Origin of the sequence: Desulfitobacterium sp. PCE1 (assembly GCF_000384015.1) — a bacterium.
GTDB lineage: Bacteria > Bacillota > Desulfitobacteriia > Desulfitobacteriales > Desulfitobacteriaceae > Desulfitobacterium > Desulfitobacterium dehalogenans.
This window is the reverse complement of the sequence record NZ_KB913023.1, coordinates 773175-830845: the sequence shown is the minus strand read 5'-3', so window position 1 is coordinate 830845 and position 57671 is coordinate 773175. Positions and strand designations below refer to the sequence as shown.

Annotated in this window: 55 protein-coding genes (2 of these 55 cut by a window edge); 11 read left to right on the top strand and 44 right to left on the bottom strand. The window is 45.4% G+C overall.

Annotated elements, in window-relative coordinates; all coding sequences use genetic code 11:
* The 3 genes from DESPCE1_RS24135 to DESPCE1_RS23585 form a co-directional block, all read left to right on the top strand.
* Positions 1-303 carry the 3' portion of a DUF5661 family protein gene (locus DESPCE1_RS24135; protein WP_019849572.1) on the top strand. 261 nt of this gene lie to the left of the window's left edge, so 303 of the gene's 564 nt are visible here — the last part of the coding sequence; its start codon lies off the left edge, out of view; it ends in the stop codon at positions 301-303.
* A gap of 352 nt (positions 304-655) precedes the next feature.
* Complete coding sequence (locus tag DESPCE1_RS21720; RefSeq protein ID WP_019849571.1) at positions 656-1489, top strand: transposase; 834 nt, start codon at positions 656-658, stop codon at positions 1487-1489.
* Entirely contained in the window at positions 1443-1889 is a 447-nt protein-coding gene (locus DESPCE1_RS23585) for an IS110 family transposase (protein WP_371200619.1), read from the top strand. Before DESPCE1_RS21720 ends, DESPCE1_RS23585 begins: the two co-directional genes overlap by 47 nt.
* Positions 1890-2129: 240 nt before the next feature.
* On the opposite strand, the gene DESPCE1_RS0104095 is transcribed toward DESPCE1_RS23585, so the two are convergent.
* The 12 genes from DESPCE1_RS0104095 to DESPCE1_RS0104040 form a co-directional block, all read right to left on the bottom strand.
* Positions 2130-3209, bottom strand: a complete 1080-nt coding sequence (locus DESPCE1_RS0104095) for a hypothetical protein (RefSeq protein ID WP_019849570.1) — start codon at positions 3207-3209, stop codon at positions 2130-2132.
* 248 nt (positions 3210-3457) lie between these two features.
* A complete protein-coding gene (locus tag DESPCE1_RS0104090; protein ID WP_019849569.1) occupies positions 3458-3835 on the bottom strand; it encodes a Shedu anti-phage system protein SduA domain-containing protein in 378 nt (125 codons plus the stop codon).
* Positions 3810-4268, bottom strand: a complete 459-nt coding sequence (locus tag DESPCE1_RS23135) for a hypothetical protein (RefSeq protein WP_019849568.1) — start codon at positions 4266-4268, stop codon at positions 3810-3812. Before DESPCE1_RS23135 ends, DESPCE1_RS0104090 begins: the two co-directional genes overlap by 26 nt.
* A 261-nt stretch (positions 4269-4529) precedes the next feature.
* Positions 4530-5138, bottom strand: coding sequence for an SGNH/GDSL hydrolase family protein (locus DESPCE1_RS0104080; protein WP_019849567.1), 609 nt, complete (start codon positions 5136-5138; stop codon positions 4530-4532).
* Positions 5139-5374: 236 nt separating this feature from the next.
* Complete coding sequence (locus tag DESPCE1_RS0104075; RefSeq protein ID WP_019849566.1) at positions 5375-5863, bottom strand: hypothetical protein; 489 nt, start codon at positions 5861-5863, stop codon at positions 5375-5377.
* A 168-nt stretch (positions 5864-6031) separates the two neighbouring features.
* Positions 6032-6775 (bottom strand): hypothetical protein, encoded by a 744-nt coding sequence (locus DESPCE1_RS0104065; RefSeq protein ID WP_019849564.1) that lies wholly within the window; start codon positions 6773-6775, stop codon positions 6032-6034.
* A 120-nt stretch (positions 6776-6895) separates the two neighbouring features.
* Positions 6896-7549 (bottom strand): hypothetical protein, encoded by a 654-nt coding sequence (locus tag DESPCE1_RS0104060; protein WP_019849563.1) that lies wholly within the window; start codon positions 7547-7549, stop codon positions 6896-6898.
* A gap of 122 nt (positions 7550-7671) precedes the next feature.
* Positions 7672-8367: a tyrosine-type recombinase/integrase gene (locus DESPCE1_RS22040; protein ID WP_019849562.1), complete on the bottom strand. Its 696-nt coding sequence runs from the start codon at positions 8365-8367 to the stop codon at positions 7672-7674.
* Positions 8368-8411: 44 nt separating this feature from the next.
* The gene (locus DESPCE1_RS23490) at positions 8412-8681 is read right to left on the bottom strand and encodes a hypothetical protein (RefSeq protein ID WP_019849561.1); all 270 of its coding nucleotides are present in this window, start codon (positions 8679-8681) and stop codon (positions 8412-8414) included.
* Positions 8682-9165: 484 nt separating this feature from the next.
* Positions 9166-10683, bottom strand: coding sequence for a glutamate synthase subunit beta (locus tag DESPCE1_RS0104050; protein WP_019849560.1), 1518 nt, complete (start codon positions 10681-10683; stop codon positions 9166-9168).
* Between the two features lie 12 nt (positions 10684-10695).
* The gene (gltB, locus tag DESPCE1_RS0104045) at positions 10696-15348 is read right to left on the bottom strand and encodes a glutamate synthase large subunit (protein WP_019849559.1); all 4653 of its coding nucleotides are present in this window, start codon (positions 15346-15348) and stop codon (positions 10696-10698) included.
* A gap of 240 nt (positions 15349-15588) precedes the next feature.
* Positions 15589-16143 carry a helix-turn-helix domain-containing protein gene (locus tag DESPCE1_RS0104040; protein ID WP_014792754.1) on the bottom strand — a complete coding sequence of 185 codons (555 nt, stop codon included), beginning with the start codon at positions 16141-16143 and terminating at the stop codon, positions 15589-15591.
* A 170-nt stretch (positions 16144-16313) separates the two neighbouring features.
* Between DESPCE1_RS0104040 and DESPCE1_RS0104035 the strand changes: the two genes are divergently transcribed.
* The 3 genes from DESPCE1_RS0104035 to DESPCE1_RS0104025 all read left to right on the top strand — a co-directional run bounded on the left by DESPCE1_RS0104035 (position 16314) and on the right by DESPCE1_RS0104025 (position 19131).
* Positions 16314-17033: an AzlC family ABC transporter permease gene (locus DESPCE1_RS0104035; RefSeq protein WP_019849558.1), complete on the top strand. Its 720-nt coding sequence runs from the start codon at positions 16314-16316 to the stop codon at positions 17031-17033.
* A gap of 86 nt (positions 17034-17119) precedes the next feature.
* On the top strand, positions 17120-18403 hold the full coding sequence (locus tag DESPCE1_RS0104030) for an IS110 family transposase (protein ID WP_019849557.1): 1284 nt from the start codon (positions 17120-17122) through the stop codon (positions 18401-18403).
* A gap of 425 nt (positions 18404-18828) precedes the next feature.
* Positions 18829-19131 (top strand): AzlD domain-containing protein, encoded by a 303-nt coding sequence (locus DESPCE1_RS0104025; RefSeq protein WP_014792752.1) that lies wholly within the window; start codon positions 18829-18831, stop codon positions 19129-19131.
* A gap of 14 nt (positions 19132-19145) precedes the next feature.
* On the opposite strand, the gene DESPCE1_RS0104020 is transcribed toward DESPCE1_RS0104025, so the two are convergent.
* The 3 genes from DESPCE1_RS0104020 to DESPCE1_RS0104005 all read right to left on the bottom strand — a co-directional run bounded on the left by DESPCE1_RS0104020 (position 19146) and on the right by DESPCE1_RS0104005 (position 22846).
* Positions 19146-20249, bottom strand: a complete 1104-nt coding sequence (locus DESPCE1_RS0104020; RefSeq protein ID WP_019849556.1) for a mechanosensitive ion channel family protein — start codon at positions 20247-20249, stop codon at positions 19146-19148.
* 268 nt (positions 20250-20517) lie between these two features.
* Positions 20518-22140, bottom strand: coding sequence for a cell wall metabolism sensor histidine kinase WalK (locus DESPCE1_RS0104010; protein ID WP_019849554.1), 1623 nt, complete (start codon positions 22138-22140; stop codon positions 20518-20520).
* The gene (locus DESPCE1_RS0104005) at positions 22133-22846 is read right to left on the bottom strand and encodes a response regulator transcription factor (RefSeq protein WP_019849553.1); all 714 of its coding nucleotides are present in this window, start codon (positions 22844-22846) and stop codon (positions 22133-22135) included. The genes DESPCE1_RS0104010 and DESPCE1_RS0104005 overlap by 8 nt, the downstream gene beginning before the upstream one ends.
* 399 nt (positions 22847-23245) lie before the next feature.
* On the opposite strand from DESPCE1_RS0104005, the gene DESPCE1_RS0104000 reads away from it, so the two are divergent.
* Positions 23246-23965, top strand: a complete 720-nt coding sequence (locus DESPCE1_RS0104000; protein ID WP_028305448.1) for a poly-gamma-glutamate hydrolase family protein — start codon at positions 23246-23248, stop codon at positions 23963-23965.
* Positions 23966-24079: 114 nt separating this feature from the next.
* On the opposite strand, the gene DESPCE1_RS0103995 is transcribed toward DESPCE1_RS0104000, so the two are convergent.
* The 13 genes from DESPCE1_RS0103995 to DESPCE1_RS0103935 form a co-directional block, all read right to left on the bottom strand.
* Positions 24080-24916 (bottom strand): poly-gamma-glutamate hydrolase family protein, encoded by an 837-nt coding sequence (locus DESPCE1_RS0103995; protein WP_019849551.1) that lies wholly within the window; start codon positions 24914-24916, stop codon positions 24080-24082.
* An 18-nt stretch (positions 24917-24934) separates the two neighbouring features.
* Complete coding sequence (locus DESPCE1_RS23955; protein WP_005807916.1) at positions 24935-25069, bottom strand: hypothetical protein; 135 nt, start codon at positions 25067-25069, stop codon at positions 24935-24937.
* 15 nt (positions 25070-25084) lie between these two features.
* Positions 25085-25540, bottom strand: coding sequence for a poly-gamma-glutamate biosynthesis protein PgsC (gene pgsC, locus DESPCE1_RS0103985; RefSeq protein WP_019849550.1), 456 nt, complete (start codon positions 25538-25540; stop codon positions 25085-25087).
* The gene (gene pgsB / locus DESPCE1_RS0103980; protein ID WP_019849549.1) at positions 25521-26738 is read right to left on the bottom strand and encodes a poly-gamma-glutamate synthase PgsB; all 1218 of its coding nucleotides are present in this window, start codon (positions 26736-26738) and stop codon (positions 25521-25523) included. Before pgsB ends, pgsC begins: the two co-directional genes overlap by 20 nt.
* Before the next feature lie 342 nt (positions 26739-27080).
* Entirely contained in the window at positions 27081-28820 is a 1740-nt protein-coding gene (gene xsc, locus DESPCE1_RS0103975; protein ID WP_019849548.1) for a sulfoacetaldehyde acetyltransferase, read from the bottom strand.
* A 46-nt stretch (positions 28821-28866) separates the two neighbouring features.
* Complete coding sequence (locus tag DESPCE1_RS0103970) at positions 28867-29187, bottom strand: SCP2 sterol-binding domain-containing protein (RefSeq protein WP_014792749.1); 321 nt, start codon at positions 29185-29187, stop codon at positions 28867-28869.
* A 47-nt stretch (positions 29188-29234) separates the two neighbouring features.
* A complete protein-coding gene (locus tag DESPCE1_RS0103965; RefSeq protein WP_019849547.1) occupies positions 29235-30881 on the bottom strand; it encodes a thiamine pyrophosphate-binding protein in 1647 nt (548 codons plus the stop codon).
* A 36-nt stretch (positions 30882-30917) separates the two neighbouring features.
* The gene (locus DESPCE1_RS0103960; RefSeq protein WP_019849546.1) at positions 30918-32288 is read right to left on the bottom strand and encodes an aldehyde dehydrogenase; all 1371 of its coding nucleotides are present in this window, start codon (positions 32286-32288) and stop codon (positions 30918-30920) included.
* Positions 32289-32351: 63 nt separating this feature from the next.
* Entirely contained in the window at positions 32352-33608 is a 1257-nt protein-coding gene (locus tag DESPCE1_RS0103955) for an MFS transporter (protein ID WP_019849545.1), read from the bottom strand.
* 62 nt (positions 33609-33670) lie between these two features.
* Positions 33671-34600: a 3-hydroxyacyl-CoA dehydrogenase family protein gene (locus tag DESPCE1_RS0103950; RefSeq protein WP_014792745.1), complete on the bottom strand. Its 930-nt coding sequence runs from the start codon at positions 34598-34600 to the stop codon at positions 33671-33673.
* A gap of 202 nt (positions 34601-34802) precedes the next feature.
* On the bottom strand, positions 34803-35723 hold the full coding sequence (locus DESPCE1_RS0103945) for a LysR family transcriptional regulator (protein WP_014792744.1): 921 nt from the start codon (positions 35721-35723) through the stop codon (positions 34803-34805).
* A 213-nt stretch (positions 35724-35936) separates the two neighbouring features.
* Entirely contained in the window at positions 35937-37292 is a 1356-nt protein-coding gene (locus DESPCE1_RS0103940) for a reductive dehalogenase (RefSeq protein WP_019849544.1), read from the bottom strand.
* A gap of 18 nt (positions 37293-37310) precedes the next feature.
* Positions 37311-37598, bottom strand: coding sequence for a hypothetical protein (locus DESPCE1_RS0103935; RefSeq protein WP_014792742.1), 288 nt, complete (start codon positions 37596-37598; stop codon positions 37311-37313).
* Positions 37599-37856: 258 nt separating this feature from the next.
* Here DESPCE1_RS0103935 and DESPCE1_RS0103930 point away from each other — a divergent pair, with 258 nt between their 5' ends.
* On the top strand, positions 37857-38525 hold the full coding sequence (locus tag DESPCE1_RS0103930) for a Crp/Fnr family transcriptional regulator (protein WP_014792741.1): 669 nt from the start codon (positions 37857-37859) through the stop codon (positions 38523-38525).
* Positions 38526-38601: 76 nt separating this feature from the next.
* On the opposite strand, the gene DESPCE1_RS0103925 is transcribed toward DESPCE1_RS0103930, so the two are convergent.
* From DESPCE1_RS0103925 to DESPCE1_RS0103910, 4 genes are all read right to left on the bottom strand, one after another.
* Positions 38602-38829 carry a hypothetical protein gene (locus DESPCE1_RS0103925; RefSeq protein ID WP_014792740.1) on the bottom strand — a complete coding sequence of 76 codons (228 nt, stop codon included), beginning with the start codon at positions 38827-38829 and terminating at the stop codon, positions 38602-38604.
* 112 nt (positions 38830-38941) lie between these two features.
* Positions 38942-39193 (bottom strand): hypothetical protein, encoded by a 252-nt coding sequence (locus DESPCE1_RS0103920; protein ID WP_019849543.1) that lies wholly within the window; start codon positions 39191-39193, stop codon positions 38942-38944.
* A gap of 98 nt (positions 39194-39291) precedes the next feature.
* The gene (locus tag DESPCE1_RS0103915; RefSeq protein ID WP_019849542.1) at positions 39292-39669 is read right to left on the bottom strand and encodes a helix-turn-helix transcriptional regulator; all 378 of its coding nucleotides are present in this window, start codon (positions 39667-39669) and stop codon (positions 39292-39294) included.
* An 80-nt stretch (positions 39670-39749) separates the two neighbouring features.
* The gene (locus tag DESPCE1_RS0103910) at positions 39750-42152 is read right to left on the bottom strand and encodes a heavy metal translocating P-type ATPase (protein ID WP_019849541.1); all 2403 of its coding nucleotides are present in this window, start codon (positions 42150-42152) and stop codon (positions 39750-39752) included.
* Between the two features lie 346 nt (positions 42153-42498).
* Here DESPCE1_RS0103910 and DESPCE1_RS23580 point away from each other — a divergent pair, with 346 nt between their 5' ends.
* Genes DESPCE1_RS23580 through DESPCE1_RS23950 form a run of 3 tightly spaced genes read left to right on the top strand, consistent with a single transcriptional unit; the run spans position 42499 to position 43320 of the window.
* A complete protein-coding gene (locus DESPCE1_RS23580; RefSeq protein ID WP_242831326.1) occupies positions 42499-42696 on the top strand; it encodes a hypothetical protein in 198 nt (65 codons plus the stop codon).
* Complete coding sequence (locus tag DESPCE1_RS21710) at positions 42668-43138, top strand: YibE/F family protein (RefSeq protein ID WP_256379821.1); 471 nt, start codon at positions 42668-42670, stop codon at positions 43136-43138. Before DESPCE1_RS23580 ends, DESPCE1_RS21710 begins: the two co-directional genes overlap by 29 nt.
* Positions 43138-43320 carry a YibE/F family protein gene (locus tag DESPCE1_RS23950; RefSeq protein WP_256379865.1) on the top strand — a complete coding sequence of 61 codons (183 nt, stop codon included), beginning with the start codon at positions 43138-43140 and terminating at the stop codon, positions 43318-43320. Before DESPCE1_RS21710 ends, DESPCE1_RS23950 begins: the two co-directional genes overlap by 1 nt.
* 196 nt (positions 43321-43516) lie before the next feature.
* Here the strand turns inward: DESPCE1_RS23950 and DESPCE1_RS0103900 are convergent, their stop codons facing one another.
* The 12 genes from DESPCE1_RS0103900 to DESPCE1_RS0103845 all read right to left on the bottom strand — a co-directional run.
* The gene (locus tag DESPCE1_RS0103900) at positions 43517-45604 is read right to left on the bottom strand and encodes a glutamine synthetase III (RefSeq protein WP_019849540.1); all 2088 of its coding nucleotides are present in this window, start codon (positions 45602-45604) and stop codon (positions 43517-43519) included.
* Positions 45605-45795: 191 nt separating this feature from the next.
* Positions 45796-46410, bottom strand: coding sequence for a nitroreductase family protein (locus DESPCE1_RS0103895; protein WP_014792736.1), 615 nt, complete (start codon positions 46408-46410; stop codon positions 45796-45798).
* A gap of 143 nt (positions 46411-46553) precedes the next feature.
* Positions 46554-47636 carry a quinolinate synthase NadA gene (gene nadA, locus DESPCE1_RS0103890; protein ID WP_019849539.1) on the bottom strand — a complete coding sequence of 361 codons (1083 nt, stop codon included), beginning with the start codon at positions 47634-47636 and terminating at the stop codon, positions 46554-46556.
* 107 nt (positions 47637-47743) lie between these two features.
* Positions 47744-49537 carry a nitrogen regulation protein NR(II) gene (locus tag DESPCE1_RS0103885; protein WP_019849538.1) on the bottom strand — a complete coding sequence of 598 codons (1794 nt, stop codon included), beginning with the start codon at positions 49535-49537 and terminating at the stop codon, positions 47744-47746.
* 62 nt (positions 49538-49599) lie between these two features.
* Positions 49600-49722 (bottom strand): cyclic lactone autoinducer peptide, encoded by a 123-nt coding sequence (locus DESPCE1_RS22275; RefSeq protein ID WP_018214162.1) that lies wholly within the window; start codon positions 49720-49722, stop codon positions 49600-49602.
* A 1-nt stretch (position 49723) separates the two neighbouring features.
* Positions 49724-50308, bottom strand: coding sequence for an accessory gene regulator ArgB-like protein (locus DESPCE1_RS0103880; protein WP_019849537.1), 585 nt, complete (start codon positions 50306-50308; stop codon positions 49724-49726).
* A gap of 609 nt (positions 50309-50917) precedes the next feature.
* Positions 50918-52105: a benzoate/H(+) symporter BenE family transporter gene (locus DESPCE1_RS0103870; protein ID WP_019849535.1), complete on the bottom strand. Its 1188-nt coding sequence runs from the start codon at positions 52103-52105 to the stop codon at positions 50918-50920.
* A 193-nt stretch (positions 52106-52298) separates the two neighbouring features.
* Entirely contained in the window at positions 52299-53783 is a 1485-nt protein-coding gene (locus DESPCE1_RS0103865) for a methyl-accepting chemotaxis protein (protein ID WP_019849534.1), read from the bottom strand.
* A gap of 23 nt (positions 53784-53806) precedes the next feature.
* Entirely contained in the window at positions 53807-55180 is a 1374-nt protein-coding gene (locus DESPCE1_RS20975; RefSeq protein WP_019849533.1) for an acyl-CoA carboxylase subunit beta, read from the bottom strand.
* A gap of 69 nt (positions 55181-55249) precedes the next feature.
* Entirely contained in the window at positions 55250-55966 is a 717-nt protein-coding gene (locus DESPCE1_RS0103855) for an ABC transporter ATP-binding protein (RefSeq protein ID WP_242835417.1), read from the bottom strand.
* Positions 55960-56766 (bottom strand): ABC transporter permease, encoded by an 807-nt coding sequence (locus DESPCE1_RS0103850; RefSeq protein WP_014792727.1) that lies wholly within the window; start codon positions 56764-56766, stop codon positions 55960-55962. Before DESPCE1_RS0103850 ends, DESPCE1_RS0103855 begins: the two co-directional genes overlap by 7 nt.
* A gap of 80 nt (positions 56767-56846) precedes the next feature.
* Positions 56847-57671 carry the 3' portion of an ABC transporter substrate-binding protein gene (locus DESPCE1_RS0103845; RefSeq protein ID WP_019849531.1) on the bottom strand. Its footprint extends 246 nt past the window's final position, so the window shows 825 of its 1071 coding nt (coding positions 247-1071); its start codon lies off the right edge, out of view; its stop codon occupies positions 56847-56849.

The following is a 57671-nucleotide window of genomic DNA, read 5'->3' as shown; positions in this document are numbered from 1 at the left end:
AGTAATACCTTTACAAATAACTATGTACCCATTGTCAGAACCAGCTTCACTATACAAGAATCTATGATTATCGGTGAGTACCTTGGCATTGATTGGAGTCATAGTCCATTTGACGTTGGCCAGTTTCGAACAGGTCTGGGCGTAGAATTGGAACACGGCAGGCGCGATGCCACTACAAATGTAACTGATGATGACCCAATTACGACTGGCAAAATTGCCTTGGCCCATTTAAATGAGTTCCCAGACTACTACACGAGATTAGCGAAACTGGAGAGAGAAGCTAAAGCTTTTTGGCAAAAATAAACCGCTAAAGCATTTCCCGCCCATAATAACAACATGTCTTCTTTCAGGCTGTTTCAGATAACGTTCCGCGTATTGCCGACGCGTCCTAACCACATCCATCTTTTCTAAGTGTCGGCAATACGCTGTTCGTATTATAGGTTCATAACCAGTTCAATCTGGGTATGGACCTTTTTCTTTTATATTCCCTTATACTGAAAGAAAACTGGGTAAGAACGTATACTCTGTTGGGACCTGGATCCCGTCACATAAACTGTTTATACCCTCTTTGGCACCAATACTTTGATTGAGCTGGTTGGGCCTTGAGCCCGTATCACAATGCGAACCTAAAGGTGGTTGTTAAAGATGGAACCCGGTGAAAGAGGAGGTTTTTCAGATCAATGTTCCTGTGTTAAGTATTGATATTTCTAAGTCTAAGAGTGTAGCTGCTTTGTTTAAAGGATATCAAGAGTCTGTTTCCAAACCCTTTCCCTTCTTGCATTCTCCGAGTGATATGTCCAGATTAACTGATATACTTCTTAAACTTGAAAGTGAAACTGGCAAACGCCCTCATGTAGTTATGGAAGCGACGGGTAATTACTCCAAGCCCATTACAGCTTACTTTCAAGATGCAGGTTATAAAGTAATTGTTCTTAATCCTCTCCAAACTCATGCTGAAAAAAAGAAATCCGTCCGCAAGGTTAAGACTGACCCCATTGATGCGAATCGGATTGCTCAGGTTTATTATTTGAATGAATTTATTGAAGCCAAACCTGTTGAGGATCACATCTTGGAATTGCAAAACCTCTGTCGGCAATATGATAGCTTTAATACGCTTTATACTGAAACTCAACTTAGGTTTCGCTCTGTTTTAGATCTTATATTTCCTAAGTTTGAATCAGTGTTTGCTCACTTATGTAGTCCTACTGCTTTAAAGGTCCTTTCTACTTTTTCTTCGCCAAAGGCTATTTTATCTGCCAACCGTGAGCAGATCATTGAGTGCCTTAAGCCTGCAAAGAAATCAAGGGACTGGAGCAAACTTAAAACAGATAAACTTATTTTGGCTGCCAAGGAAAGTTTGCCTTTTAACCGGGCCCAACAGTTAAATATACGGGTTTTAAGGATGTACATTGAGCTCCTCATATCCCAACAAGATATTCTGACTGACATACGGGCTCAAATGGTCTATTGGGCAAACTTCTTCCTCTGAATATCCTCTCCTACGCTCTATCCCCGGAGTCGGAGAGGCCACAGCCACCACCATCCTAGCTGAAATTGGTGATATTAAAAGATTCCCGAGTGCAAAACAGCTGGTCGCCTTTTCTGGCATTGATCCATCTGTATTTGAATCAGGAAAGTTTAAATCGGGTAATAATAAGATCTCTAAGAGAGGGTCACCTTATCTTAGAAAGGCCATTTATCAAGCTACTGTGGCTGGGATCAGTAACAGGGCTAGCGGTCCCTTAAATCCAATCCTCAGGGACTTTTATCTCCGGAAAGTCAATGAAGGTAAGCCGGTTAAAGTCGCAATTGTAGCCACGGCTAACAAAATGCTAAGAATGATCTATGGAATCCTTTCCTCACAACAGCCTTTTTCAGCTTCTAAATAACAATTCTCTGTTGACTTAGATATCCCTTTTATTCACATCCCCTTTTTACATGCTTACAACATGTAGGCCAGCTTTGCTATACCCATTTCTCTTATCAATTACTACAGAAAAACTTTTACTTGACAGCAATTAGCTGGTTTAAATGAAGTTGGTCGCCCCCATATTCAGCAGTCGTCATGGACGGCGACCACTCAAGCTTTCTTTGTAACTCTATATAATTTGGATAAATGAGAAGTAAGTTCAAGTCTTTCTAAAATTAAACATCTCAGCTTCAACAATAAATAAAATGAAAACAAATATATAAGAAGCTACACTTATTTGTGCCATCGCCAATGTTTGTTCAATATTTAATTTCCATTTATCTTTATTATTACTAAGTGCCCAACTTGCCCTCTCCCAGTTTTTTGATATCAAAACACTTTTATCTTTATCTACACCGAGGTAAAGATTCACAGATTCTAAACCTTCTCTTGTGTTATTAGAATATATACTATCTACTCCCGATGCAAAACAAGAGCAGTTTACTGCTATCCAATGGCATACTTGTTTAACTGCATCAATCCCTGATCTATTTTTTAAATAATTGTCATTAATAGATCCCATATAGAAATCGTATTTTTCCCAAAACTGTTTTTCTCCTAAGTGTAAAGAGTTTATTTTATGAAATTCCTTCGCAGAATTTATTCTGAATAAATCCTTGTTTAAATTAGCATAAAGTTCAAAATTCCTATGGTTAGAAAAAATAGCAGTTTTGTTTATTACATGATGTGTTTCATTCATATCTTCAAGATAGTGACATGCTTTAGATAACTCACTAATAACTTTATCTGAAATAAATTTATCGTCAAAATAAAAGTTGATAGCTTTCACTGTGTGATATAAAAATAAACCCATTGCATTATAACTAATACCTTGATTTTTAAAATCTCCGAATAAATTCTTCATTCCAGTTGGCATCATTTTATAGGTTTTATTAAATACTTTATATGTATAATTTGAAGCTTCATAAGGTGAAAAGAAATGGTTCGAAAATAATGATAAAGGGAATTTCCTACCATTTACGTCTACACCATCTTTAACTAATTTCTTAACTTCATAATAGAAATCTCGTTCATTCTCATCGGGAGAATTAGCATCACTTTGGAATTTCTCTTTTCTGTCATATAAATATTTTAATGCATCTTTAATTTTATTAACTGTTGCATCATTAATATTTGAGAAATAATTTGTTCCATTCAAGTCATTTATAAGTATGTTTAATCCATTTTCGTGAATAAAATTATGTGTTGTCCACTTTTTCTTAGCTAACTCCATTTTCATACTTGTGAGACTCCTTCTATATAACTATTTCTATTTTCATCATTTACACTGTTCACTATCAATGAAATAGTTTTACTTACGCAGGACACACGGCATTCCCTGCGACCAATTTCATTTAACGTCCAGGTGTTCCCGACGCGCCCTAACCGCATGCATCATCCTCCAAGTGTTGGGAACACCGTGTTATCTGAAGTATGGTGCCCTTTTATTCAGAGTGCGCCAAGGATGGCGCACCCTTTAATAAAAACTTAATATGTAGATTTGCCAATTATATTTGTTGCAGTATCTAGGAGATTATCATAATGAAGTACCAGTATCTTCTGTTCCTCTTCTATTTTTCTTTTTAGTCTATATGTTCTATCTGTGAAATCTTTTCTTCTTCCTGCGACAACTGAATAATGCATTCTTGTTCTATCAAATTTATGAAATTCTTCGTCTAATAAAATATCGGGATGTTTGTACTTTACAAAAGTCTCATATAAAGAGGAATAGTTAGCTTCAAGCCACTCCTGCCAATCTTCTATTTGTTTTAAACCTTTTCTAAAAGTATCGCCTAATTCTCCATCCTTAGTTGTTATATTTCCGTATGGTTTTTGAAGCTCAACAAATACAAAACTGATGTCCACCTGAGCTTCTTCCAATAAGCAAGTAATCAACCTTGTAAGAATTTCCGAGCATAAATTCCGGTATAATATAAGCACTATGATGCCCAAAATAATAATTATCCTTTAGAATTGAAGCAACAATAAAATAAGCTCTCTTATCTTTTATAAAATTTAATAATGTTCTCTCATCGGTTGAAACATCATTTAATAGTTCTTCATATTCACAGATGTGCTTTTCTAAGGAAGAACAATCTTTAAGGTCTTCAATATCTAAATAATTATTGGGGAATAAACTCAAATAATGCCTCGCAGCTTTAGGATAATCCCTAAACAAATTACGCCTTAACTTCGAAGGCTTACCATCTTTATATATCACCTCCTTTTGTTGAATCACGTCCCATTCTTCTTTTTCTAAATCATCAAGAACAGTATAGTCTCTTTCATATATCTTCATATTACCCCACCACAATCATTTTCTTTTTAATATTCAAACCGCGCAGGACGCGCGAATCTCGCACCATATTTCAGATAACGTTTCGAGGAGTCCCGCAGCGTCCCAACCACATTCATTATCCTCTAGTTGCGGGACTCCTCTGTTATCCGATGCCGTACGCTCCCATATCCAGAGGCCGCCATGGACGGCGGACCCTTGTACATCCGTCAACCTTAAGCAAATTATATTAGTTCTTGAGAAGTTAATAAGAGATATGAAGAGTCATCGGTTACAAAATAAGTGTCCTGCAATAAATGCCCCCTGAAGTGCCTGTACTGATTCTTTAAAATGTACGTGATCGGAATAAATATCGTCTCCTAGATTATTTGTAAATGTATAAATGTCAACACATGATATTTGGTACTTGCCCATTATATTCTCCGCTATGCTATTATAGAGAATTACATCCTTGTTATACCGTATAAAGCCTTCATTTCTACGATTATGTATAGCATCCAATACAGGTGTAGTTGTAATCCACATTACTCGCTCAGACATCTTTAAAGCTAGGTCAGATATTATATTCAGATTTTCCTCATATTCCCACTCCATAACTTGAATCTGCTTTGTAACCCTGTCTATTCTTATATCATGTAGCCCGCAATTCAAAAGCAAGATGTTGTACGTTGTTCCCTTGTTATACTCGTCTTTTAAATATTCGAGGACCATCTTAGAATCACCGGCATTAGCACCAACAGGTTTATCCAAATCTCCATCAACTATTTCACTTATCCGGTCGAAGTTATATTTACTTTTTATCATTTCCTTTAAAAATGGGCCATAGTGTATTGAAACGCTATCGCCAATGACCAATACTGTCTTCCGCTCCATGATATAGAAAACCTCTCTTCAATCTTCCTTCGACAGCAATATAAACCTGACACGAACGGCTACCGCCTTGCTCCAAAAATCCGCGCATAGACGCGCGGTCTTCACGTACGGTTTCGGATAACGTTCTGTGTGTTCCCGTAGCGTCATACTACTTGCATATTGGCTAAGTTACGGGAACACCTTGTTCTACGACGTGTGGCGCTTCCTGCTCAGAGGTTGCCACGGATGGCAACCCCTTAATCCATTGCTTTTTTTGCTAACGTATATATTTCTTTTACTGCATTCAATGAAGTTTCATCACTTTGATTCATATATGACACAGTTCTCGTTTTTTCCATAGTTTCACGATCAGTTAAAATTAGTTCCTTATCAGAAATAACTACTATAGTTGCTTTCGGAGCTCCGTGTTTAGTTTCCAAAAGCTGTAGTACAAAGGTTGTATCTACATTAAATTTCTTCCCTTTATCTAATACTTCCTCCTCTTGATTGATACTTATCTTACTAAATCTGATGACGTCCATATTCTCTAGCAAAGTTTTTATTTGTTCTTTGTCATCGAATTCTTTTGTAACAGAATTACCTGAACTAATTATCATCATGGTTATTTTATTTTTATCCAAAGGTGAAATTTGATTTGCACTAAATTTTTCTTGGCTACACCCAGCCAACTGTATTACTAATAAAATACAAATAACTACTAAGATCATAAACTTTTTAGCTTTCATACTACTATCTCCTTAAAAAATCCCTGCCGCCATGGACGGCGGCTAACTCGCCACATGTCGTAGAACGTCCCGAGGAGTCCCGCAGCGTCCCAACCACATTTATCATCCTCTAGTTGCGGGACTCCTCTGTTATCTGCAGTGAGGCGACCCAAAATACCGGCTGTAATGTTAGAATACAGATAAATAAACCTCATAGATACTTCTTCGAATTGTGTCTGGGCCAACTATCATTCCCTTTATTCTTAAATCATCAGGCTCAATGCCTTTAAATTCATTACAAATAGGATACCGAAATGTGACATTTTTCCAAGCTGTAACCTCGTCTAAATGAACCTCCATCCACCCATCAACAAATTCGCTAGACAACATCTCTTTAGGAATATCCGCATTAATCTTTATTTCCCAACTTTCATTAGTATTAATGTCTACACCCATTTTATAGCCTTGTTCATTACCACCATGATAGAAAACAAATGCTTCTGTTTTAACACGAGCTAAATAATCAGTTGAACGCAAGAAGTACCAGACAATGTCTAGATATTGAAGGCACATATCTTGTGTTGGCGGTGTCGCATCTCGATGTTCAAGAGCATTTCTGACTTCTAACAGACTTTTTAACATAAATGGACGAATAGCACCTAAAAATCCTAGTCGTTCTAGCAACCATTTTGATTTATTAGTAATGGGTAAATTTTTAAAATTATAGATTTCATCCAATAATCGTAAACGGTGATCCATAGCCCTCTTCAAAGTACCGATAGCATCAACAAGATGGAATTCACCAGCAGGTATACTCAATAACTCTTCCGCGTGATTCCAAATATCGTATGCCCTTTTGCTACTTTCTAAATCATAAATACTGGCTGTTTCTTGCCTTGGATACCATCTTAAAATTTCTGATGAAAGCCACACAAAAAAGTCCCCCCCCAGAACTGCATAGAAATACTTAACAGCCTCATTGCAGATAACGTCCCGAGGAGTCCCGCAGCGTCCTTACCGCATGCATCATCCTCTAGTTGCGGGACTCCTCTGTTATCTGTCGTTTGTGCTACCCGACATGTCTTCAACTTTCTTGTGCTGAAGTAATTTTTCTAACTCAAATCTTTGAGAATTGTTAGTCATTAGTTTAAATTCTCTTATCCAAAGTATGTCCTCTTTATTAAGGAAGAGTATTGTATAGCCTTTTAGATGATTGAATCGCGGCTCCTTCCACCTATAGAATTTGATTTCATCCCATTTAATCATATTGCCGCGAAAGAACATTCCATTTTCCGTAAAGAAGGATTTTACATTAAAGATCAGATATAATTCGGAAACTAGCACATATATCGTTATTGCATAATATAAGAGATATTCGTTAGGGATTCTATTAGATACGATCGTTAATACCGATATAGCGAACATTATTAAGGCCAATGTTATGTCGATTGATACAATAAGAGGAGATGTTCTCCAATCACTTTCCATTAGAAATAATATCTCTCCAGCTTTTTGCTTTATCTTCTTTATTCTGAGTATATCTAATAAGAGGAGTGCTACACCCATTATGAGTGCGATAAAGCCAGCAATATTAAGGGGGATATAGTTAGATATTTGAAGCCACATCACGATGATGTTGATAATAAGGTAAATTGCAGTAAATATAATTTCACCCCCTATATAATAGGACCTAATAAATATGTGCAAACGAACACTCCGATACACAAATGACAGATAACGTCTTTTTACCGCAACATCAATGCGCTTTTTGTAACTTTACCAAGGGATTACCGCATGTTATTGCGGTAATCCTACCTCTATCAACAGTTCTAATTTTGGTCATTTTTCCATATTGAATCCAAGGGATTCTTTATTTTTCCTAAATCTTTATTGCTCACGTGAGTATATATCTCAGTTGTTTTCGAGCTTTGGTGCCCTAGCAACTCTTGGATATATCTTAGATCCGTTCCTGATTCCAAGAGGTGAGTAGCGAAGGAATGTCTTAAGGAATGGACAGATAGGTCTTTGTTAATTCCTGACTTGGCTAAGGCATTCTTAAAGATTACCTGGACCGTCCGCTCTGATATGTGGGTTTCCGGATCTTCGCCACTAAATAGCCACTTCTTGGGTTTATAGTAGGTAATGTATTCATTCAAAACCGCCATTGCCGTATCAGAAATTAGACTATACCTATCCTTTTTCCCCTTTCCCTGTTTGATGCGGACCAATTTCCTATCTGGATGTAAATCACTTAATGTTAGCCTAATAACCTCGCCCACCCTTAGTCCTGAGGAATAGGTAATTATGAGAATAGACCTATGTTTCAGATTCTTAACGGTTGAGAGAATTTTAGCGACTTCCGCTTGACTAAGGACTTGCGGTAATTTTTGTTCCTTTTTGGGTCGGGGAATATCCATACTGTCAATACTTTGCCGTAATACGTGCTTGAACAGAAATTTTATGGAGCTAAGGGCTTGGCTTACGTAGGCATGGGATTTTTTTCGTTCTGCAAGCTGAGCAGCCAAATAGCTTCGTATATCATCCTTTGAGATATTTCTTGATTCTCTTTTTATGGTATAAAAAATCTACTTGCATGCCCAAGGTAAGCCTTTCTTGTCTTATCACTAAAGCCCTTGAGAATTAACTGCTGTTCCATGGCCTCCAGATCCTGCTGTAAAGACATTTCCCAATTAAAATAATGATTCAGTTGGTTGAGGTTGAGCGCAGGATCAATTATTACCGTCTCATCTGAAAAAATTCTTTTCAATTCATATATTGATTCAGGTGTATAGGGAATAACCCATACCCTTTTTTCAGGATTCCAACTCCTTATCGACATAGTTTTAATCTTCTGTACTCTTTCCTTATATAGGAAAAATGAACGAATAATTCTTTTGAATTTCCCTTTTCGCAATTCAAATATATCGTCATTTGGATTGCCCCTTAGAAATTAGCTTTTATAACTTTATTCTCCACAAACTACCTATTTCCTCTTAATTTTCCTGCATCCTACACAACGCCTGTAAAACTTTACTAAATATATGTATCTACTTGCTTAGGTACACCGAGGATGTATTTCATTTTGTGCAAATGCACCAAATGAAACAGCCCTTCTTTTCTCTGGTTAAAATGAGGTAAAATGACGAAGGGACAATTCATCGACACTACTCTGTCAAATGAATCGTCCCTTTAGATTTCATAAGCTACTACTGCGTATTAGCTATTGCTGCTTACCTCATTCTTTATTGCTACTTCCTACCTTATTCTTATTTCTTACTAAATGCATATTTCCTACTTACTTCACGCCTCTTACTTCACCCTTCTTACCTAATCCCACTCCTCCCCATCAGATACTTATCCACTTCACGGGCTGCCAGCTTCCCTTCCTGGAGAGCCCATACTACAAGGCTCTGCCCCCTTCTGGCATCTCCCGCAGCAAAAACCTTTTCCACATTGGTTTCAAATTCTTCATACTCCGCTTTGAGATTACTTCGCTCATCCCGCTCGAGGTTCAGCTCATTGGGTATCGCATCTTCCGGGCCGAGGAAGCCCATGGCCAAAAGGACCAAATCTGCTTCCCATACTTTTTTGCTGCCGGGCACTTCTTGGGGAACCGTTCTTCCTGAGGAGTCTTTAATCCAGTGGACTTCTACGGTATGAACTTCCTTGACCTCACCTTGCTCGTTGCCCACGATCTTTTTCGTATTGATGAGGTAATGACGGGGATCTTTTCCGTAGAGACTGATGGCTTCTTCCTGACCGTAGTCAACTTTAAGTTTTTTGGGCCATTCCGGCCAGGGATTGGTGGCCTCGATTCGCTTGACGGGGGGTTCGGGCATAATTTCAAATTGGTGGACGCTTTTACAGCCATGACGGATGGAGGTAGCGACACAGTCCGTTCCCGTGTCTCCACCACCAATGATGATGACGTTTTTCCCTTTAGCATTGATCCATCCGCCCTCTTGGTCATCTTTCTCATCCATGGTTTCTAAGCCTTCAAAATTGGAGTCCAGCAGCCTTTTGGTGTTGGCCGTCAGGAAGTCTACTGCATAGTGGACACCTTTCAGTTCACAGCCTTCCACGTTGAGTCCTCGGGCTTTGGTGGCACCAATGCAGAGAACGACCGCATCATATTGATTTACCAGGTCCTGCGCCGGGATATCCTTGCCAACCTCGGTATTCAGAACAAAATAGATACCGGATTCCTTCATTAAGTTTATGCGCCGCTCCACCACGTTTTTCTCCAGCTTCATGTTGGGAATGCCATACATGAGGAGTCCGCCGGGACGGTCGGCCCGCTCATACACTGTGACCTCATGACCCACGGCATTGAGATAATTCGCTACAGATAGTCCCGCGGGGCCGGAACCGACCACTGCCACCGTTTTACCGGTAGATTTTCCTTTTTGGGGCTTTACCCATCCTTCGGCAAAAGCCTTCTCGATGATCTCATACTCTATACAGTTGATGGTTACGGGCTCCATAATATAGCCTTCGGTGCAGGCTCCTTCACAGGGTGCAGGGCAAACCCGGGAGGTGAATTCCGAAAAAGGACTGGTACGGCTTAAGCGCCGATAGGCTTCTTCCCATTGCCCTTTGTAAATCAGTTCATTCCAGTCCGGAATTAAATTATGCAGAGGGCAACCTGAGACCATGCCATTGAGCATGACCCCGCCATCGCAGAAGGGAACGCCACAATTCATACAGCGGGCCCCCTGGGTCTTCATCACCTCAGGGTCTCTGGGCAGTTTAATCTCCCGCCAGTCCTGAATACGTTCCTCAGGGGCGCGCTTCTTGGGATCAATCCGTTTATACTCTAAAAAACCTGTTGCTTTTCCCATGTTTGTCCCCCCTTACTTAGCCGCTTCCGACGTTTTGAAATGCTCTGCAAAGGCTGCCATCAGCGCTTCATCCCCTGAATATCCGTCTTGGAAGGCCTTATCGATATTAGCCAGCATCCGCTTGTAGTCCTTGGGAATCACTTTGGTAAACCGGGTTGCATAGCGTTCCCAATCCGCGAGAATTTTTCCTCCCTGGGGACTATGGGTATACTCCACATGCTTGCGGATCATTTCCTTGACTTCATTAAGTTCGGCTTCGGATTGGATGTTTTCCAAAAGCACCATGGATGTATTGCAATAGTTCTCATCAAAATCCAGGATATACGCTACCCCGCCGGACATTCCCGCTGCAAAGTTCCGTCCCGTCTTACCGAGGATGACCACTTTGCCGCCGGTCATATATTCACAGCCATGATCCCCTACACCTTCTACTACTGCATGAACGCCACTGTTTCTGACGCAGAAGCGTTCCCCCGCAATCCCATTGATATAGGCTTCCCCTGAGGTTGCTCCATAGAAGGCTACATTGCCGATCAGAATATTCTCTTCAGGAACAAAATCCGCAGTCCTGGGTGGGTAAACGGCGATTTTACCGCCGGAAAGTCCTTTGCCCAGATAATCGTTGGAGTCCCCTTCCAGCTCCAGAGTTAGTCCTTTAGGGACAAAGGCCCCGAAGCTTTGACCGGCTGAGCCTACAAAGGTCAGTTTAATGGTATCTTCAGGCAATCCTTGTTCTCCATAGCGCTTGGAGATTTCGCTGCCGATAATGGTCCCCACGACCCGATCCACATTGTTGATTTTCAATTTGGCACGGATCGGCTTTTGATTTTCTAAAGCAGGCTGACAAACCCGCAGAAGCTTTTTCATATCCAGGGATTTTTCCAGCAGATGTTTTTGGGTTTGGGTGTTATAGCGGCTTACATCAGAGCCGGCATAAGGCTGATAGAGAATCTGGGAGAGATCCAGATGTGTGGCTTTCCAGTGCTTAATCGTCTCTTTGCTTTTCAGGCGATCGGTACGGCCAACCATTTCATTGATGGTTCGGAAGCCCAGCTTGGCCATAATTTCCCGCATTTCCTGGGCGATAAAGCGCATAAAATTTTCTACGTGCTCAGGCTTGCCTGTGAAGTTCTTTCTTAATTCCTCATCCTGGGTAGCGATGCCCACAGGACAGGTATTCAGGTTACAGACCCGCATCATGACACAGCCCAAAGCGATCAGAGGGGTGGTGGCAAAGCCGAATTCTTCAGCACCCAGCATCGCGGCGATGACCACATCACGCCCTGACAAAAGCTTGCCGTCTGTTTCCACCACCACCCGGTCTCTCAGTTTATTGAGGACTAAAGTCTGATGAGTTTCAGCTAAGCCCAGCTCCCAAGGCAGTCCCGCATTGCGGATACTGGTTCGGGGAGAGGCCCCTGTCCCCCCGTCATAACCGCTGATCAGAATCACATCGGCCTTTCCTTTGGCTACTCCGGCGGCAATGGTGCCGACTCCCACTTCAGAAACCAATTTGACGTTGATGCGGGCATCCCGGTTGGCATTCTTCAAGTCGTGGATCAGCTCCGCCAAATCTTCGATGGAGTAAATATCATGATGAGGAGGGGGAGAAATCAGGTCCACACCTGGTGTGGAGTGACGGGTTTTGGCCACCCAGGGATAAACCTTGCGTCCCGGCAGCTGTCCCCCTTCGCCGGGTTTGGCTCCCTGGGCCATCTTGATCTGAATCTCCTGGGCATTGACCAGATAATGGCTGGTGACACCGAAGCGTCCGGAAGCCACCTGCTTAATGGCGCTGTTTTTACTGTCCCCATTCAAGAAAGTATCATCGACCTTTCCTCCACAATGAGACAAAACCTTAAACCGCTCCGGATCTTCTCCGCCTTCACCAGTATTGCTCTTGCCCCCCAGCCGGTTCATGGCAATAGCCAAAGCTTCGTGAGCTTCCTTGCTGATGGAGCCATAGGACATAGCCCCGGTTTTAAAGCGCTTGACGATGGAATCCACGGACTCCACTTCTTCGATGGGGATGGTATCTCCGGCATTATAGTTGAAGTCCAAAAGATGTCTTAAGGTATAGACTTCTTCTTCATTGATCTTTTTGGTGTACTCTTTAAAGAGAGCATAGTTGCCTTCCCGGCAGGCCTTTTGGATTAGATAGATGGTCTCCGGATTATAAAGATGCTTTTCCCCATCTTCTTTACATTGGAAGTAACCGCCTACCTCCAGACTGTCTGCATAGAGGGAGTTTTCATCATAGGCGCTTTCATGGCGCATTTGGTTCTCCAGAGCAATCTCTTCCAGACCTATCCCTTCCAGACGGGAAGGAGTCATGGTGAAATACTTATCGATCAAGTCCTTCCGCAGCCCCACCGCCTCAAAGATCTGGGCGCCATGGTAGCTGTGCATGGTGGAGATCCCCATCTTGGTGAGAACTTTAAGCATTCCCTTTACAGAAGCTTTAATGAAGTTCCTGATCCCTTCCTGGGCGGTCAGTCCATCAAGGAAGCCCTTGGCTGCCAGGTCTTCGATGGTCTCATAGGCAAGATAAGGATTGACCGCGGTTACCCCATAGCCCACTAAAGTACAGAAGTGATGAACTTCCCGAGGTTCCGCGGATTCCAGCACAATACCCAGGTTCGTGCGGATTTCTTTGCGGATTAGGTGGTGGTGAAGGCCTGAAGAAGCCAGGAGAGCCGGAATGGCCGCCTGCTCCTTATCCACTCCCCGGTCGGAGAGAATGATGATATTGGCCCCTTCCGCAATCGCCTTATCCGCTTCTTTGAAGATCCGCTCCAAAGCCCGCTCCATAGCCTTCGAGCCGCCCCCTACAGGATAAAGCATGGATAAGGTCACAGTTTTAAACTGCCCATGCTGCAAATGTTTAATCCTGTTAAGCTGTTCATTGGTCAGAATGGGATGCTCCAGGAAAAGGGATGCCGTATTCTCCTGGTCGGGGTCCAGCAGGTTCCCGGAATTACCCAGGAGCATCGTGCAGGACGTGACGATTTCTTCCCGGATGCCATCGATAGGAGGGTTCGTTACCTGGGCAAAAAGCTGTTTGAAATACAAATAGAGCATCTGAGGTTTTTCCGACAAGACCGCTAACGGAGAGTCCATACCCATGGCTCCCACAGGATCACCACCCTCTAACGCCATAGGTTGGATGGTTTTCGTAATATCTTCAAAAGTATAGCCGAAGGCTTTTTGCTGCTGAATCAGCTGCCCCTGATCTCTGCTTTCTTTCGGTTCCTCAACTATCCCAACTGACTCAGCTCTCCGCTCCATCCGGGCTGCCTCAGGTAAACTGCTGAGCTTCACGATGTGCTTCTCAATCCACTCACCGTAGGGATTTTTCCGGGCTACGCCGGCTTTGATCTCCTCGTCGGCAATGATCCTCTGGGCCTCCGTATCAATAAGCAGCATTTTTCCGGGCTCCAGACGGCCTTTGTATTGAACATTCTCCGGCTTGATATCGATAACTCCCACCTCGGAAGCCAGAATGACCTTATCATCCTTGGTGACATAATAGCGGGAAGGGCGCAGCCCATTACGGTCCAGTACCCCGCCGATCACCACTCCATCGGTAAAGCCCATAGCGGCGGGGCCGTCCCAGGGTTCCATCAAAAAACTATTGTAAGCATAGAAATCCCTTTTCGCCTTAGGCATGAAGTCGTTGTTTTCCCAGGGTTCAGGAATCATCATCATGACCGCATGGGGAAGAGATCTTCCCGTCAGGTGCAGGAACTCCAGGCTGTTGTCGAACATAGCGGAATCACTGCCGGATTCATCCACAATAGGATAGACTTTGCCTATATCCTCAAATAAAGGAGATTCGATGCCTTTCTGCCGGGCTCTCATCCAGTTCACATTCCCCCGGATGGTATTGATCTCCCCATTATGGACAATATAGCGGTTCGGGTGAGCTCTTTCCCAGCTGGGAAAAGTGTTGGTGCTGAAGCGGGAATGAACCATCGCCAAGGCCGAGACGAAATCCAAATCGGATAGATCCAGATAAAAATGACGCAGCTGCTCCGCCGTCAGCATCCCTTTATAAACGATGGTCTTGGCGGACAGGCTGGCCACATAGAAGGTACCGCCCTTATCCTCACACATAGGCAGAATGATTTTTTCCGCTCTTTTGCGAATGGCATAAAGCTTTCTTTCAAAGTCCATGATATCCGTAAGCCGGGGGTCCTTCTCGATGAACACTTGAATAAAGCGGGGCATCACTGCTTGAGCACTTTCTCCGATGGTGCTTTTATCGATGGGGACTTCTCTCCAGCCGAGGATTTTCTGACCTTCCTCCCCTACGATCCTTGCGAAGGTCTCCATTTGGGTTTCTCTAAAGTCAGCATAACGATGAGCAAAGATCATTCCTACCCCGTAATTCCCCTTTTCCGGTAGCGCAAATCCCAGCACCTCACATTCCCGCTGAAAGAAAGCATGGGGAATCTGAACCAGAATCCCTGCGCCGTCCCCTGTGTTTTCATCCGCACCGCTGGCTCCCCTGTGATTTAGATTCTCCAGTACCGTTAAAGCTTCATCTATAATCTCATGGGACGTTTCACCTTTGATGCTGACCACAAATCCCATACCGCACGCATCATGTTCTAATGCCGGGTCGTAAAGACCCTGTTTTTGCGGCAGACCGTAATTTTGCATAGTTCTCCCCCTTTTTTGTTCAATACTGCTCTGAAAATAACCCAGAAAGGTCTAAGTGATAAACTGCCACTGCTACAAAATAAAACAAAAAGGCGCTCCAAAAAAACTCGTACTTATCAGGTACTTGTCTTTTTGAGCGCCTTTGCTCCATTTCTCGATTAAGTTTAACTTAGCATAATAAGGCTTAGCATTTCAACAGTTTTCGCTAATGTATACAATATTTAAGGTTTAAGCCCTTTACTATATCGAATAATAAATGACCATACTCGCCCGGGTTAATTGTTCCAATCTATTGGAATAAGTATGGGGCCTATCCGCCATGAATTTAATGGAGTCTCCTGCCTTTATACTATACTCTTCATCATCCACCTGAATGGTTAGAACACCCTCATAGACCGTAATAAATTCCTGAGTCTTTTCTCCATGAGAATTTGAAGAAAAGGAACAGCCCTTTTCAAGTTCTATCGTATAGATTTCCACTCTTCGTCCATCTTCTGAGGGAAAGATTGAATAGACCTTATATCTACCGTCGTCCTCAACTTGCGGTTCCATATCCTCTCTTGGGACAAGGAAGGTCTCCGGCTGGGGAATATTGATGATTGATGTATAAGGTATTTTCAAGCCCGATGCGATCTTCCAGATGGTTTTGATGGTCGGGCTGGATTCACCCGCCTCAATTTGTCTTAACATCCCTTTACTGACACCCGTCATATCCGCTACCTTGTCCAGGCTTAATTTCATCTCATCCCTGATTTGTTTTAAGTTATTGGCAACAATCTGATTCAAATCCTTCAAAAAGGTCTTCCCCCTTGTATCTTATCCTCCGGCAGGATATACTATATCCATTCGTATGTTATACTATACTTATTTGTCCAATATAACATACGATATTTAAAGTCTATGCTTTTTCATTATACCACTGCACTTAAGAATAGATAGACCGCACAGAGCCGGAGGGAGAAAACATGAACAGAGAACATCAGATTGCAGACAGTATCAAAGAAGGACTCATCGCTGCTCTTCCCCTTGTCTTTGGTTTTTTTCCTGTGGCTATGGCCTTCGGGCTTCTTGCCAAAAATGTTGGGATTTCGTTACAGGACACCAGTTTGTTTTCCGTGATGGTTTTTGCCGGAGCCAGTCAATTTATGGCATTGGATATGATCAAAGACGGCATTTCAGCAGGAAGCATCATCCTTGCCACATTTCTTCTCAACTTACGGCATTTCATTATGAGCGCTTCTTTATCGGTCAGACTGCAGGGAATTAGAAAACACTGGCTTTTTGTCATTGCTTTCGGCATTACCGATGAAGCCTTTTCCTTGATCTCTTTAAGAAACAGAACCTTGAACGTCCCATTTTTGCTCACCCTGCAAATTATCCCCTATTTTTCCTGGGTCATAGGTACGATTGCAGGGTATCTTGTGGGTACCATGCTGCCGGAGGCCGTTCAACTTAGCCTGGGGGTAGGACTTTACGCTATGTTTATGGCCTTATTGGCGCCTGAAATAAAAAAGTCCTTTTCTGTCTTGTTTTTAGCGGTGATGTCCGGGATCTTTTACCTGGCTGCCTCACACTTCAATCTCCTGCCCCCATCCTGGTCTTTCATTGCCGCTGTGATCCTGGCGGCCGGAATGGGTTCTTTCATTATTAAAGATGAGGAGCATTCCTGTAGTAGTCAAAAATGATCTTTGTCAAAAAGAAGACCTCACGTTACAATTTGAAAGGACTGTTGGCCAACAGAATCCAATCAAAATAACGGAGGTCATCCCAAATGAATTTTACACAAAACGAGAAGCTAAAGCAACTATCTGAAAGAAGTATTGTGATCGGAGTGGACATCGCCAGCGAGCTTCATTATGCCAGGGCATTTGACTGGCGAGGAGTCGAGCTGGGCAAGGTATTCAAGTTTGAAAACAACGCTGAAGGATTCAAGGATTTCCATGCATGGATTGAACGTTTAAAAAGGCAAGCACAAAAGGAATGCATAGTGGTAGGCGCAGAACCAACCGGTCATTACTGGTTTAGCCTGGCATCTTACCTAAAAGAGCAAAGTATTAAGCTGGTCCTCGTCAACCCGTTCCATGTAAAGCGTAGTAAGGAGCTTGATGACAACCACCCCAGCAAAACGGATGCTAAGGATCCCAAGACCATCGCTAAGCTGGTCATCGAGGGCAGATACAATGAGCCCTATATCCCGGAAGGAATCTATGCAGAACTGCGAATAGCAATGGCCTGTAGGATGCGCATCCAAAAGGAAATGAACAGTATAAAAAATCGTGTTCAACGGTGGCTGAAAATCTACTTTCCCGAGCATGAAACGGTGTTTGGAAAGTTTGATGCCACGAGTAGCATGCTGGTATTGCAAGTTGCCCCGCTACCTAGGGATGTTGAAAGACTTGGAGCAGAAGGAATCAACCGAATTTGGAGAGACAACAAATTGAGAGCAGTCGGAATGAAAAGGGCTAAGAGCCTGTATGAAGCTGCTCAGAAGAGCATTGGTTGCACCGAAGGAGAGTCTTGTTCCCGAATGGAAATCCAGCTATTACTGCAAGACTATCATACTAAAACAGCACAATATGAGGCAGTCACTGAAACCATCGATGGGTTGTGCCGTCAGATACCCGAAGTAGCCAAGTTGCTTGAAATTAAAGGTGTTGGCCTCGTTACCGTGGCAGGTTTTCTCTCCGAAGTGGGAGATATTAGACGCTTTAATTCTCCAAAGCAAATTCAAAAGCTAGCGGGCCTAGCCTTGCGAGAAAGTAGCTCGGGCAAGCACAAGGGACAGACCACCATCAGTAAGCGAGGTCGAGCGCGGTTGAGGGCGATTCTATTTCAAGCAGTGATGCCGCTAGTCGCCAAAAACGCAGAGTTTGCAGAGATACACACCTACTATACGACAAGGCCCAAGAATCCACTGAAGAAGAAGCAATCGTTAATAGCCTTAAGCTGTAAACTGATTCGGGTGTTCTATGCCCTATTAACAAAGGGTATAGACTATGACCCGAAAAAGCTGATTCAAGATATTCATCGTCCAGTTGAGTATTCAGCAGCGTAACAGAATAGCAGCGAAATCACAAAAACAAACGGTCTGTGAGTAAGCGTCACCGCAGAAGTGAACAATCCAGGTAGCCTAGCAGACAAAAGAGCTGGTAGTCAGTCGGATAAATCACCATTAGAGCAAAGACTCGGTTGAGGAGCATAACTGACACCCAATCATGGATAGGTGGAACGAAGGAATTTAGGGCGGATTTATCATCTTGACCCTGTTAGACATGGGAGGTTTACCACCGTGAGAATAATGGGTTTACAACGGCCAACATATGCTAAAAAAGCAGACGTTTGCTTTGCTATACCCAAATTCTCTGAATTAGGCATTCTATGCGAATTCTATCCGTGGTGAGCTAGTTTGTTTGGTAAGGAATTCTATGAAAAAGCGAGATATTCAAAGAAAATCAAAAGATATTATAGGGAGGTTTCCCCATGAAAAGCTATCTCCTTTTAATTACCGGGATGATGGTTGTAACCTATTTGCCCAGATTGCTTCCCCTGCTTATCATGACGGGAAGACCTCTGCCCCCTGTCTTGAAGAGATTCCTGCGCTATATACCCTATACGGCTTTAAGTGCCTTGATTATCCGGGGAATCATGCAATCCGGACCAGATATGAGATTAGCAACCGTTGTCGGTATCCTTGCCGCCGGTATCTGCTCCTGGCTGAGAGGCAGTTTAGTCTTATCCGTGCTGATTTCCATCATTGCAGCATTTATCGTTCTACAAGTATAGAAGCTCCGCAGAATTTATAGCACCTCTTTCGGCACGTCACTCTTATCCCTTTCGATATAGACGCTCCGCGAAGGAAGGGCTACCACTATCCCCAGCTCTTCAAGCAGGGTCATAATCTTAAAGTTTACATCCTCCTGAACCTCAAGGAACTTTTTCCAATTGGTGCTGTTGGTAAAGAAATAAACGAATATGTTAAGGGAATTATCCCCAAACCGCTCAAAATAGACCAGGATGGTTTCGGGATGGACTTCCGGATGATTCTCAAGGATGGTTCGTAAGGATTGGATACATTGTTGAAGTTGTTCAGCCGTCGTTTGGTAACTTACTTTGAGTTGAAAATTAACTCTCCTCTTCCCCATCCTTGACCAATTGGTAATGGGTTCATTGCTCATCACTGAATTGGGGATGGTTACCACCGCTTGCGCAAAGGTTCTCACCTTAGTGCTTCTAAAACCAATCTCTTCGATCGTTCCTTCCACACTGGGGGTCTGAACCCAGTCTCCAATGTTGAAAGGGCGATCCAGCATAATGGTCACACTGCCGAATAAGTTTTTAGCTGTATCCTGAGCTGCGAGAGCAAAAGCCAGGCCGCCAAGTCCTAAACCCGTCAAAACACCGGTAATTTCCTTAAACCAGACTTGAGCTATGGTAATAGCCCCTAAAACGATAATCAATGCTTTAGCCCCTTTGCTCAAAAAGGAAACCAGCATATCGTCAAATTTATCCGCTGTGAGCAAGGCCCGTTTTTCAAACAAAGCTGTAAAAACATCCGTCGCCCGATAAGCCGCCCAAAATAAAGTATATAAAACCAAAGAGCGAATGACCCTATTGACAAATAAACTGACCTCCGGGGGCAGGAGCAGCATCTGTGTCGCGATCTGTAAGCCTATGATAATAAAGGCCAGCTGTACCGGCTTATCCAGCACTTCCACGATATTATCATCGACGGCACTCTTCGTCTTTTGGGTTAATTTCTGCAGTAAGACAATGATCACTTTAGAAAATATCTTTTTCAGCAGAAAAGCCAAGAGCAGAATTAATATAGCTCCCCCAATTCTCTTTAGGTTGGCGCTATAAATTATAGATTCCCATTGATTTTGCAGATCCAGCAGACCCATGTCTTACCTCCACTTAGTTCTTCATAATATTCTTAGAAGGCAGCAACAAACTATAGTTAAGAAATTATACCATACTTCAAGTCCTCCCTAAAATCATAAGCCAACAGGCTAAAAGATCATAAAAAAATGGGGGAGCTGTATCCAACAGCTCCTTCGCCAGTTATTGCGGACCTGTTCACCGATAACCTGCATAGAGGGGAGCATGGCTTCATGAAGAATCGTCCCGGGCCGGGCCCCGGCTTCCTTTTGATCCACCGCCACCTTTTAACTATTTGTCAATTGATCCCTGTTTCCGGGCGTAGCTATTATCGGTAAGGGCTGAAGCCTGAAGAGAGGGAAAGAAAATGCTGAAAACTGTTCCCTTGCCCAGCTGGCTGGTGACCTCGATCCGGCCGCCTTGCAGCTGAACCATTTTTTTGACAATCACCAAGCCCAGACCGCTCCCTTTTTCTTGCTGGCGGCCGTCCTGCCGGTTCTTTACCCGGTAGAACCTCTCCCAAATGTGCGGCAGGTCGTCGGACGCTATGCCGGCGCCGTTGTCTTCAATAGTCAGGACTACCTCGCTGCCGTAGCGTTCCTCCACGCCAACCCGGATCGTTCCGTTTTCGGTGGCGGCGATGGCATTCTTCAATAAATTCCTGATAATCTGTTCCAGCCGGTCCACATCCCCGATGACCACAGCTTTTTCCGTTTTCTTCTCCAGGTAAATCCCGTTCTGCTTGCCGGCGGCCACGGCCTCCATGGAAACGACGACCCCCTGGGCCAGCGCGACCAGGTCCACCGGCAGCCTCTCCACCGTGACATTGCCGCTTTCCAGGCGGCTTAAGACCAGGATATCGTCGACCAGCCTGCCGATATGTACCGTTTGCGTGTAAATGGTGTCCAAATACCGCTCCCGCAGAACCTCGTCCTGCACCACGCCGTCCCGGATGGCCTCCACAAAGCCCTGGACGGCCGTGAGCGGCGTCCGCAGCTCATGGGAGATCTCGGCAAACAGGCGGGCTCTTTCTTCATCCATCCGCAGGCTTTCGCTCTGGATCTTCTGCAGTCTTTCCGTCAGTTTATTGAGCTGCCCGGCCAGGACATTGATCTCATCCAGAGGCTGGTCATCCGTGCTCAGAACATACCCCCCGCTGCTTATCTCCCCCACCGTGGCCGCCAACCGGGAAATCGGCCTGGAAATATACATGGCCAGGTTCACGGAAACGATTAGAACAATCACCAGGACGGTCATTCCCCCGATCACCAGGTAAACATGCAGTTTGTTCAAGGCCAGGTTCACGTTGGAGGGCTTGGTCTCCAGTAAAATACCGTTTTCCGTGGCCTGGTTGTTGTTGCCCATCGGAACGACAACCAGGAATGCGAGCTGCCCCGTTTCGGGGTCCGTTGTGCGGCTGATCGCCGTCCCGCCCTTAGTGAAACTCTCCACGTGCCGAGGCTCCACCTTGCTACCGGGCACCACTTCCTGCTCCGCCGAAGTGTCCAGAATCGTTCCCCCCCGGTCAAAGATGGTGATCCTGGCGTCAAAGAGGTCGGCCAGGTATTTCAGGAAATACTGTTTCTCCTGAACCTGATCGTCGGCCTGTCCTTCCGGCGCTTTGCCCCAGACATAGTTCGTTTGCTGGAGCAGAGCGAAGTTGACCCGCTTGGCCTTGCGCAATAGCTCCTGTTCAGCCTGGTCGTAGGTTACCTGTTTGACCATAAAGCCGGAAAACAGGATGAGGGAGATCAAACCGACGACAAAGACCGTAACATTGGTGAAAAGAATACGGGTATAGATATTTTTATTAAACTGTTCCCCCAACAGGTGCTTAACCTCAAGCCAGAACCCCCGGACGGCACCGGCTGCCCGCTGAAGTTTCCACCTGATCCATCGCAGATCATTACGCAAAACCGGTCTCTCCCCCTTTGACGGGGGGTGTAAACTTGTACCCTACACCCCAAACAGTCTGCAGGTATTCGTGGGGCAAAGATGTCAGCTTTGTCCGCAACCTGCGAATATGAACATCCACCGTACGCTGATCGCCGAAGTAGTCATATCCCCAGACAGCCTCCAGCAGTTCCTCCCTGGTAAAGACCCGCTGGGGATTCTGCGCCAGGTGATAAAGCAAATCGAATTCCCTGGGGGTCACTTCGGTTTCCGCGGCGTCCACCAGCACTCTCCTGATATCGGCCCGGATTTCCAGCCCAGGGTATTTCAACTGCCAATTCGTGGCCGGGTCTGCCGCCTGAGTGCGCCGCAGCACCGCTTTAATCCTGGCAACCAGTTCCCGTGGGCTGAAAGGTTTGGCAACATAGTCGTCAGCACCCATTTCCAGGCCGAGAACACGGTCCGCTTCTTCTCCCTTGGCCGTCAGCATAATGATCGGAATCATGCGCACCGATCTTAAGTTTCGGCACAACGAAAGCCCGTCCTGACCGGGAAGCATGATATCCAGGATGACGACATCAGGATTCTCCCGGTCGAAGGCGGCCAGCACCAGGTCCCCGTCATCGACGGCGACCACTTCAAAACCCTCTCTCTCGCCATATAACTTGACCAGTTCCAAGACATTCTGGTCGTCGTCGACGACCAGGACTTTCCCCAAAAACAGCATCATTTCCCTCCTCGGCGGTTTTTATCCTATCTTACTCATAGTCCATCAGTTTATGGCGGTCCACAAATTGCCACTTTTCTTCCTGCCGGAAGCGGAAAAGGCTGAGAAGCAGCTACTTCTCAGCTCTTTACTTTTCATCCCGCTTGCCGCAGTCTGTTCTACTCTTCCAGCCGGACCTTGATATCCTTCTGCTCAGCCGATTCCACCAGAGAATCAAACATTTTTTCCCTTTGCAGTCATTATAGGGCAGAAACTTTACCTATCCTTTACCGCAATATGAAACTATTTTTCCAATGTGTTAACAAATGTTACAAGGCAAAAGACCGCCGCCCTAGGGAGTTGCCAAGTGTGGAAAACATCCTTTATAATACAGATATGAATTTTGGCAAAAAGCGGGTGATGAAGATGAAAAACACAGGCATTTTTTCCGGACCGAAACGAATTCTGACTTGCTCCTGCCTGCTGATTTTGCTGTTTGCGGAACCGACCGCGACAGCTTCCGGCGCTACATACCTTGAGGCCCGGGAGTTGCCTCCCCCGCAAGCGGCCACCCTCAACGATGAGGTGAACATAAACGTGAAAAACTTCGGCGACTACGAAATCAGAACGGGCGTGACGGATTCCAAGGTGGCCGTGATCGCCATTCATGGAGGGAAAATCGAGCAGGGGACCAGTGAATTGGCTTACGCCTTGTCCGCCCGCAATCATTACAACTATTACACCTATCTGGGCATAAAAAACAAAGATAACGCCTCCCTGCATATTCCTTCCGCTCAGTTCGAGGAACCGGCCGCACTGGCCATGGTGGCCCAATCGGAAACAACCTTATCCATTCACGGCTGTTCCGGTGCGGGGGAGTTTACCTATATCGGGGGCCTGGACACCGCATTGGCCGGCGAAGTCAAAGACACCCTGACGAAGTACGGCTTTACCGTGCTGGATGCCCCAAAGCACCTGGCCGGCCTGTCCCCGGACAATATCGTCAATCGCAATAAAAACGGGGGCGGCGTCCAGCTGGAAATCTCGAAGGGCTTGCGGGCACAGTTTCTGGATGCCGACAGCGACCAACTGACCAGGTATGTTGCGGCGCTCAGCGAAGCCCTCGGCAACAGGCCATAGAGGCTGCCCGGGTCAGTCATCTGCCGGGATCGATAATCAAAACAGTACACACTCTTAAATACGAAAGCTGCAAACGCTTTTTGGGCGGTTTGCAGCTTTTTGTTTATCTCTCTGTTATTCCTGGATGTTTTCAATCAACTCTTTGGGGGTTTTGGCTCCCTTCTTCAAGATCTGGTTTACCTTTTTCTCAAAGTTGGGCTTGGTCGGGTCAAACTTGTGGAGAAATCCATTATAATTGGCGTTGGTGATTTTCTCCAGTTGGGAAACGATCACCGGCCAGCTGCCGCTTAACGCGTCATCGATGGCGCCCGCATAGCCGGTTAAGGTAGCGGGATCCGCTGCCAGCTTATCCCGTAATCCTTTGGAAACGGCGATCTGAACTCCGCCCAGCCGGTAACTGTCGTTAAACAGTTGATTCTGATTAACGATGTTGCTGTCCATGATTCCGGCGATCCGGTCGGGGACGCTTAAGGTTTGCACCTGGTAGCCTTTGGTGGTCAGATGCAATTTGATCAATTCCGCCAGCAGCTTATTCTGGCCGCCGATATAGGTGATTTCATCATCCCCTGCCGCTCCGACCACGGAAACCGTGTAATCCGAATCCTGAACCAGGCTGACGGCTGTGGGTTCGTCAAACTCGACGGCCCTCAGGAAAAGGCTGCCGTTATCCGCCGCTTTCAGACCCTCAAAGGAATAGGTGTTATATTTGCCGTAGCCGTTCAAGGCTTCGACCAGTTCCGAAGTCCCTCTTTCAATCCCGCCCCCGTGCAGGGCCAAAACGGTGGTGTCGCTGCCGATATCATTCGTTTTGATGGTGTAGTCCGTAGCCGCTTCCGCCGCGGACAGTTCGGCGAAACTGTGATACCCCGGTGTAAGGGCATAGGCGCTGGCGCCAATCCCAAATGTAAACACTAAAGCAACCGCTAAAATTTTGTTAAATCCTTTTTTCATCGTTTTTACTCCTTTCAACTAGAGGAACAAATAATTGACCCCGATAACCGCCAGCATGACTCCCATAACCACAAGGGTCTGGGTGCCGGTCCTGCGCTTGCTGATCTTCATCAGGTACAGGCATTTTTCTTTGATGGTCAACGCCTTATTCATCTTTCTCCTCCTTTCTCAAATTTGGACATTCAACAGCATTGCGCACCCGTAAGTCAGCGCACTCAGCAGGCCCGTGCTCAAAAATGTTGTGGCCAGGCCCTGACGCTGAATGGTGTTGGCCAACAGACCGGGTACGATAATGCCGACTGCCGCCAGTCCGGAAATCATACTATAATCAAAAACAGGCACTAGGGCATGGATGATAAACTGTAAAACGATGGCCACCGTGATCATGGCCACAAATTTTCGCTTGCCGTATAAAATGGTGACTTTACTTACACCGAAATAAACGATGGCATAGGTCAGAATGCTGATCAGGAACGTCAGGAAAATGGCCTGAGGCTGTCTGGCAAGCATGGCCAGATAGCCGGGCACCACCAGACCGGCAGGCAATACGCCCGTGATTTCTGTAAACAGCAGACTCAAGACCACACCCATGATGATCATCGCGTCAATATTGGTCAGCAGCAACGGTTTGCCTCCTTTCCTCCTGTTGGGTGAACCCATTGCATGTGGGGTGTATGATCAGTTCGACCAGTTCTTCCCCGCCCCCGTGGATGTTGCCGACGCCGAAAACCATCCTGCCCGCAAAATCATCCTTGATCATGTGATACACCTCATGGGGAGACAGCCCCTCGGCGTTGATATATTTGCGCGGCTCTATTTTCCCGGTGTGGACGCCTTCACTGATGGGGCCCACTGTCTCCCCCATGGCCACGAGAATCTCAATATCCATCTGCGGCAGGACCTCTCCGGCAAACTGCAGGGTCCGGTCCACCCGGTCGGGCCGGCAGTTGACAATGACCATGGGGCTTGCCGTGGCATAGCCCATCGCTGTGATATGGTCCCAGATCAGACGGGTCGAATTGGGATCATTGGCGGCAAAGCCGTTGACAAAGTAACTCCCGTCCTGCTTGTCCAGGGGATGGATCATCAGGGCCCCTGGGTCCGGATTGGCATTCAGCATTCCCCTTAAGGCCGTGTCCCGGTCAATGTTCAGGGCTTTGGCCACAGCCAGCGCCAGCGCTATATTTTCCGGAAAAACGATATAGCCGAACTTTTCCAGGTAACCGGCAGGAATTTCCTTTTCATCGGTAATCAGGACCCGGCTGTTCCGTTTGCCCGCCTCCCGCCGGAAATAATCGTTATAACGGCTGTCCGCCACAACCAGGGTTCCATTCCTGGGAATGGTGGCTGTAAACGACTCGGCGATAAAGTCCAGGGTAGGGCCGCACAAATCCATATGGTCTTCCCGCACATTGACAATCACCCCGACATTGGCTTTCACCAGCTTCTCCTGGAACGTGATCTGGTAATCGGGATTGACCGCCATGCACTCCGTGACGAAGGCGGAAGCGCCCAGCCGGGCCGCTTTGCGGACGACTGCTTTTTGTTCGATGATGTTGGGCCCCAGAGGGCCCCGTTTGATCGGTTCTTCTTCCTCCCGGTCCCAGTAAATAATTCTGGCACTGGTTCCGGTCGTTTTCCCGACAACCTTCTCCCCCGCCTCCTTCAGGATCCCGGTAATCAACCTGGTGGCCGTTGATTTGCCCCTGGTGCCGTTGATATTGACGCGAAGCGGGATACGGTTCAGATTTCGATTATGTCTGATCTGTTCATACACACCCAGACTAAAAACAAAAATCATCAGCGCTAGCGCAAACTGCAAATCGATCTGTCCTTTCGTCCAAGAATTTACAAACGGAACCCCCTTTCGCCGTTCATTATACGGGACAAATATGACCCAATATTTACCGGGAACAGAATATTTGTTACAGATTTTTAAACAAATGTTACAAAATACCTATAAACAAAAAAGAGCTGTACCTGCGTACAGCCTTTAATATGGCATTTTGGAATTTTTTAAAGGAGAATCTTAAAAGCCCCCCGGTCACTCTCTGAATCGCCCCCTGTCAAGTAGACAGGGGAAATATTAAAATCAGTTTTATTATGTTAACTGTCTACTGCAAGGGGAGCATAGCAATAAGATGTATCCTAAAGGCGTGTTTTCTTACTGCCAGTTTCTTACGTCTAAGTGCTGATACTTAGGTAGTAAGCGGGTGGGCATTTTTAAAGCATCTTTCCTGAAAGGTGGGGCCAGTTGGGTTCCGTCACAAACGATTTCCAGGACGGTGGGTTTTCGGGAGGATAAGGCTTTTTCCAGAGCGGGCCCGACTTCCTCCGGGTTTGTAACGCGAATACCCTGAGCTCCCATAGCAATGGCTACCGGGGTAAAGCTTTCCGGATTGAGAATATCTGCACCGATGAAACGGTTATTGTAGAAGTCGATTTGATTTTTCTTCTCTGCACACCAAGCCATGTTCCGGAAGACAATGGCGACCACAGGGAGATTGTGTTCTACAGCGGTACTCACTTCATGGAGGCTCATTCCCCACGCTCCATCCCCGACGATGGCGACCACGGGAGCATCAGGAGCAGCCATTTGGGCACCTAATGCTGCTGGATAAGCAAATCCCGTATTACCAAAGGTCAGAGCCGCAATATGCATTCCTTCACCTTTAAATCTCAGGTAGCTATTGGCTGTAGAGGAGACATTACCGATATCCGTGGACACAATAGCATTCTCAGGCAGTACCTTTTGGATTTCTAATAGAGCACGGCGGGGGTTGATGGGATCGCCATCCACCATAGCCAGGTCGACGATTTCCTTATCCCAAGCTTCTTGCCGGCTCTTGATAATCCTTAAGTACTCCTCACTCACTTGGGGGTTAGGGAATTTAGCTTCTAAACCCTTAAGGATTTCTTTGGCTGCTTCTTTAGCATCGGCAATCAATCCGACTTCAACAGAGTGAGTCCTGCCGATATGGCGGGGATTGATATCTACTTGAATAATCTTCGCACTGTCCGGAAAATAGTCGATGTCATACTGAGGTGTGGTGCCAAAGACAGAAAGCCGGGTTCCCAAGGCCAGGATCACATCCGCCTCGGCCACTGTATTCATGGCCGCTTTTGATCCCATATAGCCGATAGGTCCTAACCACAGAGGGTGATCGGATGGGAAGGCATCGTTATGCAGATAAGTACAGGCTACGGGAGCAGTAAGAATCTCGGCGATTTTTGCAACAATATCCTTGGCTTTTGTATCGACAACCCCGCGACCGGAGATGATTACGGGACGTTTGGCGGAAGCCAGCAGCTCAACTGCCTTAGCGATGGAGCCTAAATCACCGCATCCCCGTTGGGAAACCCGGTATTGATGGGGTTCAAGAATCTGCTCGTCGATCTCGCCATAGAAATAATCCCGGGGAATATCATAAAGAACAGGTCCCCGTTCGGCATAGGCAATGCGGAAAGCCGTCCGTAAGCAATCCGCCGCCCGGGAAGGATGGGGTACGCGAATGGTCTCTTTGGTAATCGCCTTGAAAATCTGAACGGTGTCTGCTTCCTGGAAGCCATCCCAGCCTACTGTAGGGGTCCCGGCTGAAGGACAGATCACTACCATGGGGGTGTGGGCCATATTGGCTGCTGCCACAGAGGTGACCATATTGGTAATGCCCGGGCCATTTTGACCGATAAGTACGCCGGCACGGCCGGTTACACGGGTATAGGCGTCTTCCATATGACCCGCGGATTGTTCGTGGCGGACAGGGATGAATTGAATCCCGGCCGTGGGGAAGAGATCCAGGAGGTCCATAAAAGCGGACCCTACAATACCCGTTACATGATCAACTCCTTCAGCCAATAAGGTTTCGCAGATGGCTTCACTGGGTGTCATACGCATTTTCGCCATAGTTCTTTCCTCCAAATCTACTCCAGCATGTTTAATGCACTATTGTCTAATAGTATTGCTTTACTACTTCCAAAAGCTTTAAAGCCCTATCTACACGATCCACTTTGACTTTTCCAGTCATAAGGGCTACTGTGGTGTTCAGTTGATTCTTGAGCAATTTTGAATAATCCTCATCGGAAATGGTCATGGTCAGCTCCGGTATATGCGGACAATCTTCATAGACGGTAATCCGGCTGTCTTGGATCACCATTTGGATGGGGCCGCTTTCTTTTAGATTAACTTGGAAAACGAGATCCTTCTCTTCCATATGACCGGGGTCGGCATTCATCTTTTCGCAAAATGCATAGATTTCTTCTTTGATACTCAATGCTTTGTCCCTCCAATTTATAATAGTGCTTACTTGTCTCCTTGGTTCTATCTGCTGGGAGGGCCAAATTGGGGGTCGGTGATGACGTTGACACAAGACATCTTGCCGGAGGCTAGTGCGCGGTCGATAGCATGACCGACTTCTGCGGGATCGGTGACAAATTCACCATAGCCGCCTAAACCTTCCACCACCTTTTCGTAGTGGACTTGCTCCATCAAATCCACACCGACGAATCTGGCTTTGCCACTGGCTTTTTTGGCTTCAGAGCGTTTGATCATTCCCCAGAGGCCATCGTTAAGGATGATTGTAGTGATGCCCAGTCCATAACGTTTTAAAGTATCGAATTCTGCCGAGCCATAACCAAAGGCTCCATCGCCGGTGACCATGATGACTTTCTTCTCAGGATGAGCCAGTTTAGCGGCGATGGCGTAACCCATGCCCACACCTAAAGGACCGAAACTTGTGCTGGCAATGGAGAGCATTTGTCCTGGACCATAGGCCGGAAGAACTAAGGTTGCCCAAGTAGCTGTATCTCCTCCATCTATGACTACGATGGTCTCTTCATCCACCCGTTGAGCAATTTGGTTCATCAGGTGAACAGGATGAATCGGTGTATGGGCGGGGTCACACATTTGGCCAAAAAGACCGGCAAATTGTTGTTTTACAGCATTAAGGAATCCGGCCCATTGGGGGTGACTTCCTTGATCCACTCCCTCGTTAAGCTGCCTCAGAACTTCCCTGGCATCGCCGTGGATACCGACTGTGATGTCCAGCTGATTGGTAAGCTCGGCAGCGTCGATATCGATGCGGATAATTTTCAGATCTTTACGGAAAATTCCCCGTCCTAAGGTAAAGCCAGGCCTTGTGCCGATAACGATGGCCAGATCCGCCTCGGCCATAAGAGCTTGGAGTATGGGGTGATCATAACCGGGACTAATGAATAAAGGATGTTTATCCGTAATGCATCCTCTGGCTGCATTGCGGGTTGCGAAGGGGATGCCGGTTTTCTCTACGAACTCATGGAGCTCGTGGTGAGCCTGGGAGAACCATACTCCGGAACCGGCAATAATAACCGGCTTGTGAGCTTGTTTAATCAGGTCCAGGGCGGCCTGAATGCTGGCAGGATCCCCTTGAGGCTTGCTCCCAACACAATATTTTTCTTGGAATTCCACAGCGGAGGGTTCCACTTCTAATTCCATAAGATCCCTGGGGATTTCGATATAGACCGGTCCAGGTCTGCCGGTGGTTGCATGAGCAATGGCCCTCCCCACATATTCAGGGATCCGTTTTGGCTCAGTAACGGCACGGGAATGCTTGGTCATTTGGCTGAGAATAGCCATTTGGTTAAAATCCTGCAGTTCGTTGCGGTCATTCTCCGTAACCCGGGCTTTGCCGCCGAGTGCAAAGACCGGAAATCCTCCCACATAGGAATTGGCCAGGCCGGTAAGTAAATTAGTAACCCCTGGGCCGGCTGTCCCTGTGCATACTCCCAGTTTACCGGTGGTTAGGGCCCAACCTTCTGCCGCAAAAGCAGCAGTCATTTCATGGCGAACACCGATGAATTGAATGCCCAGTTCCTCACAGCGCTCCATAGTCGGATAGATGTGCCCTCCTGGGATACCAAAGAGATATTGAGCACCTTCCTTTTTTAAGACCTCGGCAACAAGAGCTCCTGCTCTGCATTTATCTTCCATTAGTGAAACCTCCTTTTATTCTGGTTGAGTCAATCCTCACTTCATAATCTTTTTAAGTAAATAAAACTTTCCTTTATAGGGCGGGTAACGGACGGGGATATCGGACTTAAGGGATTGCTTGATTATGCTTTTCCGGTGGGAGAAGGTATTGAAGCTGGCTTTGCCATGATACCCGCCCATACCGCTTTCCCCGACTCCCCCGAAGGGTAAGTGGGAGGAGGCCACGTGGATCACCGTATCATTGATGCACCCGCCCCCAAAGGAAATCCGGCGGATGAGCTCCTCTTCCTTCTCCTTGCTCTGGGTAAAGTAATAGCAGGCTAAGGGTTTGGGTCTATTGTTGACCAGGCGGATCACCTCGTCTAAGGATTCAAATTCCAGAATAGGCAGAAGCGGCCCAAATATCTCTTCCTGCATGACTGGTTCTTCCCATTGCACCCGGTCCAGAAGGGTAGGTGCTATGAGCCGCTTCTCCTTGTGGGATGTACCGCCGCAACGTATTCTCCCCGAGGATAAATAGCCCAGCAATCGTTCAAAATGCTTGTCGTTGATAATCTTAGGTAAATCGGGATTTTCCAGCGGATTCTCTCCATAGAAGTCGCCGATCACCTGGCACATCCTGCTGATCAGATTTTCCTTAACCTGCCGATGAACGAGCAGATAATCGGGAGCGACACAGGTCTGACCGGCATTTAAGAACTTACCCCAAACAATGCGCTTGGCTGCCAGCTCCAAATTGGCATCTTGATCCACAATGCAGGGACTCTTCCCCCCTAGCTCCAGGGTAATGGGGGTGAGGTGTTCCGCCGCGGCATGCATCACCTTTTTCCCCACTTCAACGCTTCCCGTAAAGAAGATATAGTCAAACTTCTCTTCAAGAAGGGCATGATTGACTTCTCTTCCCCCTTCAATCACAGCAATGTAATCTTCAGAGAAATTTTCCCTTAAGATCATGCTCAGTATGGCCGAGGTATGAGCAGAATAAGCCGAAGGTTTCAGCACTGCACAGTTTCCGGCGGCTAGGGCGCCGATAAGGGGAATCAGAGAAAGCATAAAAGGATAGTTCCAGGGTGACATGATTAAAGTGACTCCATAAGGTTCGGGATAGATATAACTTTTCGCCGGGAAACTGGTTAAGGGCGTTCTTACTTTCTGGGGCTGAGCCCAGTCCTTCAAATGCTTTAAGATATAGCAGATTTCCTCTAGGACCAACCCCACCTCCGTTCCATAGCTTTCGAAGTGTGCCTTGTTCAGATCTTCTTTTAAGGCATTGAGGATTTCCTCTTCATGAGCTTGGATACCGGATTTTAAGCGTCGAAGTTGATCCATTCGGAAGGACAGCTCTAAAGTTTGACTGGTGTTAAAAAAATCTCTTTGACTCTTGACAATTTCTTTGATCGTTCTCATGGCTGTTCAGTTTTCACTTCCTTCCGTTTTCTTAACCTAACCCTTACCGCGCTACTTTAATTGCTACTTGGAAATAACCTTAGGGTTCGGGGGGACCAGAGTATCGTTCTTTTTACCGGTTTCCGGTAGAAATATCAGGATTAAGATGAGGGAAAGCAGTGGCAAGGCGACGGCGACAGCTGCAGCATTTCCCAAACCAAGCCAGAGGGCCATAGTGGTCACTGCGGTAGGAACGATAATCTGTCCCAAACGACCGACGATATTGTTGGACCAAGCCATGGCATTGGCGCGGATTTCCGTGGGGAAAAGTTCATTGGTTAACGTGGAGCCTACAATCAAGAAAGAATTAACAAATCCCGCGGAAATGATGCTGCACACCAGTACCGGATAGAAACTCTTTAAGGTAAAGGTTAATACACTAAAGACACAACCTACGACAATGATGATGGCAGCAGCACGCTTGCGCCCGATGACGTCCATCATTTTTCCATTCATGGCAATGACGAAGATTCCGGTAAGGGTTTGGAGAACAAGACCTAAGCTCACCATATTGGGAGTCCAGCTTAATTCGTTAACAACCCTCAGGGAGAAGAAATTTAGAGTTCCTTTCACTCCGAAATAGAGGAATACCCATACCAGGCACATGACCACCATATACTTGGCAAAGGGATTTCGCCAAGGGCCGAAAAGGTCTTCTTTCTGAAGCCGTTTGCCTTGTTTCTTCTCTTCTTGCACTTGCAGGAAGGCCTCTGTTTCTGGCAGGCGGTTTCTCATGAGAAAAACGGGGATCATCGGTAGAGAACCCACTACATAAAGGGCTCTCCAGCTTAAGCCGACACTGGTGAAGACGGGGAGCAGAATACCAATCAGCAAAGCCCCGAATACTGCGGTCAACTGGAATCTTCCTACGGCTTTGCCTCGATGCTCTGTGGAGAACTCCTCACAGAGGATGACATACCCTACGGACCAACACCCGATTAAAAAGATCCGGGCTACGAATTGAAAGAAGATAAACACTTGGATAGTCGGAGAAAAGGCTGTAAAAAAGCTGCAAAGGGAGTACATATACACACAGGATAAAAAGATTTTGCGGCGGCCGATGGTGTCCGCCATCCGCGAAACGAAGAAGGCCACCATGGTACCAAAGGCAATAATGGACAGTGCATAACCTGACATCTGGGTACTTAGAGCAAAATCCGCTTTAATATAGGGTAAAGCAATATTGATCAGTGCATCATCAAAGCCTTCGAAAAAGGCCCCCAATATAAGGATGGGCCACATGGCCTTTTGACGCGGGGTCAATGCAAATTTTCTGCTCATCTCCACTTCCTCCCGAGTAAAAAGTTCCTAACTACAGGAGACCAGCGAATTCCTTTTGCCACTTATTTATTAATGTAAGAATTGAAAAGTTTAAGTTGCTCCAAGAGGCCTGCCTGCCTCTGCATGGAAACCTCTTCGGAATCCTCCGGATAGCTAAAGAAACCTTCTCCTGATTTTAAGCCCAATTTTCCTTCCTTAACTTTTTGGGTGATCACAGCGGGAACTGCCGTGTCATTGCAAAGATCAGGGAAAATGACATTATAGGCAAAGGCGCAGGTGTCCAAACCGATGTAATCCATGGTTTCAAAGGTTCCTTGCCATGCTGATTTAAAGCCGATGCAAGCTGTATTGGCGGTATCCAGATCCTCAAGAGAAACAATTCCTTTTTCATAGAGGTACAAGGCTTCCCGGGCCATGGCGGTCTGCATGCGATTGGTGAGAAAACCTTTGATAAATTGGTTAATGACAATGGGCTTTTTCCCGCATTTCTCCAATTCTTCTCTGAGCCAGGCAACTTTTTCGGGATTGGTTTTGTCATTTTTGACGATTTCGACTAAAGGGATGATTTGGGGTGGATTCATAAAGTGAGCCACGAAGAAGTTTCCCGGGCGAAAATGAGGGAATATCTCGGGCAATGGTAATGCAGAGGTATTGCTGACAATGACGGTCTCTTTGGGACAGAACCGGTCCAGATCTTCATAAACCTTTTGCTTTATGCTGATCACTTCAGGAATAGCTTCTATCACCAGATCCGCATCTTTTACTGCTTCTTCTAAGCTGGTCATGGTTTGGAAATTGCTCATAAGGGTTATGACATCCTGATCTGTGATACCCTTAGATACCATTAAGGTAAGACTATTGCGGATTTCCTTGGTTCCTTCCGCTAAGGCTTCCACTTTAATGTCTGACATAATTACATGATGTCCGCCCATGAGGAATACCTGGGCGATGCCAGGTCCCATGACACCTGAACCAATAACAACCACGTTCATTCCTTATGCCCCCTTTTAATTATGAGATCGACAGTTTGTGAACCTTTGTCTTAATTGTAGTCCCCTTGATCAGTTTTGACTAACACATAGTTTTGAATATTCTGCTATCGGCCACAAACCCCATTTGTAGCCCTATATAAAAAAATTCCGAGAGCATCTCTCGGAAGAATAATCGGTTTTTACTCATAAGCAGTGGCCATGATCAGCAACGGTAATCCTGAGTGGTTAATTTAAGATAGTCAATAAATTCCTTACTGATTTCGGTTTGGAAATTAGCCATGGGATACACCACCCCAATGGTGATATTATTGTGCTTTTCGATAGCTATGGGGACCACTTCCCCTTTCTTGAAGATAAGCTCCTTTTCCAAACCAATTCCAGTGACAAACCCCACCGCCAGACCCTCTTCAATCACCTTTTTATAAATCTGCATACTGTTTGATTTTTGGATTTGCATATGAGCAGGGTCCTGATATCGCTTGATAATCTCCAGAATCCATCCATAAAGATCCTCGGAAACGATCAGTTTTTGCTTAAAGAGTTCAGTATGGGAGATCATACGCTTGTTTTTAAGGGGGGACTTTTTCCCGGCACACACAAAAATCTTATCGTCAAATATGTTTTCGTAGCCCAAACTCAGATCATGGATGGTCTCAGAAAATCCCGGATCCTCACTTGTCCGAAAGATAATACCAATATCGCTTATCCCCTCGGCTACATTACTCATAATTTCTTGGGGGCTGTGCTCCTTTAAAACCACATTGACCTGGGGATGCAGCTTATAAAAGGAAACCAGGATATCCGGCAGGGTCATGTAAGGAACCACATCAATGCGCAGCTTGCCTTTTAGGACCTTTTTAGCGAGTGGTTCCCGGCTAAATTGGGAATAGAGTTCGTCAATCTTGGTTAAGATCTCCTGTGCTTTATTGACAAATTCCTCCCCTTCCTTCGTAAGGGCTACCCCCTTATAAGAACGCACTAAAAGCTCGACGCCGAACTCCTTCTCCAAATTACGAATGGCGACACTAAGATTCTGTTGTGACACATGAATTTGCCCAGCCGCAACAGTTAAGGACTTATTTTTGCTCACTTCAACAAGATAATATAGCTGCTCGATACGCATAAACAGCACCCATCCTATCATCCATATAGCAATAGAACCATACTAAATTAATTATAAGCCAAGTGGTTCTCCTTTCCCAGCTTTATTTGTCCCATATTTCTCATATGATGATGAACGTTGTGTCGGGATGCTCACTGATTTCAGTTTGGGAAGCAGCAAGAAGGGACTGCCACAGCAAGGCAATCCCTTTTCAAAATTGACTTATTTAACTTTCTATCCCCTTAACCAAGGCGCTTTTGTCCAATCCGTATAATATTCGGGCCATTCCAACCACCAACGATTCTTCTCCACTATCTCCGTACCATAACCAAACATATCATCAATGTCCCGGAGTAAACTGCCTGCAAACCCGGCTTTCGAAGCAGCATACACTCCCGCACTGTGCACCCATGACTCCTCTTTATTATTCCAGGGACATACCTTCAGGCAGCGGCCGCAGGAGGAACCTTCCCGGTTTGTCGTCCGGAAAATAGTGCATTTATCCGAATCAGCCGCCCATCTCATATATTGATCCTTAAAGGCAATTTGATCTTTATCACTTCCGATGGCCTCACCCGGGCAGTTTTCAGCACATTTTCTGCAATTGGAACAAAACTCCCTTAAGCCAAAATCAATAGGTCCATCCGGGATCAGAGGCAAATCTGTCACCACAACAGCAGCCTTATGCCGGAACCCTAACCGCGGGTGTATAATGCAATCTCCCGTTCTGCTCATTTCCCCCAATCCGCAGGAAATCAATGCTGGAGGAAGGGGCATGGCGTAGTTGCCATTATGGTTTGACCGGGCATTGTAACCCAGATTCCGGATGTAGCGTGCTAAAATATCCGCCACAAAGGCTGATCTGGAATAAGCCATCATACTCATAGAACCACTGATTCCATCATAACCTGTAGTTCCTAAAAGAGTTTCCAGCCCTTGGTCTACCAGTACCCCAATGCAATATTGGTATTTTTCCGAATGGACAGGTGTACCCGGCTTTGTAGCCAGCTCAACTTTATACTGTTCCCAGTCTGTCCCCGTGGGCACAGGAGCCTGCTCGGAATACATCATCCAGGGGAAAAGTTTACCTACCCCGACTTCATCGGCTCCGGCATAGTAGCAAACATCCTTGATATGCTGAGTTAACTTTTCAATATCAGGCAACGCTAATTTTTCCGGGCTGGGTTCACCGTCCACCGCCTCCGGTACCCCTAAATACATGGACATAAACTCAAAAGCACTGCCTAAGGGGTGCTTGCCGATAAAGTTCATGACCTGACTCTCCGCATCCTCGCCAAGCAGACCTCTGATCGCTCTGTTAAACCCATGATCCTTTTCCATGGTTCTTTGCACTGGAGCAACAAGTTTAGATGTACCCAACCAGCCATCCTGATACCCTATTTTTTTAATGGAGGCCCCGGTTACATGGGCCTTGCTTAAAATTTTGCTATTTGTTGAATCTGCTCCCAGAACTATGTTGGGGCTAAATACCGCTGATGTCCCTGCAGCGGCGACTAAAGCGGCTCCGGCTTTCAAAAAAGTGCGCCGGCTTGTTTTTAAAGCTGGTTTAGGTTCCTGATTCGAATCCATCTCCACACCTTCTTACCCTTAATTATTGATTTTTGCAGTAATTTTCGAAGCTGGTTTTAACCCCGATATCCTGGCCAGATAAATCCCCGCGGCGATTGAAATTATGAAAAAGAGAAATGCTCCAACGGTAGCAGCTTGAACATGATTACCTGATAAGTTCACTCGGACAAAAGAAATCCCCAATAGTGTCCAGAAAAACCATACTGCGAATGCCAGCCACATATACCATTTGTGAATCTGGGGTTTGAGCCATTGTATGCCGATTGTCGCAATAACACCTAATAGAAAAATCCATAGGGTATACATCAATATCACCTCCTTGTTCACCCTTGAACATTTGATTAGTTATACTTTTCACTTTATAATGGTATCAGTGTCCCTACTATTCTGAATAGTTCACACGCTACAATGTAACATAGATTACATACCTGGTTTTATATCGCGTTGATTGGGATTCCGTCACTTAAGTGGTTAACCTCGTAATAAAATCTGCACTAAGTTCTGGGTACGGGCAAAGCCAAGCCAATTATTTAGCTTGTAATTTTATAGTTAAGGAGGATCCCTATGTCCACTTTATTAAACTCATTTAAATATTCCCCGTTTTTATGTTATGAATGTCCCCAGCTCGCTTCTTTAGCCCACCAACATGGGGAAAAAGTACTCTATCCTAAACATCATATTATTTTGACACCCGAAATGCCTGTCCACTCTGTCTATTATATTGAACAGGGCCGAGTAAGATATGTATCCATCAGCCCCCAAGGGGATGAACACATTTGGGGAATTTTAACGGAAGACTCTTTCTTCGGGCTGATCCCGATCCTTTTACTCGATCCCTCCTGTGGGGTATTCGTGATTACAGAGACACCCACGACAATTTATAAAATAGAAAAGGATTGTTTTTTAGATATTTTAAATACCTTCCCGGAATTTAATTTATCCATCATCAAAGGACTAGCCCACTTTGGTAATGAATTATTAAATCAAATTGAGAGCTTATTGTTTTACAACAATAGGGAGCGGCTATTAGAACTTTTATTGGCTTCCATCGATAAGGAAAACCCTGTAGATCAGAATTGGTATCAGCTTAAAATTCAATACACTCAGGAAGATATCGGTAAAATCATCGGTGCAACCAGAATTACGGTGACAAGACTGATTTCCGAACTCTGTAAAGAAGAAGTCATCAGGATGGTTAATCATAAGATCGAAATCAAATATACCGACCCATAAATATAGCAAAAAACACGACCCTCATCTCCAATTCCTGGTGATAAGCGTCGTGTTTTTATGTACTGGGCCTCGGATACTATAATGTCGAGGAAAAATGCGCCATAGCTTTCTTAAATTCCTCAACGGCTTCCGGCTTAAGCAGCTCAAAATACTTTGGCATGACTTCCTGCAAATAACTCTGGTCAAAGGTACCTTCAGCCTGCTTGGCAAAACCCTTTTCAAGCAGCGCTTTAGCCTCATCTTGCTTATCCTCTTTTACTCTTTCCATAAAAAAGTTGTAGAACAGTTCCTGACCTTGGTTCATCTCTCACTTATCCTTTCCAATGTTCTTTGTCATCAAGGCTCGCATTTTTAATAAAAACTTTAAATTATACTACGGTTCCTGTCAACTCTTTTATTATCATCTTTCCCCACAGCTATAATTCTATCCTTTCCGGAAAAGCCTTATCCCGCATAACACCCCACATCTTATCGATAGACATAGCCTCTCTTTTCACAATAATCCGTAATGTCGTCCAGCAGCTTGCGCTTCTCCTTCTCGGACATGGGTGGGACGGAATGATTAGAGCAACAATCTTTTCCAGACTATCCGTCAGCAAAGCAGGAGAGCCGCCGCCCTCATCATACATCTCATGCAATGAGGACAGAAGCTGCAAATGCTCTTGCAAAGAAAGGCGTACTCTCTCCACTATTATAGTGAATGAGAGTACGCCTTTGGCTATTTGCCCTTGCGTTCATCCATATCCTTCGTCCTATCCGGGACAATTCATTCATCAATATGCTCTAAGCCCTGGCGGTAAAGTTCCAGAACATGATTATCATGAAGGGAATAATAGACCATTTTCCCCTCCCGCCGGTACTTGACAAGATTGCTGCTCCGCAAAACTCTGAGCTGATGGGATGTTGCAGACTGGCTTAAACCCAGGAGTTCAGCAAGATCACAGACACAAACCTCGGCCTTCGCAAGCGCATCCATAATCCGTACCCGGGTGGGATCTCCCAGAGTCTTGAATAAATCCGCCAGTTTAGTCGCCCGATCCAGGCTCAGAAGCTGATGAGCATAAGCACGAATCACATCCGGGTGGGTACAAACCACCTCACATGAAATGTTTTCATTGTTTTCATGGCGCTTATTAGAAGTCATTGTCAGCTTCACCCCATTATGCTATTCCCTGCTGATTAGTACTATATCAGTAAATCTGCAGCCTGACAAGGGAGGGGAGATCACAGACTCGGCAGAGCAGCGGCTTTTTCAAGGCGGGTATAACGTCTGACACGGGTTGCATTCAAAATCGCCAGCAAAGCCACTCCAACATCGGCGAAAACAGCTTCCCACATGCTTGCCACGCCCAACATGCCCAGCACAATGAAGCCAAGTTTGATGATCAATGCGAACCCAATGTTCTGCCAGATCACCTTTTTCGTAAACCGTGCGATATCCATGGCGCTTACCAATTTATCGGGCCGGTCTTCCATCAGAACGACATCTGCCGCTTCGATAGCTGCGTCGGAACCCAAACCGCCCATGGCTACTCCAATATCTGCCCGGATTAAGACCGGTGCATCATTAATCCCGTCCCCAACAAATACAACCTTCCCTTTCCCCTTAAGCTTCTGTTGGTAATTCTCAAGCCAAGTGACTTTATCTTCAGGAAGCAAATCGCCATGATATTCCTGGATTCCTAACTGTTCAGCCACTGCCTCGGCAACGTTGTGCTGATCCCCTGTGAGCATAACTGTGGCAATCCCCGCCTGATTTAACTGAGCCACTGTTTCTTTGGCTCCTTCTTTTGAGCGGTCGGAAATAATAAGAAGCCCTGCGTATTCGCCATCCACCGCAATATAGACTTGAGTGCCGACGCCCTTCGTTTTCAGTTCGGGAACTTCTATGGAGTTCTGAAGCAGGAGATCTTTTTTACCCGCTAATACTACTTTACCTTTGAATTCTGAGCGAATTCCCTTGCCGCTGATTTCTTCGTAATGGGTGATCGAAGCGGAGTCAATTGCTTTACCCCATTTATCCCGAATGGATTTGGCAATGGGATGGCTGGAATGAACTTCAGCAGTGGCAGCAATTTCGAGCAGTTGTTCCTCAGTATAATGCTTGCTTGTTTCTATTTTGTTTACTTCAAATACCCCTTGAGTTAGAGTTCCCGTCTTATCGAATATCACTGTTTTTACTGAGGTCAGAGCTTCCAGATAATTCGCTCCTTTAACCAGAATCCCATGACGAGAAGCCCCGCCGATTCCGCCAAAATAACCGAGAGGTACAGAAATCACCAAGGCACAGGGGCAGGAGATTACGAGAATCGTCATGGCCCGATAGAGCCATTCCCGAAAATCGCCTCCCATAAAGAGAGGGGGAATCAAGGCAATCCCTAAAGCTATAACCACTACGGCCGGTGTATAGTACCGGGCAAATGTCGTAATGAATTTTTCCGTTTTGGCTTTCCGAGCACTTGCATTCTCCACCAGATCAAGGATCTTCTGAACTGAAGAATCGGCAAACTCCCGGGTCACACGAACGGTAATCACTCCCGACGTGTTGATCATTCCCGCCAGAACCCCATCCCCAACTTTAACTGACCGTGGTACGGATTCGCCCGTTAAAGCCGATGTATCCACATAGGAAGACCCATGAACAACTTCACCATCCAAGGGAACCTTTTCTCCGGGGCGAATCAAAATCTGTTGTCCAATATGAACATCTTCCGGATCAACTTTGTTAACATCCAATCCATTCACCAGATTCGCATAATCCGGGCGAATGTTGAGCACCGCTTGAATTGAACGCCTGGAGCGGTTGACTGCCCGATCTTCAAGGTATTCTCCCACAGCGTAGAAGAGCATAACCCCTACCGCTTCCGGAAGCTCATGAATAGCAATGGCCCCCAGTGTCGCTATACTCATTAAAAAGTTTTCATCGAAAACTGAGCCACGAAGAATATTCCGGAAGGCCTTTCCCAGAACTTCATACCCGACCAAGCCATAAGCCAGTAGAAAAACAAGATATTCAAGAACCTCCAGGGAGGTATTATGCCAACGCGAACCAAAAATCAGCCCGATGGCCAGGAAAATACCGGCTACTAGAATTTTCAATAGCTTTTGCCTTGTTTCCTTTGCTTCCTCTTCCTCGCTATGAACATTGTTCTTTACCGCTTTTTTCTCCATGGGCACAAGCTTTACCCCTGGTTCTATTCTCTCCATGATTTCCTGCGCTTTGCTCATCATCGCAGGAGGCAGAAAAACAGTCTTCATGGCATAGTTAATCGTTGTTTCACCTATACCCTCCGTTGCACTGAGCGCCTGCTCCATCTTAGCCGAGCAGTTAGGGCAAAACTCCCCTTCAATTCGATATTGAACTTTTGCCGGAGAGTTTACCGACTTTTTCTCCTTCGCTGCCACAAGTTTAACTCCGGGTTCGATTTTCTCAATGATAGCTTGGGCCTGGCCGACCATCCCAGGGGGTAAGAAAACCGTTTTCATGGCATAATTGATGGTCGTCTCCCCTATTCCTTCCATTACGCTTAATGCCCTTTCCATCTTGGCCGAACAATTGGCACAGAATTCGCCTTCGATACAAAATTTCACCCGTTCTTCTGATTGATTACGATTTCTATCAGGCATTCCCTTTCCCTCCAAACCTCACTTATGTTTCTACATATTCACGGTTCCTCTTATTTGTTCATTTCTATATATGAATATCTGTTCATATATAGAATATCAAATCTGCTCTTTCGCTTCAAGATGTACCTTAAAATAATTTAATCATCTTTAACCTTTCCATGATTTGGTTTTAACATATACGTCTTATACTTATAGACGAGAAATAAAATAATTTTGGAGGTATGTTAATGTTTAAGAACCTTAAAATGCCTAAGAGATTACTGGCATCATTGCTCTGCCTGGTTATGGTATCGCCTTTGAGCGCTACTTGAAGAAGATGCTTCGGAATATTAACAGAAAAGAAGTTGTGTTTATAATTACCGTTTTAATAGCGATAGGGATTCTCACACTATTGCCTACGGGATTTCAGAAGCAAGAATACCACTTTACCGAGGGCGTACGGGCTAAAGTCATTTCTGTCAATAATATAGGAATCCATAGCTCCGGAATTTTTAAACTGGGGTATCTGGAAGATTTTGATACCGGCAATGCTTTACGGCTTTAATCCACTCATAGTTGCCCTCATTGTGGGAAATGTACTTACCGTTGTTACCCTGCTCTCGGTGGCAGGATTCACTAGAAAAGCCTATGCCTCTATTATCAGTGCTGTTACTTGTTCCATCGCAACCTGCCTTCTGGCCATTCTCTTTGGCAGTCTATTTAATATCCACGGCGCGGTAATGGAAGGAGCCGAATCACTGTTGTATGCCGGATTTATGGATCTTGATTTAACTTTAGTTTTTCAAGGAGGAATTTATCTTGCCTGTTCAGGTGCCGTACTCGATTTAGCAATCGATATTTCATCAGCTCTGGAAGAGATTATCCATAATAATCCCCATGTAACCAAGACGGCCCTTATGAAATCAGGACTTAACATCGGAAAATCCGTAGTCGGCGCCAAACTACTACTCTGCTGCTGGCCTATATGGGGAGCTACATCACCGTGATGATGGTCTTTATGGCACAAGGCACACCATTTATGAATATCCTCAATTCAAAGCCTATTGCAGCAGAAATATTGCACACCTTTGTCGGCTGTATCGGACTGGTCCTGGTATCTCCATTAACATCACTTATCTGCGGCCTTATCTACGATTGGGATAGCAACACTGCCCAAAACCAGGGATGAGACAAGACTCCACGGGGAAGAGAGTTCAAATTGTGCACCAGTGCGTAATTTGAACCACCATTCATTTCTTAAAAGCGACTTTGCCTATTTAGTCATTGAAAGAAGGCCACCAATACACTCCACAAAGATGTACTAATGGCCTTTTCCATGCTTCTTCCATGATAAAATCAGAAGTATTTATACCTGAACCAACCCATTACAGCTTAAACAGCATGTCCGCATAACTGGGCAGAGGCCAGTATTCCTTATCCACCAGTTCCTCCAGCTGATCCACAGCCACCCGGAGAGCATTCATAGCGGTGAATACTTCATCCCGATAAAACACGCCTTGCGCAAAGACATCATCCATAGCCAGCGCTTCCTTGGCCTTCTCTTCCAGAGCCCGAAGGCTTTCATCCACGGCCACCACTATTGAAGAGACTCGGTTCAAAAGTCCTTCCTGAACAGAGACAGGAGCGCTGGAAACTGCTTTCACTGCCGAAATACCGGCGGCCAGGCTTTGAATCATTTTCAAACCGGCGGGCATAATCTGCCGTTTGACCATAGTGAGCATAGTTTGCGCTTCAATATTAATAATTTTATTGTATTGCTCAAGGAGAATCTCATAACGGGAATGAAGCTCTGTTCTACTGAGAACACCGTGTTTGACAAAGAGTGTCACTGCTTTTTCCGTGATCCAGGCAGGGATTGCATCCACAGTGGAACAGATATTGGGTAATCTCCGGCGCTCTGCTTCTTCCACCCATTCATCCGAATAGTTATTGCCGTCGAAGACGATACGGGAATGCTTCACCGCAATCTCCTTAAGCAGCTTCTTCAAATCGGCGTTAAAATCTTCCGCCTGCTCCAGCCGGTCCGCCATGTGACAAAGGGCTTCTGCCACAATAGAATTCAGAACAATGTTAGGTCCGGCGATCGAAAGCGAGGAAGGAACCATCCTGAATTCAAATTTATTGCCGGTAAAAGCAAAGGGGGAAGTCCGGTTCCGGTCGGTGGAATCCTTCCTCAAAACAGGTAAAGTGGAGACCCCAATATTCATGCGGCTTTCAGATTTTGAGCGGGTCAAGCCGCCATTTTGCAATTGAGCTAAAATATCGCTCAGTTGATCTCCTAAGAAGACAGAGATAATGGCCGGGGGGGCTTCATTAGCACCCAGGCGATGATCGTTGCCTGAGTTAGCGGCGGAAGCCCGGAGCAAATCCGCGTGCTCATCCACAGCTTTCAACACCGCACAAAGAAAGGTAAGGAATTGAGCATTCTCATGGGGTGTGCGACCGGGATCCAGGAGATTCTTTCCGGTATTGGTTCCTAAAGCCCAATTGTTATGCTTGCCGGAGCCATTGACACCGGCGAAGGGTTTTTCATGGAGGAGACAGACCAAACCATGGCGGTTGGCCACTTTTTTCAGGATATCCATGATCAATTGATTATGATCCGTAGCCACATTGGTCACGCTGAAAATAGGCGCGATTTCATACTGACCGGGGGCCACTTCTTTATGCTGAGTCTTGGCAGCGATGCCCAGCTTCCAGGCTTCCACATTCACTTCATGCATAAAAGCCGATACCCGCTCATTGATGCTGCCAAAATACTGGTCTTCCATTTCCTGACCCTTGGGAGGCCTCGCTCCAAAGAGGGTACGGCCTGTAAGGACAAGGTCCATTCTCTTTTCGTAGTAGGCTTTGTCGATAAGGAAGTACTCTTGTTCCGGACCTACAGTGCTGGAGACACGAGTGGTTTCCTCATCCCCAAAAAGTCTGAGAATCCGCACCGCTTGCTTGGATAATGCCTCCATAGAACGGAGCAAGGGAGTTTTATTATCTAAGGCTTCGCCGGTATAAGCGCAGAAAGCGGTAGGGATACACAGCACGATATTGACTCCTTCTTCCCTTAAAAAGGCCGGTGACGTGCAATCCCAGGCTGTATAACCACGGGCTTCAAAGGTGGAACGAATCCCCCCATTGGGAAAAGAAGAGGCATCCGGCTCACCTTTAATGAGTTCCTTGCCGGAAAACTCCATAATCACCCGACCATCGCTGGTTGGGGCTATAAAAGAGTCATGTTTCTCAGCAGTTAACCCTGTTAAGGGTTGGAACCAATGAGTATAATGGGTGGCTCCCTTTTCAATAGCCCAATCCTTCATGGCACTGGCCACCACTTCAGCCACACTGGGTTCCAGAGGGAGTCCATTTTCGATGGTATTCTTTAAAGATTTATACATGTTTTTGGGAAGCCTTTCACGCATCACACTGTCATTAAACACATTCATTCCGAAGATCTTCATCCCTTTTTCCCCTTTCAACTACAGCAAATAAAAAAAGCGCCCTAAGAAATGTACCAGGTACATTCCTTATGAGCGCCTTTGCTCTTCTTTTATAAAATTACTGAATTAAAAATAACACAGAACAAGGGATCATGACAACGGTTTTTTTAGATGTATACAATATTTATACCTCTCATTCCACCCTGAGCACTCTATTCGATAACCTTATAGATAATCTCCTCAAGCTTTAAGCGAGGCCGCATGCCGGGACTTTGGTCCGGAAAGCCCACAGGCATCAGAGCTGTAATGATGAGGTTTTCCGGCAAGTCCAGGATCTTGCTGATCTCTCTGGCCTTCATTAATTGTACCCAACAGGTACCTAAGCCCAAAGACACAGCGCGCAGGGCAATATGCTCAATGGCAATGGCCACATTCAGCATGGCATGAGGCTTATACCCCTTTAAGGTCTCAGCATCCATAGGCTTATCCGCATTGGGATAGTTGCTTACATCCTCTTCTCTAAATACTCCGGCATCCACTAATTCCTGAAGCCTCTTGCGGGTGTTGGTGGCATAGGTTGAGAGATCGGCACAGCACACCAAAAGCACAGGAGCTTCACTCAGAAATCTATTATTGAAAGCAGCTCCCTGGATTTTTTCTTTAACCTCCTGATTTTTAACCACGATAAAACGCCAAGGCTGCTGATTGGTTCCCGAAGGTGCCAAACGGGCAGCCTCCAGCAATTCTCTCAGCATCTCCTCAGGTACAGGATCCGGCTTGAATTTGCGGATACTGTGTCTTTCCAGCATTGCGGTTTTTACATCCATTGAATTACCCCTCCCAGGCCCTAGGCCCTGTTTTCTTTCTATTCTCTTATGTTACAAGAATTTTCTGATAATAACAATAGGTCAAAGAGATAGAAAGATCCAAGAAAAGCAAGCCCTTCCTTGGATCCATTACGGAATCTCATCTATTTGCTCATCTCCAGCATTCGATCCAAGGCTACAATGGCATCCTTGGCAATCTCAGGTTTCACAGTAATTTGATTCACTACATTACCTTTCTGCAGATTCTCCAAAGCCCAGAGAAGATGAGGTTGACTGATGCGGCTCATCATGACACAGAGACAAGTGTTCTCATTGAGACTAAATACCTTTTTATCCGGGTTCTCCTTGGCCAGCCGGCTTACAAGATTGATCTCTGTTCCCACAGCCCAAATGCTCCCCTCCGGAGCGCCTGTAATTTGACGGATAATAAAATCTGTGGAGCCGTCCAGATCCGCCTTTTCAACCACTGCATGGCTGCATTCCGGGTGAACTATCACCGTAACTCCAGGATATTTCGACCGGACATAATCCACATGGGCAGGCGTGAATCTCTGATGGACACCGCAATAGCCATCCCAAAGGATAATCTTCGGTGCAGCCTCCGGCAGCTCCATCTCCCATTCCTCCCGATGCCATAAGAACATGTCCTTATCCTCTAGGCCCAGATGCATCGCTGAATTGCGTCCAAGATGCTCATCCGGCAGGAAAAGGATATGTTTCCCCTGACTGAACAATGTTTTGAGGATCTTCATAGCATTGGAGGAAGTACAAGTCAGACCTCCATGGCGTCCGCAAAAGGCTTTCACCTCTGCCGAGGAATTGACGTATGTTACAGGAACGAACTCTTCATTATACTGGGTACTGATCTGTTCCCAGCACCGTTCAACATCTTCGATATCTGCCATATCAGCCATAGGGCACCCTGCCTCCAGATCGGGCAAGATCACCTTCTGCTCCGGAACAGTCAGGATGTCAGCAGTCTCCGCCATAAAGTGGACACCACAGAAGACGATGTACTCCGCGTCAGCTTGAGCCGCCAATTGAGAGAGTCTCAGAGAATCCCCCCGGTAATCAGCATAGCGGACAACCTCATCCCGTTGATAATGATGGCCCAGTATAATCAACCGGGAACCCAGCTCCTCTTTCACCTTTCGTATCCGCCGATCCATCTCTTCTTCGCTAAGGTTAAGATACTCTTCCGGTAGAGGCTGTTGCGTGGTGAACATTTTGTATTCCTCCATAAAAGCATGTTATTCGCGATGAATTTATTCTATTTAACCAAATGTCCATTTATCTGTCAACTTGATATGAATAGTATTCCTAATATTGTCCATTAAATGACTTCGTCTTTTTTACTTAGGATATTTCTTCTCTTAAATATAACTTTAAACGTTGTCCCTTGATTTCCCGTATCAAAAATCAGCTCAGCATTATGGCGATGAGCTATCCCCATGGAGATAGCAATTCCCAGACCCGTTCCGCTTTCTTTGGTTGTAAAAAACGGAGTCCCAATCTTATCTCGAATCTCTTCAGGAATACCGCACCCTTGATCCTGAACAGCCAAAACGATAAGATTTCTTTCCTCGTAGGTCCGGATAATGACACATCCGCCCGGAGGAGTAACCTCTAAGGCATTGCGGACAAAGTTTAAGATCAGTTGACGGATTTCATTCTCATTCAGCATTAAGCTGGGCAATGGATTTAAGTTTAATATGAGCTCTTTATTGCCGTTATTGGCATCGGCCTGAATCATTGGAAAAATTCTATAGATAATCTGATTGATATCCTGTTCTTTAGTAGAATCCATATTATTTTTTGCCAATGATAAAAACTCAGAAATAATGGTATTGGCGCAATCAATCTCCGAAATCATCAGTTCGTTGTATTCCCTTTCATCGGAATCCGAAACCTTACTGCCCCGTAACTGCAAGAAGCCCTTGACAGTGGTGAGGGGATTTCTTATCTCATGGCTGATTCCGGCGGCCATTTGACCAACGAGGTTCAGCCTTTCCAGCCGCGCCATTTCATGCTGCTGTTGCCTTTGCTCCGTGATATCCCTGAAAAAGACCGTAATTCCCTCTTCAAAAGGATAAATACTGGTATGGAAGATTCTCTCAGGAGTCAGTATTCCCTCTCCTTCAAAATAGGCAGGCTCAGCACTAATGAAGACTTCAGAAATATATTGATACGTTACTGTAAGAGAAAAGTCCGGGAAAATCTCCAGGATATTTTTCATTTTTAATTCTTCATCGGACTTATCAAAATACTTTTTAGCTACATCATTATAGAAAAGAAGCCTCCACTCTTTATCTATAGAAAACAAACCATCGGAAATCCCTTCCATGATTTGTTTAAATCGCCGCTGTGAAGCCTCAAGCTCATCATTAATAGCATTTAGTTCTTGGGTATACCCCGCAATCCTGTCAAAAACCGGCTTCAGTTCAGGTAGCCCATGGAAATTCCACGAAAGATTAGCTTCAGGGTGAACGATGGATTCAGAGAATTCTTCCAACTGATGTTGAATCTCTTTCATAAATTTTTGAATGAGGATAATAATGATTCCTAAGGACAAAAACAATAAACTAAAGGAAATACTATACCCCGTAAAAGGCCCAAGCTCAAACTCAGATTTTGTAGCGTAAGCCCATACATATCCCTTCACGTCTTTTTCCAGTAATACTGGAACGCTTACCAGAGTTATATGATCATAATCAAGAACTTTTATTTTAGAAGTCCCATGAAGGTCGACTACAACCTCCTCTACAGACTCTATTTGTTTTCCTTCAGAAACCATCCGGTCAAGAGCCAAGTCATAATAGGCAACGGAGTAGGGGTGTTTCTCCTGTAGCAAGGGTCTTATCGCTTCGTCGAGCTTTATCATTTGTTGGGTTCTAGGTGGAGCGTTTACATCATCTTGGTAAGAAAGGATTAAATGCCAATTGGAATCAATAGTCTGTTTAACGTCTAGAGCAATCGTCAATAAGTCATATTCCAGTTTAACGGACTCTTTTTCCCAAAAGGTCTTTCCAAAAAACAAAATCAATACCATGGTTATCATAAATATGCTAATTGTTATACTAAATAGGGTTGATTGAATAATTGACTTTTTTAGAAAAACTCTATTCATTTTACCCTCCCATTCTTAAGCAAGCTGGGTTTTAAAAACCCAGCTTGCTTAAGTGGAACTCTTTATTTCTGTAATGATTTAGGTGTTTTAGGTTGATATGCGTACCAACCGCAAGCAAATACTGAAGATGCACTGGCTAGTACCATTAATGATGTGGCGAGAGCTGTGAAGATAGTTTTTTTCATCTTATCCACCTCCCCGTCGATTGAATATAGGCAGCAATGTAAGAGACTGATAGAGTATCCCAAAACACATGCTGACATTTAACAATGGTTCCGATGATATTATGTAAATTATGAAAGCTGCGATTACCACAGCAATGGACAGCATTTTTAAGTTATTTCTCAATCTTTTAGAATGAATCGGTTTACTCTCACTATCAACCGGCGCAAGAATAATAACTATCAAAAAGGAACTTGCAAGGCTTATCCAAAGCAAATAATTATAGTGCAATTGGTGTTTCACTAAAGTTTGAGCTAAAACACCAAGAAAGGTATATACAATCGCTCCAAAAACCAAACATTTTGTGGGCGTATTAAAATGTGCACCTCCAGAGACCTTACGTAGTGCAACCCCAAATAGGGCTGCGATAAGTGCAGGTTTCAATGCATCTAAAACAACTGCAAAAAGAATTAATAAAAGAGTCCCTATTACAGCGAGTAGTGATGTCTCAATAGCGTAAGCAATAATCTCTTTCTTATCTTCGTTATAGTCCAAATCCTTGGTGATTATATTAGTCAGGCTATTACTCATATCATTAAGGCTAATCATGTACTACCCTTCTTTCGCCGAATTAAAAGTGCAGTAATAAATAGCAAGATAACCTGTGGTTCAGTAAACAATATTCTACTCATGGAATCAGAAAACATAGCTTCGGCGGGAATATTTAAGACAACTATGAACGAATTAATAGATATAAACTCAAACACAATCAAAAACATATAACTCACTAAAGAAGCAAATAGTGAAACACTTACGTCTTTCTTACTCTTCACGGTTAAGAAAATAAACACTAAGACTACAAGAGCAATTGTATGAGTTCCAAAAGGAAGGTTTATAAGTCTCAAGACGTAAGCAGTTAATGCCAGAATGATCCCCATTGGTATAAGCTCTTTCCACCGAAAAGGAACTCCTGCAATAGCATAGGCTAAGGTGACGATTCCAATTTCTTCTGGGATCCCCTGTAACAGCAATACAATTAAAGGTATGTCTATGGTAACTCACCTACTTCAATTCTGACAAAATGCTATTTTTCATAATAAAGAGCTACTATTTCATAAATTTTCTACATAATTATTAAAACTCCTCCTTCTCTTATAGATTTTAAAAAATTTTAACCAAAAATTGACTCAAATTCTTTAAATTGTCTTAAATTCTAAGTCAATTCTCTACAAATCGTGCGACTAAAGTCCCAATGAGCAAAGACCAGACCGGGGCACTGATATTTAATAGTGTAATATTAGACAAAGCAATGACAAAGGTCAAAGCAGCACTTAATTTCATTTTAGGGTTGGAAAATCCAGTGGATAAGCTATTCCCAAACACACCTAAGAGGGCAAAACCCACCAGCAGGGAAATGAAAGGTTTAGGCAATACCTGAATCAAGGGCACCAGCTTCCAGGCAAAAAGGCCGAAGAGAAGGATAATAACCCCCGAGACTACTGCACCCATGTAGCGTTTTTCCTTAGGGCCCGCTTCAGGATCAGCACAGATGGCCGACATCATACCGGCTACATTGGCCGATTGTCCGCCGAAAAAGCTGGTAAGGACAGAAAAAAAGCCGCTAAGGGAAATCACCTTATTGATAGGCGGATGATAATCATTTTGCTCTAAGGCTCCTAAGCCAACGGCAGCATCATTGCTGAGAATAAGTAAGGCCAAGGGGACCGATACCGACAGAAAGCTTAAGGGATTAAAAACAGGCACCTGAAGAGTAGGCATAACCGGTGAGGAACTCAGAGCTAAACTTTCTAAAGGCTGAGTCAGGAATAAGAGCAGCGTTGCAGCTGCAATAGCTGCAACCATAGGTGGAATCTTGGTTTTCCATTTGCTGAAAATCAAAAAGGCTAAAAGAGCCACCCCACCGATTATGGGAAGCTCCGTGATGGAGTTAATAAAGTTCACCATATAACGTATAATCATACCGGCCAGCATGACTGCTATAATTTGCTTAGGTACATAGTCAAGGAGCTTGGAAAAGATTCCGAACACTCCCACTGCTAACATTAAAAGGGCGGAAACTATATATGCTCCGATAAGCTCCGAATAGGAAAAATGGGCTGTGACGGTAGCTAGAAAAGCCACCCCGGTAATGGAGTGGGCTCCGACGATGGGCATCTTGTAATACCAAGGGATGAGAATACTATAAATTCCCCCAAAAACATAACAGGAAAACATCCATAGTATCGTTTGTGAAGTTGTAAAGTTACCATTGGAGGCCGCCTCCAGGATAATGGCAGGCGGACCTGTTACTGCAAGCAACGCCGATACAATACCCGCCGCAAAATTGCGCAGATTCAAGTCCCTTAAACCGGCTTTATTAATTCTGCTCATGCTTATCCCCATCATTACTGCATCTCCTTGATACCGTTTGCTCCGGATAATTTAAAACTTATTTTAAAGTCTGATAGAGTCTATTATAGTCCCACATAGAAGCAATGCTCAAGGATAATCCTTCGAATTTCTCCATAATTGCTTACACCTGAGTACAGAGAATGGCCGAACTATGGATTCGGCCATTCTTTAAGACGCTTTAACACACTTAATTTTCGAACTTGGAAACAATTCTTTTCAAATCTTCTGCCATGGTGGCCAGAGCTTCACTAGAGGAAGCGATTTCTTCCATAGAAGCGGATTGCTCTTCCGTCCCAGTTAAGATATGACTGACTTCAAAAGCAATCGCATCGGTGATAGCATTGACTTCATCCATAATACTGACCACATGTTGATTGGCCTCGGAGCTGAACTGGATTTGTTCTACAGTCTTTTCTATTTCAGAGGACATTTCCTCGATCAGCCCCTTGATTCCTTTAAAGGCCTCTCCCGCATCGTTAACCACTAGGGTCCCTGTCTTGACTTCTTTAATCCCGTCATCCATTGCCGAGATCGCGTTTTCAGTCTCCGTCTGAATAAGTTGGATCAAGTCGGCGATTTGAGCCGTGGCCTCTGTGGATTGTTCAGCGAGTTTGCGGACTTCATCGGCCACGACAGCAAAACCACTGCCTGCTTCACCGGCCCGTGCTGCCTCGATGGCCGCATTGAGTGCCAGAAGGTTGGTTTGGGACGCAATTCCCCCGATCGTATCCACAATGCCTGAGATCTGAGTCGAATTTTCACCGAGGATCTTAACCACTTCCGCCGATTTGCTCACCGTCTTCTCAATGCTGTGCATTTGGTCGATAGTGCGCAGTATACTTTCTTCCCCTTTATTTGCTGAATCCGCCACCTCACTGGATTTGCCGGCCATTTGCTTGGAACTTTCTATCATAGTCGCCATCGTGGCGGAAACTTCACCCACCGCTTGAAAGGCATCACGAACCAGTGCTTCCTGGCGGGTTGTCCCCTCCGCAACCTCACTGATCGAACGAACAATCTGTTCAGAAGTCTGAGCGGATTGGTCCAGCCCCTGATTCATTTCCTCAGCGGTCGCCGCCACATTATCGGAAGATGCCTTAGTCATAGTAACCACTTCATTTAAATTAACGACCATACGATTTAAGGACTCTCCAAGTTCACTGATGCTATCCATCCCTGTAATGTTAAGCTTTTCCACTGATAATTTTCCTTGAGCTATCGCTTTTGCCGTTTCTGACATAGGGGTGATTCTCTTCGTGATCCGGTGATTGATATACAGGGAAGATAGTATTGAGGTCAAAAGAATAGCGATATAACCAAGGATAGTAAACCATAGTTCTCGATTTTGTTCGGCATTCAATTCCACATCATAGTTCGCGATTTTTTGTTCGATATCATCCACATAGTTCCCTGTCCCAATAGCCCAGCCCCAAGAATCAAATCCCGCGGAGTATGAGCGTTTCGGCAATGGAGTCTGAGAGGGGTCTACATCTTTGGGGCGTGGATAATAATACTCTGAATAACCCCCTTCAGGTTTCCGGGCATTTTCCAGAAAAGCCTGGACAAAGTAATTCTCTTTGGCATCCTGGAATTCCGTACGCAAGGTTCCCGGTGCAGTACCTCCTACACCCGAAGCGATAAAATAACCATCATATGTATCTGCCCAGAACATAACTCCGGATCTTGGTTTATCCTTTAAACCGCAAGTTGTTCTCTTTTCCTAAGCTCTTCGATCGCTTCAATCAGCTTTTGCCGGGTCTCATAGGGCTCTATTACCTCATCGATCACTCCATGAGAAAGGGCTAGTTCCAGATTCGCTTCCATTCCGCGGCTCAGGCTCCTCTCCAGAGACTCCGATGAAGCCGAATCCTTCTTCAACAGATTCACCGCAGCTCCAATTCCCATCACGCCGATCTCTGCGGTTGTCCAGGCATAGACACGTGTTGCTCCGATAGCTTTCGAATTAAGAGCGATATATGCTCCCCCAAATGCCTTTCTGATAATCACCGTGATTTTGGGTGCCGAAGCTTCTGCAAAAGCCTTGACGATATCTGCTCCATATCTGAGCAGCCCACTGGATTCTTGCCGGACTCCCGGCATAAAACCAACTGTATCTTCAAGGAGTATAACAGGAAGATTAAAATTGGAACAAAGCCGAATAAAGCAGGCAATTTTTTCGGAGGCATCGACATCCAGTGCTCCAGCAAGATGTTTCGGTTGATTGGCAATCAATCCACAAGCAATACCATTGAATCTCCCGAAGCCAATAATCGTATTCTTTGCATACTGCTTCTGAATCTCTATAAATGATTCATTATCCACGATTTTCTCGATGAGCTTAAGCATGTCATAAGGCTTATTCGATTCCACCGGCACAATGTTTTTTGGATCTGAATATTTAGGGGAAATGCCCGATACCATCCGTGGAGATTTTTCACGGTGATTCTGTGGCAAGTAAGAAAGCAGCCTGCGAACATCTTTAATGGCAGACTCCTCATCTGAGGATTCAAAATGGTTAACCCCGCTCACTTTTCCATGTATCTTTGTTCCCCCTAATTCTTCCGCAGTTGATCTCTCGCCGGTAATTGCCTGTACAACTTTAGGACCCGTGACAAAAAGTTTGGATTTTTCTTCAATCATAAATATAAAGTCTGTTAATGCCGGACAATAGGCTGCGCCGCCGGCACAAGAACCAATAATAACCGAAATCTGAGGTATCTTCCCTGATAATTTCACATGGTGATTAAACAACTTTCCAACGGCATCCAGCGCTAGAATACCATCTTGGATTCTGGCTCCAACCGAATGGTAAAAACCAACTATGGGAACACCCTCATTTAACGCCATATCCATGACAGCGATGATTTTATTGGCATGAGCCGAATCAATGGAGCCCCCTCTGGTCTCAAAGTTTTGAGCAAAGGCGTATACCCGCCGGCCATTCACCTTCCCAAATCCGGTTAGAACATTGGTTTCCGGCATACGCTCTTGCAACTCAACAAAGGTACCTTCATCCATTAATTTATGAATAAGCTCAAGGGGCTTAACCCGGGCTATATCCTTTTCCATCCATAACTCCTCCACCTGTTCGGGGTTTAGCACCTCTCAATTCTTTCTGGACATATTGTTCAAATAGGGTTACTCGCCCAACAGCGATAAAACATGCTTGCGAATCAGACCAAAGGATCTTTCTGTACGGTCCCGGGGTCGTTCCATGGTCACCTCTATTTCTTCCACAACTCTCCCCGGTTGTCCGGAAAGAACGATAATCTTATTGCCAAGGTATACTGCCTCATCAATATTGTGGGTTACCATCAAAATCGTGGGTCTTAAACGTTGCCATAGGTCAACCATATCACTTTGAAGTTTATTCCGGGTTCGGGAATCCAAGGCTGCAAAAGGCTCGTCCATGAGAATAAGCTTAGGTTGGTAAACCAAGACCCTGGCCAACGCAGCCCGCATTCGCATTCCCCCCGAAAGTTCTTTGGGATAGTAATTTTCAAATCCCTTGAGTTCCACCATTTCCAGAGCATCTTGAACACGCTGCTTTGTTTCCTCAGGGGGCACTCCCCTAAGATTCAGTCCGAATGCCACATTTTGTGCTGCTGTGAGCCAAGGGAAGAGCGCCCCTTCCTGAAAGACATAACCACTATCCGGCCTGGTTCCTGTCCGGCTTCCGTTTAAGCATATCCGCCCTCCTGAAGGTTGAGTAAGACCCGCTGCAAGCCGCAGGAGTGTAGTTTTGCCGCAGCCACTGGGTCCGGTCAGGCAGGTAAAGTCCCCTTCCTGAAGATTAAAGGTGATCCCTTCCAGGACGCTTTTCCCATCTATTTCTTTATATACATTCTCTACCATGAGTACCAACGTGCTATCCTCCGCCCAATCAAGCTTATTCCTTCATTCATCATAAAGCCAACGATCCCCACACAAAGGATGGCGATCATAATCTCACTCATCCTTCCCCCGATAGTGTAGAGCGACCAGATATAAGCACCAATCCCCATACGCCCGCCGACAAATTCTGCCCCGATAATACACATCCAGCCTACCCCCAGCCCGCTCCGAATACCAGAAATGACTGCTGGGACCACAGAAGGCAGGAGGACTTTGCATAGAATCTGTCTCTCATGTCTGGCCCCTAAGGTCTGGGCAGCCTCGATAAGGATGGGATCCACGCTTTGGACCGCGTGGGCTGTGGCAGTAAAGCTGGGGAAAAAAGCTCCTACGAAAACAACCATGATCTGTACCCAGAGGGTAGGTTGAGGCATCCCGGCAAATAAGATATATCCTACCGGAATCCAAGCCATAGGAGGAATAGGACGGCATAAACTGATATACACATTGAGAAAACGGCTCAGGCCACGAAAATATCCCATCAAAATTCCCAAAGGAATAGCAACGATAAAGGCTGAACCTGCTCCCGCCAGAAGTGTAGTTAAACTGGTTCCCAGCATTTGGAGCAGGGTCAAATTATAAAGAGGATCTCCCTCCAGGACTAAGCCCGCAAACTTCTGACTCAGGATATAGGGTGAGGCGACGAACTCTAAGTTAGCTGAAATTTGCCAGATAGACAGAGCAAAGAGCCCTGCGGCTATTCCTTCCCAAGGGGGTAATTGCATCCTCTTTATGTTCTGATCCGTGGTAAGCCGACTCATTCTGTCCTCTCCTTTAGGTTTCTCCATTGTCAACAAGGTCTGTTCCTTCCTAAGACGTTGAAGGCTGCCTGACTTGTTTTTTACTTAGCTTGGAGTTTCATAGTGTTATTCCGGGCGGCCAAATCCAGTATATAGCTCTGAACCGTCCCAAGCCCTGGAATAGCTACCGTTTTACCCTTTAGATCACTAATGGATTGGATATCTGAGCCCTTAGCCACGACGATAGCAGAGCCTTCATCATTAGCACCCGCAATCCCCCGGAGGGCAATTCCGTCATTAAGCTGTTTGAGAACGGCTGGAGCCACGCCGAGATAAGAGGCATTTAATTCCTTCACCTTGAAGGCTTCCATGACAGCAACACCGTTAGCGTACCCCTTAAGCTGGAGATTCTGTCCGGGGACCAGACCTACTGCCTCATAATAGCCTTCTTGAGAAGCAATGAACATCGGAAGATGGTGAAGATCCTGATTGATATAACCTAAAGTAATTTGTTTTCCGCTGACTGACGGCGGTACCCATGAGGGATTCATCTCTAATTCAGCGTTGACCCGCTCCACGTAGTCCTTATTCATAAAAGCCTGGAAGAAGGCTTCATCGTTTGCATATCCCAAGGCAGCAGGTTCCTTGACCAAGGTTCCGTTTTGGCGCATGGCTCCCAGGAAATCTGCTAACCGTTCCCGATCCGGAAAGCTCACATATTTCGTATAGGTCAATGCTTCCACTACAGATTCTTTGTCTCTCCCTGTAAAATCCATAGCATATTGAAGCATTTTTTCATGGTTGTTGCCATCATTGATGAAGTTGACGGCTTTTACATTGGCCCAAGCTAAGGCCAATGCCAAATCCTCGTCTCCTTCAGTTCCTGCCAGTGCTAAGATACAACAAGGATGCTCTGCAGCGACTTC

Coding starts and splice junctions, on each gene's coding strand:
- DESPCE1_RS0104005 (WP_019849553.1), bottom strand. CDS start 22,846: ATGCTGTTTTTGGGGAAAGTCCTGGTCGTCGACGACGACCAGAATGTC.
- DESPCE1_RS23490 (WP_019849561.1), bottom strand. CDS start 8,681: ATGTCGATAAGGAGTTGGAATCCTGAAAAAAGGGTATGGGTTATTCCC.
- DESPCE1_RS0104000 (WP_028305448.1), top strand. CDS start 23,246: ATGAAGATGAAAAACACAGGCATTTTTTCCGGACCGAAACGAATTCTG.
- DESPCE1_RS0104095 (WP_019849570.1), bottom strand. CDS start 3,209: ATGAAAATGGAGTTAGCTAAGAAAAAGTGGACAACACATAATTTTATT.
- DESPCE1_RS0103895 (WP_014792736.1), bottom strand. CDS start 46,410: ATGGATGTAAAAACCGCAATGCTGGAAAGACACAGTATCCGCAAATTC.
- DESPCE1_RS0103995 (WP_019849551.1), bottom strand. CDS start 24,916: ATGAAAAAAGGATTTAACAAAATTTTAGCGGTTGCTTTAGTGTTTACA.
- gltB (WP_019849559.1), bottom strand. CDS start 15,348: ATGCAAAATTACGGTCTGCCGCAAAAACAGGGTCTTTACGACCCGGCA.
- DESPCE1_RS0104035 (WP_019849558.1), top strand. CDS start 16,314: ATGAACAGAGAACATCAGATTGCAGACAGTATCAAAGAAGGACTCATC.
- DESPCE1_RS0103945 (WP_014792744.1), bottom strand. CDS start 35,723: ATGCGTATCGAGCAGCTATATTATCTTGTTGAAGTGAGCAAAAATAAG.
- DESPCE1_RS0104080 (WP_019849567.1), bottom strand. CDS start 5,138: ATGGAGCGGAAGACAGTATTGGTCATTGGCGATAGCGTTTCAATACAC.
- DESPCE1_RS0103960 (WP_019849546.1), bottom strand. CDS start 32,288: ATGAGAACGATCAAAGAAATTGTCAAGAGTCAAAGAGATTTTTTTAAC.
- DESPCE1_RS0104075 (WP_019849566.1), bottom strand. CDS start 5,863: ATGAAAGCTAAAAAGTTTATGATCTTAGTAGTTATTTGTATTTTATTA.
- DESPCE1_RS0103885 (WP_019849538.1), bottom strand. CDS start 49,537: ATGAATAGAGTTTTTCTAAAAAAGTCAATTATTCAATCAACCCTATTT.
- DESPCE1_RS0103865 (WP_019849534.1), bottom strand. CDS start 53,783: ATGTTCTGGGCAGATACATATGATGGTTATTTTATCGCTTCGGGTGTA.
- DESPCE1_RS23135 (WP_019849568.1), bottom strand. CDS start 4,268: ATGAAGATATATGAAAGAGACTATACTGTTCTTGATGATTTAGAAAAA.
- DESPCE1_RS0103850 (WP_014792727.1), bottom strand. CDS start 56,766: ATGAGTCGGCTTACCACGGATCAGAACATAAAGAGGATGCAATTACCC.
- DESPCE1_RS23955 (WP_005807916.1), bottom strand. CDS start 25,069: ATGAATAAGGCGTTGACCATCAAAGAAAAATGCCTGTACCTGATGAAG.
- DESPCE1_RS0104030 (WP_019849557.1), top strand. CDS start 17,120: ATGAATTTTACACAAAACGAGAAGCTAAAGCAACTATCTGAAAGAAGT.
- DESPCE1_RS20975 (WP_019849533.1), bottom strand. CDS start 55,180: ATGGAAAAGGATATAGCCCGGGTTAAGCCCCTTGAGCTTATTCATAAA.
- DESPCE1_RS0103900 (WP_019849540.1), bottom strand. CDS start 45,604: ATGAAGATCTTCGGAATGAATGTGTTTAATGACAGTGTGATGCGTGAA.
- DESPCE1_RS0103910 (WP_019849541.1), bottom strand. CDS start 42,152: ATGCCTGATAGAAATCGTAATCAATCAGAAGAACGGGTGAAATTTTGT.
- DESPCE1_RS0103930 (WP_014792741.1), top strand. CDS start 37,857: ATGTCCACTTTATTAAACTCATTTAAATATTCCCCGTTTTTATGTTAT.
- DESPCE1_RS0104020 (WP_019849556.1), bottom strand. CDS start 20,249: ATGGGTCTGCTGGATCTGCAAAATCAATGGGAATCTATAATTTATAGC.
- nadA (WP_019849539.1), bottom strand. CDS start 47,636: ATGTTCACCACGCAACAGCCTCTACCGGAAGAGTATCTTAACCTTAGC.
- DESPCE1_RS0103870 (WP_019849535.1), bottom strand. CDS start 52,105: ATGATGGGGATAAGCATGAGCAGAATTAATAAAGCCGGTTTAAGGGAC.
- DESPCE1_RS23950 (WP_256379865.1), top strand. CDS start 43,138: ATGATGGTCTTTATGGCACAAGGCACACCATTTATGAATATCCTCAAT.
- DESPCE1_RS0103940 (WP_019849544.1), bottom strand. CDS start 37,292: ATGGATTCGAATCAGGAACCTAAACCAGCTTTAAAAACAAGCCGGCGC.
- DESPCE1_RS0103925 (WP_014792740.1), bottom strand. CDS start 38,829: ATGAACCAAGGTCAGGAACTGTTCTACAACTTTTTTATGGAAAGAGTA.
- DESPCE1_RS0103915 (WP_019849542.1), bottom strand. CDS start 39,669: ATGACTTCTAATAAGCGCCATGAAAACAATGAAAACATTTCATGTGAG.
- DESPCE1_RS0103935 (WP_014792742.1), bottom strand. CDS start 37,598: ATGTATACCCTATGGATTTTTCTATTAGGTGTTATTGCGACAATCGGC.
- DESPCE1_RS0103880 (WP_019849537.1), bottom strand. CDS start 50,308: ATGATTAGCCTTAATGATATGAGTAATAGCCTGACTAATATAATCACC.
- DESPCE1_RS0103965 (WP_019849547.1), bottom strand. CDS start 30,881: ATGGAAGATAAATGCAGAGCAGGAGCTCTTGTTGCCGAGGTCTTAAAA.
- DESPCE1_RS22275 (WP_018214162.1), bottom strand. CDS start 49,722: ATGAAAAAAACTATCTTCACAGCTCTCGCCACATCATTAATGGTACTA.
- DESPCE1_RS0103950 (WP_014792745.1), bottom strand. CDS start 34,600: ATGAACGTGGTTGTTATTGGTTCAGGTGTCATGGGACCTGGCATCGCC.
- DESPCE1_RS0103955 (WP_019849545.1), bottom strand. CDS start 33,608: ATGAGCAGAAAATTTGCATTGACCCCGCGTCAAAAGGCCATGTGGCCC.
- DESPCE1_RS0103855 (WP_242835417.1), bottom strand. CDS start 55,966: ATGGTAGAGAATGTATATAAAGAAATAGATGGGAAAAGCGTCCTGGAA.
- DESPCE1_RS0104050 (WP_019849560.1), bottom strand. CDS start 10,683: ATGGGAAAAGCAACAGGTTTTTTAGAGTATAAACGGATTGATCCCAAG.
- xsc (WP_019849548.1), bottom strand. CDS start 28,820: ATGGCGAAAATGCGTATGACACCCAGTGAAGCCATCTGCGAAACCTTA.
- DESPCE1_RS0104025 (WP_014792752.1), top strand. CDS start 18,829: ATGAAAAGCTATCTCCTTTTAATTACCGGGATGATGGTTGTAACCTAT.